The sequence below is a fragment of the Corynebacterium sp. HMSC06D04 genome (genome assembly GCF_001807315.1).
Taxonomy (GTDB): Bacteria; Actinomycetota; Actinomycetes; order Mycobacteriales; family Mycobacteriaceae; genus Corynebacterium; species Corynebacterium simulans.
The window spans coordinates 57,672-113,562 of record NZ_KV788547.1; the positions used below are offsets into that span (position 1 = coordinate 57,672).

Consider the following 55,891-nt stretch of genomic DNA (forward strand, 5'->3'; position numbering starts at 1 on the left):
CGAAGGGTAATTTTTAAGCGCGGTTACTTACTAAGCTCGGCGGCGCTCCCATTCGGCGAGTTCAGCCAAGGTATCGTAGTCCTCTTCCGCACCTGTACCCGGCACCGCGATGAGGCGGGGGATTGCGTGCAACAGCTTGCGGGCTGACTTGTTGTGCAGGCAGTCGAAGGAATCTACCGCTTGGCGCAGGCCGTCGTAGTGCCACAGCGCGCACAGCGGCTGGATAAAATCGCCGCTTAAAGCCGCCGCTACCGAGGGAATCGAGCTTTGCGCTTCGCAGGCGGCGAGTTTTTCCAACAACTTTGGCAGCATTTGGGGCGAATCCGGCGCATCCACAGATAACACTGCGATATAGCGAAGTGGCGCTAAACTACGTGCTTCTAGGTTCTTCAGGCCTGCTGCGATGCCAGCTGCAGGCCCACCAAAAAGCGGATTTTCGCATACCTGCGGCAGGCCCAGCGGAAACGCGGAAACCACGCAGACCGGCGCGCCATAAGGAAGCTGCCTGCGCACGACGTCGACAAGCCTTTCGCCCCGCACACGCACCGAGCCCTTATCGCGCCCGCCCATCCTGGTGCCGTGGCCGCCTGCCAGGATGATGACTCCTAGCTCGTGCGGTTTGTAGTTCAGCATTGCCTAGGTTTTAGGAAGCTCGCGGCTCCAGTCGCCGGAACGGCCACCGGACTTTGCGGTGATCCCACAGCGGCGGATAAATGCGGAGCGGTCGACGCCTTTGACCATATCGATGATGGACAGCGCCGCAACGTTGACCGCGGTAAGCGCCTCCATCTCCACACCGGTGCGATCGGCGGTTCGCACCGTTGCCTCGATGAAGACATGGTCGTCTCGGATTTCCAGATCGACCGAGCAACCATGCACGCCGATGGTGTGGGCGAGGGGAAGCAGTTCCGGGACCTTCTTGGCCGCCGAGATGCCGGCGATGCGCGCGACCGCTAGCACGTCGCCCTTGGGAACCGTGCCGTCGCGAAGCGCAGAAAGAACCTCAGGAGAACACGCAACCTCGCCTTGCGCGGTAGCGGAGCGGACGGTGGGCTGCTTTTCTGTCACATCCACCATGTAGGCGGAGCCGGAAGAATTGAGATGGGTAAATTTCATGGGGTCTAGTCTAATTAAGTCCTAATCGAGAATTAATAGACAACCACGCGGACTTCATCGCCAGCCTGAATTTCGGAGGTCACCTCAACCAGGCCGCACGTGCCGTGGAGCGAGGCCACGAAGTGGCTGCTCAACCCGCTGGCAAAGGGGTACGCCACGACGGCCTCGCCGAACTCCAAGCGTGTGGGCACAAATGCCGTGCCGTGCTTGTGGGCCACGGGGAACGCCTCCCCGGCGCGCGCGACGATGGTGCGCCCGCTGCAGACCTTCGTGCGGGCAGGGCGCCCGCTCAAGGCCTCGAGGAAAGGCGAAACATAAAGGTGGTAGGAAACAAACGCCGCTACGGGATTGCCCGGCAGGGAGATAACCGGCAAACCTCCATAGAGGGAAAAACCTTGCGGCGTGCCCGGCTTTTGCTTGACCCCGCCGAACCAAGCCTTACAGTCCTCTGCGGCCTGGAGCGCGGTCTGCGTGACGTCGAAGGCGCCGGCGGAAACACCGCCCGTCGTGATTACTACCTCGTGGGAATGAAACAGCTGCTCAATCGTCTCGCGCAGCTGCTCCGGGGAGTCGGAAGAGCGCATGTGCGTTACCACCGCATGCGGGATGGTGGAGCGAATCAGCGATTCGATCATCGGCCCATTCGAATCGGGTAGCTGGCCCGGCTCGAGGCTCGAGCCCTCGACCAGTTCGTCGCCGGAGGAGACCACGCCTACGAGAACGGGGCGGTAGACGCGAACATGCGTGATGCCAGCCGAAATCAGCGCGGCAATAAGGCCGGCATCGACTACGGTGCCCGGCTTTGCGATGGTCGCGCCCTCGCGAACGTTTTCTCCCTTCGGGCGGATGTGCGTGCGCCTTGGCGTCTCGTTGATGGTGACCTCACTCGGCAGCTCGTGTGGGCCGGCTGGAATATCGGTCAACTCCACCGGGACTACAACTAGGCCATCGTTGTCCTCCGGAACCGGCGCGCCGGTCATGATGCGCACCGCCTTGCCCGCTGGCACCTCCATGGGTGCCTGGCCCGCCGGAACGTCGCCTGCGACGGGCAAACGCGCAGGCAGCTCAACCATATCCTTTAGGTGTACCAAGAAGCCATCCATCGCAGAGTTGCTAAAAGGCGGCACTGCTAGGCGCGCAGTAACGTCTTCTGCAATGACGCGGCCTAGAAGTTTCTCGTTGACTGGCTGGGCTTCCGGAAATGCCTCTACCGGCACCGGCCGGGCGTGAGACATTATCGCCTCGAAATGTTCTTGTGGGGTGCGCATGCTTTTCAAACTAGATCCTTAGCCTTTAGCCACCGATTGCTGCCATCAAACGATCCGGCTGCAAGAAACCCTCGTCATTCACGCCGTGGCCGGGCAGCTTCGCCCACATTTCTGCGGCCCATGCCTCCATGAGCTCTTCATCGCTGGCGCCCGCGCGCATGAGGTCGCGAAGAGAGGTCTCCGAATTACCGAATAGGCAATTGCGCACCGCGCCGTCAGTTGTCAGGCGCGTGCGATCGCAGGAACCACAGAAGGAGCGGGTGACTGAGGCGATGACGCCGATTTGTCCTATCTCGCGGCCTCCGCGATAGACATTCCACAGTGATGCCGGGGCAGAGCCGCGCGGCTCATCAGCGGGGGAGAGCTCGAAGGACTCGCCGAGGCGGGCCAAGATATCGTCCGCGGTCACCATATCTTCGCGCCGCCACTTATCGCGGGGGCCCAGCGGCATCTGCTCGATAAAACGCAGCTGTGCGCCTGCCTCAATGCAGTATTCCGCCAGCGGGATAATAGAATCCTCGTTAATGCCCGGCATCACTACCGCATTGACCTTGACCGGGTGCAGCCCGGCGCGGGTAGCGGCTTCGATGGCTGTGAAGACATCCTGGATGCGGTCGCGCCGGGTTAGCCGGGCATAAAGCTCGCGGTCGGTGGTATCGAGCGAGATGTTCACGCGGTCGAGGCCTGCTTCCACCAATCCATCGATACGCCGGTCGAGGCCCAAGCCGTTCGTGGTCAGTGCGGTAGACGGTGATTTACCTTCGTCGGTGCGCAATTGCTTAGTGGCAGCGACAATCTTCTCCAAAGACTTGCGCAGGAGTGGTTCGCCGCCGGTGAAACGTACCTGGCGGATGCCTAGCTTTTCGACGCCGATGCGGATAAGGCGGATCGTTTCCTCATCGCTCAAGGTTTCTGCGGTGGGAAACCACTCGAGACCTTCGGCTGGCATGCAATACGTGCAGCGGAGATTGCAGCGATCAGTGAGCGAAACGCGCAGGTCGCGGGCCCTGCGGCCGTATTTGTCTAGAAGCGGATAAGTCATTGTCGTCCTAGTCTATAGGCAGAGTGGTCTTATCCATATTAAGCCGGAAAAATTCGCGTTTAATCCGGGGGCTAATCACGGGGCGGGAAATGCTGCGGCAAGTCATCCAGGCGCTGTGACTCGCCAGGGCCTTTCAATCGAATGATGTTGTATTCGCCTTCAGCCAAGTGTGAACGCAGATCCTTCTTATCGAACTTGCCCACCGAGGTTTTGTCGATGTGCTTTACGAAGGTCCAGTACTCCGGCAGCATCCACGAAGGCAGCTCCTTGCGCATACCCTCGCGGATGCGCTCGGCGGTTTCGATTGTCGGAGAAAACCCTGGCGCCAACACCGTTACCGCCAGAGGGCGTTCCACCCACTGTTTATCTGGATAACCGATGACGGCGGCCTCCACGACGACGGGATTAGCCATGATGAGGTTTTCGAGCTGGACCGAATAGATCCACTCGCCGCCAGAGCGGATGACGTCGCGGGCGCGGTCTTCGACGGTCAAGAAGCCGTCTTCCGTTACCGAGCCGACGTCGCCAGTGCGCAGCCAGCCATCCGCGGTGAATTTGGATTCGGCATCCTCGACTTGCTTGCCGCGGAACTCGTCGGCACTACCGCCCGGTTCAGAAGTGGGCGAGTGGTAGTAGGAGCCGGTAACGAGGTTGCCGCGGACCTGGATCTCGCCGGCATTGCGGTCGGACTTGGGCACGACGACGCCGTCATTGACCACACGGTATTGCAAGGAGGCCGGGAAACGTCCTTGGGATATGCGGTATGCCCAGCGGGTATCGCCGTCGGCACCCTGGGGAGGGCGGGCCACCGTGCCCACCGTTGTGGTTTCCACCATGCCCCACACGTGCACGACGTCGACGCCGTAGCGTTCCTCCCACATTTTGATCAGCTGCGGCGGGACGGGGGAGCCGCCGGCGAAGATCTCGGTCAGCGTCATGCGGCTTGGGGGATTTTTGAGATAGTGCGCGAAAAGCTGAATCCAAATGGTGGGCACGCCATGCGCCACGCGGGGCGAGGTGGCAGCGATGATGCTAGCAAGCGTCGGTGCGGATACGTCGGCGTCGGGAAGCACTAGTGGCGTGCCCGTCATAAAGGCGGCAAAGGGAACGCCCCAGCTGAGCACGTGATAAATCGGGATGCAGCACAGGAAGGTCTCGCCGTGGGTAACGCACAGCGAATCGGAGGCGCGCAACTGCATGCTCTCCAGGTAGAGCGCGCGGTGGGAATAGACCACGCCTTTGGGCGCGCCAGTGGTGCCGGTGGAATAGCACAAGGCGGCCGACGTCCGCTCGTCTAGCTCAGGCCAGTTGTACTCGGTAGGGCGGCCGTCGAGTAGCGCCTCATAGGAATAGACCTCGATGCCAGCGCCAAACTTGCCCAGGTAGTCGGCGGGATCGGTTAGACCAATGAGAACCACCGCACGCACGGTTTTTACGCCGTTTAAGACCTTAGCCAGCTGATCCTTTAAGCGCGGATCGGCAACTACAATTTCCGCTTCGGAGTGGTTAATGATGTGGCGAATCTGATCATTCATTAACTGCTTGTTTAGCGGGGTGAAAATAGCACCCTTGCAGGCAGTGGCGAACATGACCTCTAGGTGTTCAGCACAGTTCCACATGAAAGATGCCACGCGCTGGTCCCCAGTAATGCCCAACTCATCGTGCAATGCGTGCGCGAATGCGGCCGCGCGTGCGCCGATGGCGGCGAAGTCGGTGGTTTCCGGCTCGCTATGGTTGCGCCACGTGGTCACCTGCGTCTGCCCATGCACCGTCGATCCGTATTCCAGGATGCGGGTCAGGGACAGGGGGATATCCTGCATGGTAGAAAGCATGAGTCCTACTTTAGCGGTGTCACTTCCGGCGCGGGATGCTAATACGGTATAGTGGCTCGTGACTGACGCGGACTAGCCCGGATTTTAGGAAAGCTCCCGCGTAACCGAGTATTGCAGAACCGCCGCAGAGCGTTTCTTTTTTCTCGCTCGCAGTCGCCTTCTATCAATTCTCCTCCGTGGCATTCCTTTTCCCAGAGGAGAGGCCTAGATATTTCACCGCCCGCGGCTTCCCGCTTGTGGCGGCATGCACCATAAAAATACAGATTGGCTTCCAGCGCTTAAGCCGGACTGCAGGCGAAAAGCATTTAGACGCTGGTGAAGCGACGAAAGGATATCCGTGAGCAATACGGACAAAGCCGCAGCACAGGATTACGCATCCATGAAGCTGCCGGAACTGCGCAAGCTGGCTGCAGAGCGCGGCCTGCGCGGCATCTCGGGTCTGCGCAAGGGCGATCTGATCACCGCCCTGAGCACTGGCCAGGTACCTGCGAAGGCGGAAAAGGCGGAAAAGCCACAGCGCCGCACACGTAAGCCCGCTGAAGAGAAGTCGGCAAAGGCTGAGGATAACGCCAAGGATAGTGGCGAAAATAAGGCCCAAGAAAAGGGGGAGAAGAACGAGGAACAGCGCTACGAGTCGCGCTCCCAGGCTCGCCGTGCCCGCCGCAACCGCGCCCGCCGCCAGGAGCGCGAGAACGCCGAGGCAAAGCAGGAGGGCGCTAAGGAAGAGTCCAAGGAATCAAACAAGGATTTCGAGAACTCTAACGACAATCGTGATAACAATAACCGTGACAACCGTGACAACCGTGATAGCGGCGAGCGCAACCGTGGCAACCGCAACCGCCGCCATGACGACGATGACAACAACGGTGGCAGCCGCCGCAACCGCCGCAACCGTCGCAACCGCCGCAACCGCGGTGGTAATGACAACAACGGCGGCAACGATCTCCAGATCCGCGAGGGCGATGAAGTCCAGGCAGTAGGCGGCATCCTCGAGGTCGTCGACAACAACGTGGCTTTCCTGCGCACCACCGGTTACCGCGCGGCAAGCTCTGACGTCTTTGTCAACAACAACTTGGTCCGGCGCTTGGGCCTGCGCTCTGGCGACGCCGTGACCGGCCAGGTCAAGGTCTCTGGCCCAACTCATACCCACGGCAATGGCCGTAATCGCCGCAAGTACAACCAGTTGGTGCAGGTTGACACGGTAAACGGCATGGAGCCAGCAGCGGCACAGGACCGTCCACACTTCTCCAAGCTGACCCCGCTGTACCCGAACCAGCGTCTGCGCCTGGAAACGGATCCGAAGATCCTGACCACCCGCGTTATCGACCTCATCATGCCTATCGGCAAGGGCCAGCGTGCGCTGATTGTTTCCCCGCCGAAGGCCGGTAAGACCACCATTTTGCAGAACATCGCCAACGCGATTTCCGCGAATAACCCAGAGTGCTACCTCATGGTCGTCCTAGTAGACGAGCGCCCAGAAGAGGTCACCGACATGCAGCGCAGCGTCAAGGGTGAGGTCATTGCCTCTACCTTCGACCGCCCGCCATCAGAGCACACCTCCGTTGCCGAGCTGGCCATCGAGCGCGCGAAGCGCTTGGTGGAGCAGGGCAAGGACGTCGTGGTTCTCTTGGACTCGATTACCCGCCTGGGCCGTGCCTACAACAACTCCTCCCCAGCATCCGGCCGCATCCTCTCCGGCGGTGTGGACTCCAACGCGCTCTACCCACCGAAGCGCTTTCTGGGTGCTGCCCGCAATATCGAAAACGGCGGTTCCCTTACCATCATCGCCACCGCGATGGTGGAGACCGGCTCCACCGGTGACACGGTCATTTTCGAGGAGTTCAAGGGCACCGGCAACGCCGAGCTCAAGCTCGACCGCGCCATTTCCGAGCGTCGCATCTTCCCGGCCGTGGACGTTAACCCATCCGGCACCCGCAAGGACGAATTGCTGCTCGTTCCGGAGGAAGCGCGCATCATGACCAAGCTGCGTCGCATCCTTTCTGGTTTGGATTCCTTCGCCGCTATCGACTTGCTCATCAAGCAGCTGAAGAAGACCCGCTCCAACGGCGAGTTCTTGATGCAGGTGGCAAGCTCTGCGCCGATGGTCGCTGACAAGGAAGCTGAGGATTACATCTAATGGCTAATCAAGTTTCCCTCGTAGACGACATTGTCTCTGAGTACCAGGGCATCGAGATGCAGATGGGCGATCCCGAGGTCGCTGGCGATCAGACTATGTTCCGTAAGCTGTCTAAGCGCTATGCCGAGCTGCGTCCAATCGTCGCGGTCAACAACGAGCTAGAACAGGCTCGTCAGGACCTCGAAGATGCCAAGGAAATGGCCTACGAGGACCATGACTTCCAGGACGAAGTCGACCGCCTCGAGCCGCTCGTCGTTGAACTGGAGGAAAAGCTCGCTGACCTACTCGCTCCACGTGACGAGCACGACTCCGAAGACATCATTATGGAGATCAAGGCTGGCGCCGGCGGCGAGGAGGCCGCATTGTTCGCAGGCGATCTCGCGCGAATGTACGAGCGTTATGCTGACAAAGCTGGTTTCCAGTGGGAGGTCTTGGGCCTCAACGAGTCCGACTTGGGCGGCGTGAAGGACATGTCCATCTCGTTTAAGTCCAAGACCCCGTCTCGCGACGGCGCTTGGTCCGTATTCAAGTTCGAGGGCGGCGTCCACCGCGTCCAGCGCGTTCCGGTGACCGAGTCTCAGGGCCGCATCCAGACCTCAGCTGCCGGCGTGCTGGTTTACCCGGAGCCGGATGAGGTCGAATCCGTCAACATCGACGAAAAGGACCTGCGCATTGACGTCTACCGCTCGTCCGGTAAGGGCGGCCAGGGCGTTAACACCACTGACTCCGCAGTCCGCATTACCCACCTGCCGACTGGCCTGGTGGTCACCTGCCAGAAGGAACGTTCCCAGATTCAGAACAAGGCCCGCGCACTGCAGGTGCTGCAGGCACGCCTGGATCAGATCGAGCGCGAAGCCCGTGAGGCTGAGGCAGGGGAGCAACGTGCATCCCAGGTGCGCACCTTGGACCGCTCCGAGCGTATCCGCACCTATAACTGGCCGGAAAACCGCATCACTGATCACCGCATCGGCTACAAGGCGAATAACCTGGATTCCGTTCTCAACGGCGATATGCAGGATCTGATCACCGCTTTGCAGGCTCAAGAGCGCGCCGAGCGCTTGGAGGCGGAAGACTAGAGGTGGATACCTACGCAATGGCGCTTCGCGATGCCGCGGAGCGCTTTCGCGCATCTGGAGTACCTAGCCCGGAGTGGGACGCACGAGTGCTTGCCGCCGAGCTCATTGGTTGTGGGCATATGGACATCCCGCTGGATGCCCAACCGATTCCCGGCTTTGCCATCGCCTATGAGGGCTGGGTCGCACGCCGTGAGGCTCGCGAACCGCTGCAGCATATTCTGGGCACGGCGTGGTTTGGTCCGCTCGAGCTCAAGGTAGGTCCGGGCGTGTTTATTCCACGCCCAGAAACGGAAGTCCTGGCGGATTGGGGAGTGCGGGTGCTTCGCGACGTCGCCAAGCCCCGCGTTGTCGACTTGTGTACCGGCAGCGGGGCACTGGCCGCCTATGTAAACCACGAGCGGCCGGACGCGGATGCTTTCGCGGTCGAGCTTTCTGAAGATGCGCTGCCTTTTGCCCGCAGCAATCTTGTCCAAGACGTGCATCTGGTCCACGGCGATGCAACAGACTTCTCGCTTCTGGCCGAACTCGACGGCTCCGTGGACCTCGTGCTCACGAATCCGCCTTATGTTCCGGAGACGCCAGACCTAGAGCCCGAGGTCTACCGCGACCCCCACATGGCGGTCTTCGGCGGCGCCGATGGCATGGAGGTCATCGACCGCCTCGTGCCTCGCATTGCGAAGTTACTGCGTCCCGGCGGGAAAGTGGGCATCGAGCACGACGATGCCACGAGCGAGGCCGTGCAAGTTGCGTTGCTGAATTCTGGGCGATTCCACGAAGTCGCAGTGCTGCGAGACCTAACAGGTACCGCGCGTTTTGTAACTGCTATTAAAAGTGCGACCGCCACCCCGGCGGGAGTACAGTAGGTTGGTCTGAACACACGAAGTGAGGAAAGAATGCAGGGAAAGATTTATAACTGTGCCGATAAGGAAGAGCGTGAAGAAGGCCTAGCCATCGCGGTCAAAGCAGCAAAGTCTGGCCGCCTCGTCGTGATGCCTACTGACACGTTGTACGGCCTCGGCTGTGACGCCTTCGACAACGACGCTGTGGCCAGCCTCCTTGCAACCAAGCAGCGTGGCCCCGATATGCCCGTTCCGGTCCTCGTGGGGTCCTGGGACACCATCCGCGGTCTCGTCGCGGAGTACACCGATACTGCGCGAGCACTCGTCGAGGCCTTTTGGCCCGGTGGACTTTCCATCGTGGTCCCGCAGGCGCCTTCCTTGCCATGGAATTTGGGAGATACCCGCGGCACGGTGATGTTGCGCATGCCGCTGCATCCCATTGCCATCGAGCTTCTGCGCGAGGTTGGCCCGATGGCTGTGTCCTCCGCGAATATTTCCGGGCACCAGCCACCGACCACCGCGCTGGCCGCAAAGCAGCAGCTTGGTAAAGCCGTTACCGTTTACTTGGACGGTGGCGAGACTGCCGTTGGCAAGCCTTCCACCATCATCGATTTGTCTGGTGAGCACCCATACCTGCTGCGTGAGGGCGCGCTTTCTGCCGAAGAAATCGCTGAGGTCATTGGCGTGAGCGCCGAGTCGCTGCGCACTCGCCCCACTGCCTAAACAAAAGGAGATTGTGTGAGTGGCACCGGTGTACCGCTGCGAGAGCTAGCGCTTGTCATTTTGGTTGCAGCGACCTTTACCTACCTCGCCACGGGCTTGGTACGTAGCTTCCTCGTCCGCACTGGCCGGGTGGCAGAGATTCGCCTGCGCGATTCGCATTCCCAGCCCACCCCGCAGATGGGTGGCGTGGCAATGTTTACCGGTTTCGGCGCCTCAGTCTTCCTAGCCGCCCAGCTTCCAGCCTTGACTCGCGGTTTCATGCCCGTTACTCCTGAGATGAATGCCGTGGTTTGGGCGGCGCTGGCCATCGTGCTCGTGGGCGTGATCGACGACGCCCTCGAACTGGGTGCGATAGTGAAGTTGGTTGGCCAATTGCTCGCCGCTGGAATCATGAGCGGCCTTGGCCTTACATGGACGCTTCTGTTTATTCCATTTGGCGGCGGAACTACGGTGTTGCTCGATCAAATCCAGGGCACACTCTTGACAACCTTCTTTACGGTGCTACTCATTAACGCAATGAACTTTGTGGACGGCCTTGATGGTCTCGCCGCCGGCTTAGGGCTTATTGCAGGCGGCGCCATATTGATCTTTTCCCTCACGGTTCTGCATGACCAGGGTGGGGCAGTCTCTGCCTATCCGCCGGCGATCATCTCTGCCGCGTTGGTCGGTATCTGTGCAGGCTTCCTGCCGCACAATTTTGAGCCTTCGCGCATCTTTATGGGCGACAGTGGATCGATGCTTATTGGTCTCCTGCTGGCCGCAGCTTCTACCTCTGCTTCCGGCAAGATCAACATGTCGCTGTATGGCACCGTTGACATGGTGGCGCTCGCATCGCCTTTCATTGTGGTCGCCGCAGCTGTGTTTATTCCAGTCTTGGACCTTGTCTGGGCGGTTATTCGCCGCCTTTCGCAGGGCCGATCGCCCTTTTCTGCCGATAAGGCGCACATTCATCACCGCCTACTTTCGCTCGGCCATACCCACCGCCGCACTGTCTTGGTGCTATACCTGTGGGTCTCGGCGGTAGCTTTCGGCGCGGTGTCCTTTTCCATCGTCCCGTGGCCCGTTGCAGTCGCCCTTACCGCCATCGCGCTGGGGGTGGCATTCGGCGTCACGCTCATTCCTCTGCGCCGGGGCAAGCTTGGCCCAAGTAAACGGGCTACCACGGTGGTGGCGCATACCGATCCCGCCTAGGAGTCTCGGGCTGTCGTAGTGCGGTAGGCTTTTGGCCTATGACTGATCCGATGACAAACGCGGCAATAAACAACGTGGATGACTTTGACGACCCAGTTTTGCCGCTTAAGCGTGCACTGCGCTTCGGTTCGATTGCGCTGGTGGCCATCACGATTATCTCGCTCGCCGTTTGGGGTGGCATGCGTGGAATGCCGGGGATTTGGGGAGTGCTCGTCGGTGCCGGCATCGGCGGCGGTTTTGTCCTGCTGACGGTTCTTTCCGTGCTTGCTGCCTCGAAGACTAGCCCCACCAACACGATCATCGTCGTTATGGGTAGCTGGCTCATCAAACTGCTGGTGCTGATTGTCATCCTCGCGGTCATCCGCGACATGGACTTCTACGATAAGATGGCGCTCTTTGTCACCGTAGTGATGGCCCTTATCGCAACGCTGGGCACCGAGGCCTGGGGCGTCGTCAGCGCCCGCGTCTCTTATGTGCATTAGCCACTCTGAAGAAGGGCGGCGGGGATAAAACACGAGCCCTTTAGTCTTAATTTCCTTGGGGGAAGATGTGGAATGGGTGTTAATTCCACCCCCGAGGTGGTGTACAAAAACTGTTTGTGACAAAGGCCATATGGGGTCTTTTGCCTAGTCATGGGCTCTATTTCGGCCAAAAAATCGCCCGCGAGCTACGGGTGTCAACCTGTGCCTACCCTGGTACACGTGAATGAGGCCCTGAACTGATATTATTTCTCGCGGGTTACCACGGGACCGAGATTTTTGCATTGGATCCCGCGCGGTCAATCCCTGTCACTTCTTCGAAGATGTGCGACGGAGTCCGAAGTCGTGGCAGAGAGCTTGAGACGTCCATCGCACCGTCCGCAAAGTTATTTTGCGGCGGCCCTAACACGGGAGAGAACGCTGAGCGTTACAACATTGGCCATGAAAGGGCACTTCCACGCGCCTGATCTGGGTGAAGAATTCTTCCCGGGGCAAGTAGATGCTGACCATCTGTTCTTCGGCGACTTTGCCGACGGATGGTTCGCGCTTGATCGCCTAATGCTGGTGCGCATCTTGATGACGCTGGTATTGGTGGTTCTTTTCATGCTGGCCTTCAAGAACCCGAAGCTGGTTCCGAAGGGTCTGCAGAACGTCGGCGAGAATGCGGTCGATTTCGTCCGTATCCACATCGCCGAAGATATTTTGGGTACTAAGGAGGCCAAGCGATTCCTTCCGGTAATCGCGACGATCTTCTTCGCAGTCCTGTTTATGAATGTGCCGACCATCATCCCGGGACTCAACGTCTCGCCGAATGGTCGTATCGGCATGCCTATCGTCCTTGCAGTCGTGTCGTACATCGCAATGATTTACGCCGGCGCAAAGCGCTATGGCTTCGGCAAGTTCATCAAGTCCTCGGTGGTTATTCCTAACCTGCCGCCGGCTTTGCACTTGCTCGTTGTGCCGATCGAGTTCTTCTCGACCTTCATTCTGCGACCAGTTACCCTCGCCATTCGTCTCATGGCGAACTTCTTGGCAGGACACATCATTCTGGTCCTTCTCTTCTCTGCTTCGAACTTCTTCTTCTGGCAGCTGAACGGTTGGACGGCACTGTCCGGTTTGACCATTGTTCTGGGACTGGCTTTCAGCCTGTTCGAGCTCCTGGTCATCTTCCTGCAGGCCTACATCTTCGCGCTTTTGACGGCGGTGTACATCGAACTGTCCCTGCACGCGGATTCGCACTAAGGACGAGGTCGACGAGCGCGACCGAGAATAATCTCAACTTCACAGAAACTATCTCCCTGTCCGTAAACCTGCGGGCAGGACATACGAAAGGGAACGACTTTCACCATGAACGAAATCATTCTTGCACAGGATGCTGCCGCTAACCTCGACAGCCTGAAGGCTGTTGGCTACGGCCTCGCCGCAATCGGCCCTGGTATCGGTATCGGCATCGTTGCCGGCAAGACCGTTGAGGCTATGGCACGCCAGCCTGAAATGGCCGGCCAGCTGCGTACCACCATGTTCCTGGGTATCGCCTTCACCGAGGCTCTTGCACTTATCGGCCTCGTTGCAGGCTTCCTGTTCTAAAAAGTTCGCGTTTTCCTAAACCAACCTTTTAAGACTGGAGACCACATGAACAACGTCTTTTATACGCTTGCGGCGGGGGAGGAGAACCCGGGTTCCGGCAGCTTCTCCGTTCTTCTGCCCAAGAACTATGACATTTTCTGGTCTTTGATCTGTTTCGTTGTCATCTTGATTTTGTTCTGGAAGTTCGTCCTTCCGGCATACAACAAGATGCTCCAGGAGCGCGAGGACCGCATCGAGGGCGGCATGAAGCGTGCTGAGGCTCAGCAGGCTGAAGCTAAGGCTGCTCTCGAGAAGTACAACGCACAGCTTGCTGACGCACGTGCAGAAGCTGCAGAGATCCGCGAACAGGCGCGCGAGCGCGGCAAGCAGATCGAGGCTGAGGCTAAGACCCAGGCTGAGGAAGAATCCCGCCGCATTGTCGCCTCTGGCGAGAAGCAGCTGGAAGCTTCCCGTGCACAGGTCATCTCTGAGCTGCGTTCCGATATCGGACAGAACTCCATCAACTTGGCTGAGAAGCTGCTGGGCGGCGAACTATCTTCCGCTACCAAGCAGTCCTCCACGATTGACAACTTCCTGTCCGAGCTCGATTCTGTGGCACCGGCCGGAAAGTAGGCAACTATGAAGGCAGCTAGCCGCGAAGCCCTCGCACACGTAGAGTCCCAGCTGGATCAGATTCTGGCGCAGGACGATGCGATTGCGACGGCGGCACAGGCAGGTCTCGACCTTTTCGAGGTCGTTGATGTCCTTGATGCTGACCGCGAACTGCGCGTCGCGCTAACCGACGCCGCCGTTCCGGCTGCAAACCGCAAGTCACTGGTGCAGAACCTCTTCGGTGCAAAGATTGCTCCGGTCGCCACCCAGGTGATCGAAGCTTCTGCTGCCGAGCAGTGGTCCACCTCCCGTGGCTTCGTCAAGGGTCTCGTGTCTCTCGGCCGCCGCGCTCTTCTGCGCGGTGCTGAGGCTCAGGGCCAGCTGGGCCAGGTAGAAGACGAGCTCTTCCGCTTGTCTAGCATCCTGAAGAACGAGGCAGAGCTGACCCAGCTGCTTTCCGACCGAACTGCTACGTCCGCACGTAAGCGCGGATTGCTGGCAAGCGTGCTCTACGGCAAGGTAACGATGTTCTCTGAGGCGCTCGCGCTCCAGGCCATCGGCCGCCCTGAGCAGAACCCGATCGATGATGTCGCGGCACTGGCCGACTACGCAGCTAAGCTGCAGGGTCGCACCATTGCTCGTGTTACCACCGCGGGTGAGCTGAATGATAGCCAGCGTGCAGCACTCGCTGAGAAGCTGGGCAAAATTTATGGTCGTGCGATGTCCATTCACTCTGAGGTTGACACCAGCCTCCTCGGTGGTATGACCATCCGCGTCGGCGACGAAGTTATCGACGGCTCCACGGCAGGCAAGATTGCCCGCCTGCGTGCCAAGATGGCTTAAGTCAGGCCGAAACGACAGAAATGATTAAGTAATTGCTGGAAGATACTACCGAGAGCAGGAAGAACATGGCGGAGCTGACGATCTCCTCCGATGAGATTCGTAGCGCGATTGCGAACTACACCTCGAGCTACTCCGCGGAGGCCTCCCGTGAGGAGGTCGGCGTGGTCATTTCGGCAGCTGACGGTATTGCGCAGGTTTCTGGCCTGCCATCCGTTATGGCGAATGAGCTGCTCGAGTTCCCAGGCGGCGTTATCGGCGTCGCACAGAACCTCGACACCAACTCCATCGGTGTCGTTGTCTTGGGCAACTTCGAGTCCCTCACCGAGGGCGACGAGGTCAAGAGGACTGGCGAAGTCCTTTCCATCCCTGTGGGCGAGGAATTCCTCGGCCGCGTTATCAACCCACTGGGCCAGCCGATCGACGGCATGGGCCCAATCGCCGCTGAAGAGGACCGCGTCCTCGAGCTGCAGGCACCTTCCGTGCTGCAGCGTCAGCCGGTTGAAGAGCCGATGCAGACCGGCATCAAGGCTATTGACGCAATGACCCCGATTGGTCGTGGTCAGCGTCAGTTGGTCATTGGTGACCGTAAGACTGGTAAGACCGCAGTCTGCATCGATACCATCCTGAACCAGAAGGCTAACTGGGAGTCTGGCGACAAGGACAAGCAGGTACGTTGTATCTACGTCGCTATCGGCCAGAAGGGCTCCACCATTGCTGGAGTCCGCCACACCCTGGAGCAGCACGGCGCACTGGAGTACACCACCATCGTGGCAGCTCCTGCTTCCGACGCCGCTGGCTTCAAGTGGCTGGCACCGTTCTCCGGTGCAGCTCTGGGTCAGCACTGGATGTACCAGGGCAACCACGTCTTGGTCATCTACGATGATCTCACCAAGCAGGCTGAGGCCTACCGTGCGATTTCCCTTCTGCTGCGCCGTCCGCCGGGCCGCGAGGCATACCCGGGCGACGTCTTCTACCTCCACTCCCGTCTGCTGGAGCGTGCTGCAAAGCTCTCCGACGACATGGGTGCAGGTTCCATGACCGCACTGCCGATCATCGAGACCAAGGCGAACGACGTTTCCGCCTTCATCCCAACCAACGTTATTTCCATTACCGACGGCCAGGTCTTCCTGGAGTCCGACCTGTTCAACCAGGGCGTCCGTCCGGCAATTAACGTCGGTGTCTCCGTCTCCCGTGTGGGTGGCGCTGCACAGACCAAGGGCATGAAGAAGGTCGCCGGTAACCTGCGTCTTGAGCTTGCTGCTTACCGTGACCTGCAGGCATTCGCTGCCTTCGCTTCCGACCTCGACCCTGCCTCCAAGGCACAGCTCGAGCGCGGTGAGCGTCTGGTTGAGCTGCTTAAGCAGGCGGAGTCCTCCCCGCAGCCAGTTGAGTTCCAGATGGTTTCCATCTACTTGGCTGACCAGGGCATCTTCGACGTCGTTCCCGTCGAGGATGTACGTCGCTTCGAGGCTGAGGTACACGAGTACCTGCACTCGAATACCCCTCAGGTATTCGAGCAGATCGCTGGTGGCCAGCCTCTGTCCGACGAATCCAAGGATGCGCTCGTCAAGGCTGCTAAGGACTTCACCCCGGCCTTCCGCACCACCGAGGGCCATAACTTGGGCTCCGAGGCAGAGGTCGAGGCGCTCGATGCGGCAGAGGTAAAGAAGACCGAGCTCAGCGTCTCCCGTAAGACGGCTAAATAGAGTCCGCACAGCTCTAAGAATCAACCGTCGAGATAATAGAAGGGAGGAGCGAACACCATGGCTAATCTTCGTGAACTGCGCGACCGAATCCGGTCCGTCAATTCCACTAAGAAGATCACCAAGGCACAGGAGCTCATTGCTACCTCGCGCATTACCAAGGCACAGGCTAGGGTTGAGGCTTCACAGCCTTACGCACACGAGCTTGCGAATGTGATGAACAAGCTCGCAGCGGCCAGCTCGCTGGATCACCCGATGCTTCGTGAACGTGAAGATGGCAAGGTCGCCGCTATTCTCGTGGTCTCTTCTGACCGCGGTATGTGTGGTGGCTACAACAACAACATCTTCAAGAAGGCAGCCGAGCTCGAAGCCCTGCTCAAGAAGCAAGGCTACGAGACCGTCCGCTATGTCACGGGTAATAAGGGCGTTGGCTTCTACAAGTTCCGTGAAGCTGATGTCGCAGGCAGCTGGGCTGGTTTCTCGCAGGATCCGTCCTGGGAGACCACCCACGATGTCCGTCGTCACATGATCGACGGATTCATTGCAGGTTCCAAGGGTACTGCCAAGTACCGCGACGGCCTCAACACCGAGGGCGAAGGCATCCGTGGCTTCGACCAGGTTCACGTTGTGTACACCGAGTTTGAGTCCATGCTGACCCAAACCGCGCGTGCACAGCAGTTGTTGCCGGTGGTTCCGGTTATTGAGGATGAGGAATTCCACCTCGGAGAGTCCGCGCTTTCCGACGCCGAGCCTACGGATCAGGTTTCGCCTGATTTCGAGTTCGAGCCGGATGCTGACACTCTTATGGAGGCACTGCTTCCGCAGTACGTCTCTCGTATCCTCTTTGCGATGTTCTTGGAGGCTTCCGCTTCCGAGTCCGCAGCACGCCGTACCGCAATGAAGTCTGCTACTGACAACGCAACCGAGCTGGTCAAGGACCTCTCGCGTGTGGCCAACCAGGCTCGTCAGGCACAGATTACCCAGGAAATTACAGAGATCGTCGGTGGCGCTGGGGCGCTCGCCGAAAGCGCAGAAAGTGACTAGATTATGACTTCAGCTCTGCAAGAGCAGAACACACAGTCGTCGGCTGTTGCCGGCCGTGTGGTGCGCGTCATCGGTCCGGTCGTCGACGTGGAATTCCCGCGTGGCGGACTGCCGGCACTGTACAACGCACTGACCGTCGAGATTTCTCTCGAGGCTGTTGCAAAGACCGTCACCCTCGAGGTCGCTCAGCACCTCGGTGACAACCTCGTCCGTACCGTTTCCATGGCACCGACCGACGGCCTCGTCCGCGGCGCTGCCGTGACCGATACTGGCAAGCCAATCTCCGTTCCAGTCGGCGATGTGGTCAAGGGCCACGTGTTCAACGCACTGGGCGACTGCCTCGACCAGCCTGGTCTGGGCCGCGACGGCGAGCAGTGGGGCATCCACCGCGAGCCGCCGGCATTCGACCAGCTCGAGGGCAAAACCGAAATCCTGGAGACCGGTATTAAGGTTATCGACCTCCTGACCCCGTACGTGAAGGGCGGCAAGATCGGCCTCTTCGGCGGTGCAGGTGTTGGTAAGACCGTTCTCATCCAGGAGATGATTACTCGTATCGCACGCGAGTTCTCCGGTACCTCCGTCTTCGCCGGCGTCGGCGAGCGTACCCGTGAGGGCACCGACCTCTTCCTCGAGATGGAAGAGATGGGCGTTCTCCAGGACACCGCCCTCGTGTTCGGCCAGATGGATGAGCCGCCAGGAGTCCGTATGCGCGTGGCTCTGTCCGGCCTGACCATGGCGGAGTACTTCCGCGATGTGCAGAACCAGGACGTGCTGCTGTTCATTGACAACATCTTCCGTTTCACCCAGGCTGGCTCTGAGGTTTCGACCCTGCTGGGTCGTATGCCTTCCGCCGTTGGCTACCAGCCAACCCTGGCTGACGAGATGGGTGTCCTGCAGGAGCGCATTACCTCCACGAAGGGCAAGTCGATTACCTCTCTGCAGGCCGTTTACGTCCCTGCGGATGACTACACCGACCCGGCTCCGGCCACCACCTTCGCCCACCTCGATGCAACCACCGAGTTGGACCGTGGTATTGCTTCCAAGGGTATTTACCCGGCTGTGAACCCGCTGACCTCGACCTCTCGTATTCTGGAGCCGTCCATCGTGGGCGAGCACCACTACGAGGTTGCGCAGCGCGTCATTCACATCCTGCAGAAGAACAAGGAACTCCAGGACATCATCGCCATCCTTGGTATGGACGAGCTGTCCGAGGAGGACAAGGTCACCGTTCAGCGCGCACGTCGTATCGAGCGCTTCCTGGGCCAGAACTTCTTCGTCGCAGAGAAGTTCACCGGTCTGCCGGGCTCCTACGTCCCGCTGACCGAGACCATCGACGCTTTCGAGCGCATCTGCAACGGCGAGTTCGATCACTACCCAGAGCAGGCATTCAACGGCCTGGGTGGCTTGGACGACGTCGAGGCTGCGTACAAGAAGCTTTCCGAGAAGTAGGGAGTGGCACATGGCTGACATCACCGCTGAACTGGTATCCGTCGAGCGTAAGCTGTGGGCTGGTAAGGCCACGCTGGTTACGGCTGAGACCACTGAGGGTGAGATCGGCGTGCTTCCTGGCCACGAGCCATTGGTCGGTCAGCTGGCCGACAATGGTGTTGTGACCATCCACCCAGTCGACGGCGAGCGTCTCGTCGCCGCGGTCCAGGGTGGCTTCCTCTCCGTGTCCAAGGACAAGATTACTGTCCTCGCCAACTGGGCCACTTGGTCCACCGAAGTTGATGAGGCACAGGCTTCCGAAGACCAGAAGTCCGAGGAGTTTATTGTCCACAACCGTGGTGAAGCCGCTCAGCGAGCACTTCGTCGCGCCAAGGGCTAGGTAGAGTAACGGGCAGCAAAGCCCTTCCGCTCTCATAAGCGCCCCACCTTTCTTTCACCAGAAAGGTGGGGCGCTTTTTCGTTGGCTTTTGCTACGGGGTTTAGTGGCATAACGGCCGGGGAAGATACTAGAATTTTACCTAATATCTTTCAGGTTCAGGATTAAAAGGAGCGGCAGCATATGTACATTTCAGGTCTAGGCTGGTTGTTCCTCATCGTGGCGGCTTTTGTCCTTTTGTGCCTTATCCTTGCTGCTCGCCGCTTTTTCAAGTTGCGTGCGCGCGGGACCTCTGTATTGCTGAGAACCCTTCCCGCTAAAAACTCTCATTCTTGGCGTCATGGCGTGATGCGCTATAACGGAGAATACGTGGAGTACTTCAAACTGCGTTCGGTTTCGGTCCAGGCAGACCTTCGTTTCAACCGCCTCGGCGTCGAGCTAATTGGCACTCGTCAATTAGACGATGACGAGGCTGCTTTTATGTCCGCCGCCAACCAGGTCATCCGCTTTTCCTTCGCGGATCAGGAATACGAAATCGCCACTGACCTACACGGAATCATGGGTCTTACCGCCTGGATTGAGGCGGCGCCTTCCAAGCGCTTGCAACGTCCTGACTATCGGCGTCTGCGCCAGCGCGCTACCCGTTTTACTAAGGAGTAGGCGGCTACCTATAGGGTAGAGAGCATGCGTTTAGTCATCGCTCGTTGCTCAGTTGATTATGTCGGCCGTTTGGATGCCCATTTGCCCGTCGCCGATCGCCTCATCCTCGTCAAGGCAGACGGTTCCGTGTCGATCCACGCCGACGACCGCGCTTATAAGCCGCTGAATTGGATGACTCCGCCGTGCACGCTGGAGGAATCCGCCATCACTGACATCGACGGCGAGGACACTGGCGAACAGCTGTGGCTCGTTGAAAACCCCAAGGGCGAGCAGCTGCGTATCACGATCGCGGAGATTCACCAAGACTTCTCCGTCGAATTGGGCGCGGATCCGGGGCTTGTTAAGGACGGCGTCGAGGCGCACCTGCAGGAGCTGCTCGCCGAGCACATCGATACCCTGGGCGAGGACTATTCACTCGTGCGCCGCGAGTATCCAACTGCAATTGGACCAGTCGATATCATGGCCAAAGACCAAGACAATAAGTTCGTTGCGGTTGAGGTCAAGCGCCGCGGTGGTATCGACGGCGTCGAGCAGCTCACACGCTATCTGGAGCTTCTCAACCGTGACGAGCTACTGGCACCCGTGCAAGGCGTCTTTGCAGCCCAGGAAATCAAGCCGCAGGCCCGTACGCTGGCCGAGGACCGCGGTATTCGCTGCGTCATCCTTGACTACCAAGATCTGCGCGGCATTGAGTCGAACGAGCTACGTCTTTTCTAATGCCACGCCGCAACAGGAGAAACCGCGTCAGCCCGCGCCCGCTGCCTAAGGATGGCTCTACTTTTCTAGGCTCGCAGACCGTCGAGGGCCCAAAGTGGACCCACGGCGAGCCCTTCGTTATGCGCCACATCGGCAGCGCTGCAGCTACAAAGTTCTATATCTGCCCCGGCTGCAACCAAAATATTCCGCCTCGCGTTGCCCATATCGTGGCTTGGCCGCGTGATACAGGCGGCAGGGAAGATGACCGCCGCCACTGGCACCGTCACTGCTGGGAGCGTAGGTAGGATAGCGGGCATGATTGTTGCTTTTTCTGTCGCGCCAACCGTGGTGGGCGAGGAAACTGCGGAGATGTCTGCAGCCGTCGCCGAAGCCGTCCGCGTGGTGCGCGCATCCGGCTTGCCCAACGAGACCAATGCCATGTTTACCCTTATAGAAGGCGAATGGGATGAGGTCTTTGCCGTAATCAAGGAAGCCACCGATGCGGTACGCAAGGTTTCGCCGCGTACCTCGCTTGTAGTCAAGGCCGATATCCGCGAAGGTGTGACTGGCCAGTTGACGCAAAAGGTGGAGTCTGTGAATCGACGTTTGGAGGAAAACAAGTGACCGGACCTTATGTAGGCGGTGCCCTTGACTTGGGCGCGCTGAAGCAGCAAAAGGAGACTGAGGAAGCGCCTTCCGGGGTATCTGCATTTTTCGAGGTAACCGAGGCTAACTTCGAATCCGAATTGATTCGCCGTTCCGCCGAGGTCCCCGTTATTGCGCTCATCGGTTCTTCGCGTTCGCCCGCCTCCGAGCAACTGAAGAATGACCTGCGCGCTGTCGCAGAGGCCGGTGGGCTCAAGTTCATCGTTGGCTACATCGACGCTGATGCTATCCCGCAGGTAGCGCAGGTCTTTGGCGTGCGAAACCTGCCGACCACCGTCGCCCTAGCTGCCGGCCAGCCGATTACCAACTTCGAGGGAGCCCAGCCCAAGGATGCGCTGGAGCAGTGGACTGCCACGCTCGTCGAGAAGCTTGGGCCGCAATTGAGTGGTCTCAGCACCGAGACCCCAGAACCAGAAACTGCCGCGGACCCACGCGTGCAGGCCGCCGAGGAGTCCCTAAACCACGGCGATTTCGACGCAGCCATCGCCCACTACGACGCCATTTTGGCCGACGATCCAGACAACGCCGAGGTCAAGCAGGCCCGCAACACCACCCAGGTTTTGCGTCGTCTGGACCCAGCCAACCGCACCGAGGACCCGATTGCTGCTGCCGACGCTGCGCCAGCCGACGTCGCCAAGCAGTGCGATGCCGCCGACGCCGAGGTCGTCGCCGGTGCGCCCGAGAAAGCCTTCGAGCGCCTCATCTCGGCGATGCAAAGAACCGCAGGCGACGACAAGCAAGCCCTCAAGGTTCGCTTGCTCGAGCTCTTCGCGCTTTTCGACGCCTCCGATTCCCGTGTCCTGCAAGCGCGCACCAAGCTCGCAAGCGCTCTTTATTAGCGAAGGGGTAACTAGAGCACCCCCGGCTTTCTGGAATTTCTGGATCGCTTTTATCCGGTTCTATTATCAGGGCAGAAATCCTTGACAGAGCCAATTAAAAGGCCAATTAAAAGGGAGTGCTCTATGCCGACTTTGCAACCAATTAATGGTCCAAAAATCCCGGAGCCCAAAGCCCCGAAGAAGGACCGTACCCACTGGCTCTACATCGGCGTTATCGTTGCGGTGATTGCCGGTATTGCCTTGGGTCTAGTCGCCCCGGGCGTTGCCGTTAACTTCAAGCCATTGGGCACGATGTTCGTCAGCCTCATCAAGATGGTCATCGCGCCAATCATCTTCTGCACCATCGTGCTGGGCATCGGCTCGGTGCGCGCTGCGGCATCGGTCGGAAAGGCCGGGGGCATCGCTCTGGCGTACTTCATCACGATGTCCACCTTTGCGCTGGCGATCGGCCTCGTGGTCGGAAACTTCATCGATCCCGGCGCTGGCCTTCATATTAGCGGCGGTGATGGCTCTAAGTACATCAAGGCAGGTGCGGAAGGCGAGGGTCTTTGGGGCTTTGTCAGCTCCATCGTCCCAGAGACCATGTTCTCGGCGTTTACCTCTGGATCTGTTCTCCAGGTTCTGTTTATCGCATTGCTGTGTGGCTTCGCCGTGCAGTCCATGGGCGAGGCAGGCGAACCTATTCTTGGCTTCGTCGCCAGCCTGCAGCGCCTCGTCTTCAAGATCCTTAACATGATTTTGTGGCTGGCGCCGCTCGGCTCTTTCGGTGCTATGGCAGGCGTCGTTGGTGAGACCGGCATGGATGCCGTGAAGTCCTTGGCCACCCTGATGCTGGCTTTCTACATCACCTGCTTCCTCTTCGTATTCGTGGTACTCGGCCTCATCGCCCGTGTATTCGGCGGTATCAGCATGTGGAAGCTCTGCAAGTATCTGGGCCGCGAGTTTCTGCTCATCGTTGCTACTTCTTCCTCTGAATCCGCATTGCCGAACCTCATGCGCAAGCTGGAACACCTCGGCGTGGAGAAGCCGACCGTGGGTATCGTTGTACCGACCGGTTATTCCTTCAACCTGGACGGCACCGCTATTTATCTGACGCTTTCCGCCATCTTCATTTCCGAGGCAATGCATATGCCGATGAACTTGGGCGAGCAGGTGGGCCTGCTGGTCTTTATGATCATCGCCTCCAAGGGTGCGGCGGGTGTCTCCGGCGCTGGCATCGCAACGCTGGCTGCGGGCTTGCAGTCTCACCGCCCTGAGCTCCTCGGCGGCGTCGACGTCATCATGGGCATCGACCGCTTTATGTCCGAGGCTCGCGCTCTGACCAACTTTGCCGGCAACGCGCTCGCAACCATCCTGGTTGGCCGTTGGACCAAGACCGTGGACATGGACCGCGTCACGAAGGTCCTCAACGGTGAGGAACCATACGCTGATTCCGGCAAGGATAGCACCGTTAACCTGCGCATGCCAGACGTGGAGAACCCAGCCCACGACCGCCTGCAGCCAACGCAGCAGGTTGACTTGGAGCGCTACAAAGACGGCTCTGAGATGTACTACAAGTAGTTCTCGCTATACTGCGAGGCTATGACGAAAGTACTCTTCCTCTGCAATTCCAACCGCGGCAAGTCCCAGATGGCCGCAGCTTTGGCGAAGCTGCACGCTCCCTCGTGGGAGGTCTATTCGGCAGGCGTCCAGGTGGCCGAACCGGGCCAGCCCGGCGACGTAAATCTCGAGGCGTCCCATTGCCTGGCCGAAGTAGGCGCCGACATGTCGGAGGGCACGCCCAAGCCTGTCGCCCCGGAGCTTGCCGCCAATGTCGACCACGTCATCATCGTCGGCGGCGCCGAGTACGATGGACCCGCCGAGCGCTGGGAGATTGAAGATCCCTCCCAGCGTGGCGTCGAGGGGAAGCAAAGGATGGTCGAGCTGCGCGATGACATCGACGCCCGCGTCAAAGAATTGATTGCGCGCCATAATTAATTTGGATACTAAAAACCTAGAAATAGGTAACATTTTCTAATAAGGTGCGGTGCATGACTAGTCCGCACCGAGCACCGATTTCGCCCGATCCTAGGCAGCAAGCCTTTGCAATCCGTGGCCTTAACAAATCCTTCAATGGTTCTCCCGCCGTCCGCAATCTAGATCTCGACGTCCCGCGGGGTTCTATTTATGGCATCGTCGGCCCCAACGGTGCGGGCAAGACCACCATGCTGACCATGGCCTGCGGTCTTCTGCGCCCCGATAGCGGCGAGTCATTCGTTGCCGGTCACCGCGTGTGGCACGATCCAATCCCTGCGAAGGCATCGATGGGCTTGCTCATGGACGGCGCACCCGTATTCGACCGCCTCACCGGCGCCGAGTATCTCTACTACTTGGGCGCGCTACGCAAGCTCGACGAGGGGGAGGCACAGCGCCGTGCCGCCGAGCTCCTGCACGTGCTCGCGCTTGACGACGCCGCCTCCAAACGCATCGCCGACTATTCCGCCGGCATGACCAAGAAGATTCTGCTTGCCGGCGCAGTGCTCCATAATCCCGAGGTGCTCATCCTCGATGAGCCTCTTGAGGCAGTCGATCCAGTATCCGGCCGCCTCATCCAAAACGTGCTCGTGAACTTCGCTGCCCGGGGTGGCACCGTGGTGATTTCCTCCCACGTCATGTCCCTAGTCGAAGGACTTTGTACCTCCGTGGCAATCATTAATGATGGCCAAGTGCTTACCTCCGGCACCGTCGATGAGGTCCGCGGTGACAAGAGCCTCACTGACGTCTTCATTGAACTCGTCGGCGGCGCCGATCTCGATTCCAACGCCTTCCAGTGGTTGGGTAGAAACTAGGCCGTGATGGACACCAGCAAAACCCTCGTCAAGCTACACCGCACACTATGGAGCAGGACCTTCAAGGAAAACACCGCGCAGTGGATGATGGTGCTCCTCTTCGTCATCTATGGCCTGATTGGTCTCGCCAACACTGGGTTTATGGCCGGCTTAGATCTGAGCGAAGGCACGCGCAATGCTCACGCTCTCACCACAGTCAACCTCCTCGGCGTAGCGATGTACCTCATGCTCGCGATGATCATGCCCGCCGGTGAAAAGCAGCTTTACCCCGATACCTTGAAGGGCCTGCCGCTTTCTTTAGAAGAGGTCCGGCCCGCCATGCTGCGCATTTCTTTCCTTAACTCCCGCGTCTGGCTTTCTGCAGGTTTTAGCATCATCTGGGCAATCGTCGGTGCGATCATGCTCGTGAGCATCGGTGACTTCAATGTCATTGCAATACCCGCATTCGTGCTCGGCATGGCGCTTTCGTGGTTTATCACTATCTGTTTGTCGGAGTGCCTGATGAGCGTTGCCAGCAACGTGGTCAGCTTGGAAAGTGATCGCAGCAAGTTCATTGGCGGCATTCTCGGCACCGTATTGATGCTCTGCGTCATTCTCTTAAACGGCCAGATTGAAGATGCAGTGCCGCTCGGCACCATCGGCAAGTATGCCGCGTGGACGCCGTTTACCGCAGCGACCGGTTGGGCCACAGCGCTTGGCAATGGCTCTTACATGGAAGCACTCGCACAGCTTTTAATCGCAATTGTCACCGCAGTGGGGCTCTTCGCGGTCTGGCGGCACTTAATCAAAACAGAATTCGCCCAAAGCCAGCAGCACGCCCGGCCTGCGCCAGCCACAAAGACAAAGCAGCACGGCGTATCCCGCCTCCGCCTGATGGGCCTGGCTTATCGCAGTCCCGCCATGATGGAGTACTCGCGCTCGTTGCTTTATATCGTCCGCGATATGCGCCTAGTAAATACCTTGATTTTCTTGCCGGTGCTCGCAGGATTCTGTCTCTACCACATCTTTAACGGCAACTTGGCCGCCGGTTTAGGCGTGCTCGTGATGCTCGGTCTCATGGGCGGCCTACTCGGCGTCAACGACTATGGCTACGATGGCCCCTCCGGCTGGCTGAAGATGATGGCACCTTGTGCACCAAGCAAATTTCTGCTGGCCCGCCATCGCGCTCACCTGACGCCTTCTGCAGTTGTCATCCTCATTTGCGTCATCCTGGCGCTCATCATCAGCCCTGAATGCCTGAAGGTATTGGCCTTTGGTTGTGCTGCACTAGGAATGCTGCTTTCGGTCAGCGCCTGTTCACTAGCTTTGTCAGTTTATAACCCTTATCCAGTCTCTGCGCCGGGTACCAACGCGTGGACTGATAAGTCCGGCTACTCCGCACCCGCCTTTGTGGCCAGCCTCTTCGGACTCATCTTCGGCTGGATTGCAGTGGCCCCAGGTCTTGTTTGCCTAGGCATCGCCGTTACCCAAGACAAGGCTCCGTTGCTAGCAGTCGGCGTCATCTTGAGCCTTGCCGTACCGGCTATCGTGCACGCACTGGTGGCATATATCGCCGGCAAGCGAGTCAATGCTCGGATGCCGGAGATCTACGCCAAGGTCGACACCTGGGTCAGCTAGCCCACAAAGCGGTACCACTGCACAGAATTGGCCGGGAGGTGTAGCTCCGCGGAATTCGACGTGGAGTGCACCTTATGTGCCAAGTCATTGCCCGCGCCCTCATAGACGGCGTCGTCAGTGTTGAGCACCATCTCCCATGCGCCGTCGCGGGGCAGCCAGATGTGGTAATTCGGAAATGAGTTGCCCGAGAAATTGCACACGGCGAGCAGCGCCGAGCCATCGTTGCCGTAGCGCACGTAACCCAAGACGTTATTGTTCGAGTCATCAGCCTTGACCCACTGGAAACCATCCTGCGTGAAGTCCTGGGACCATAGGGCAGGGGTGTTCTTGTAGACGGCATTGATATCGCGCACCAAGCGCTTGATGCCGCGATGCCACTCACCGCCCCAGCCTTCGAGGTTGGCCCAGTCCACAGAGCTGGATTCGTTCCACTCCGCGACCTGGCCAAACTCTTGCCCCATAAACAGCAGGTTCTTGCCCGGATGCGAGAACATATATCCGTACAGCGCACGCAAGCCTGCGGCCTTGTTCCAATCGTCGCCAGGCATGCGCGTCCACAGCGAGCCCTTGCCATGAACCACCTCGTCGTGGCTAAACGGCAGCACGTAGCGTTCCGAATAGGCATAGACCATGGAGAAAGTCAGCTCGCCATGATGATGCTGGCGGTAGATGGGCTCATGTGTGAAGTACTCGAGGGTGTCATTCATCCAGCCCATATTCCACTTCAGGGAAAAGCCGAGGCCGCCCTCCGAGGTGGGAGCAGTAACGCCCGGCCAAGAGGTCGATTCCTCGGCGATGGTCAGCACGCCGGGATGCAGGCGCTGCAGGGTAGCGTTCGTCTCCTGCAAGAACTGTACCGCTTCCAGGTTTTCGCGTCCGCCGTACTGGTTGGGCAGCCAAACTTCACGGGAGTAGTCCAAGTAAAGCATCGAGGCCACCGCATCCACGCGCAGGCCGTCGACGTGGAATTCTTCGGCCCAATACAGCGCATTTGCTACCAAGAAGTTGCGCACCTCGTTGCGGCCAAAGTCAAAGACGTAGGTTCCCCAGTCGGCCTGCTCGCCGCGGCGGGGATCGGGGTGCTCGTAGAGTGCCTGGCCGTCAAAGCGGCCCAGTGCAAATTCGTCTTTGGGAAAGTGCGCCGGGACCCAGTCGATGAGGACGCCGATGCCGGCGTTATGCAGGGCGTCGATAAGCGCACGCAACTCATCCGGGCAGCCCCAGCGTGCCGACGGCGCGTAGTAGCCCGAGACCTGGTAGCCCCAAGAACCGCCGAAGGGGTGCTCGGCCACCGGAAGCAGCTCGACGTGGGTGAAGCCATGCTCGAGGACGTAATCGATGAGCTCAGCGCGCAGCCTGTTGTAGTCGGCGCCCTGCTTCCAGGAACCCACATGCAGCTCGTAGACGCTCATCGGCATATCGAGGTTGCCGTTACGAGCATCCATCCATGCGGAGTCATTCCACTCGTAATCGTTTGCCATGACTACCGAGACTGTCTCCGGCGGAGCAATCGTTTGCTTCGCCATCGGATCAGCCTTATCGATGCGCCGGCCGTCCGCGGTTTGAATCGCGAATTTATAGCGCTCGCCGGGGCCGATGCCGGGGACGAAGAGCTCCCAGACCCCGGTTGCGCCCAAACAGCGCATCGGCGACTGCGCGGGATTCCAGCCGTTGAAGTCGCCTACTACGGCAACGCCTTTGGCATTCGGCGCCCACACCGCAAACGAAACACCTTCAACCCGGCCCAAATGCGTGTCGTAGCTGTGCAGATTCGCGCCAAGTACCTCCCAAAGCCGCTCGTGGCGACCTTCCGAAATCAGGTGCAGATCGAAAGTGCTGGCAGTGGGCAAGAACCGGTAGCCGTCGGCCACCTCGACCGGAGCCTGGCCTGGGTAAGTCACCCGGAAACGGTAATCCTGCTCCTGGTCTAGTGCGCTCTCCCATAGGTCGTGGCCTACAGCATTCATCTCGTGCACGGCAGTTTCGGTGACCAGCTCCACCTTCTCGGCGCCGGGGCGACGAGTTAAAACCGTGCCGTCGTGCCAGCCATAAAAGTCATGTGGGGCATGGTGGCGACACTCGTTGAGGCGGGCGAGATCTGCTTCCGGAATGTTCATGTGTTCACGTTACCTAAATCGAAGGAGACAGGACTTAAGGTCGATAATCGTTGACGTCGCGCCAGGCAAGGCGGTCCAAGGAATGCGGGTCAGCCTGCGGCAGCACGAACAGATGGGCGACGTCGCGCATTGGTTCGAGTCGCACGAAGTTGCGGTTGGACCAGTTATAGGCGGCGCCGGTAATGGCATCGTGGACGGTGTAGACGTCACCGTCGGCTCTGCCGATCGCTTCCATTTCTACGGTAACGGTGGCTTCTTGGGCATTGCGCGGATCCAGGTTGATCACGGCCAGGATCACGTTGCCCGTCGCAGGATCTGCCTTGGAGTAGGCAATGATTTTTTCGTTATCGACGTCGTGGAATTTGAGGTTGCGCAGTTGCTGCAGCGCGGGGTTCTCACGGCGGATGAGATTGAGAAGGCGAATATAGGATTCCAGCGATGCGCCACGGGTAGCCGCCTCCTGGAAGTTGCGCGGGCGCAGCTCGTACTTCTCAGAGTCCATGTACTCCTCACTGCCCGGCGCCACGGCCTCGTGCTCATAAAGCTCATAGCCGGAGTACACGCCCCATAGCGGAGACAGAGTCGCGGCCAAAGCCGCGCGGATAGCGAACATGGCCCGCCCGCCGGTCTGCAAAGACTCGTGCAGGATGTCAGGCGTATTCACAAAGAGGTTGGGGCGGCAAATATCCGCCTGCTCCACGTGCATCTTGGCAAACTCGGTCAGCTCGCGCTTCGAGGTTTGCCAGGTGAAATAGGTATAGGACTGGGTAAAGCCTGCCTTCGCCAAGCCGAACAGCCGTGGCGCGCGGGTAAAGGCCTCCGCAAGGAAGATGACCTCCGGATGGGTCACGTGCACCTTGTCTATGAGCCAGGTCCAAAAGTTTGCCGGCTTGGTGTGCGGGTTATCCACGCGGAAGGTGGTTACGCCCGCCTCGATCCAGATCATCACGATGCGGAAGATCTCGTTGTAGATCGCGTCTGGGTCGTTGTCGAAGTTCAGGGGATAGATGTCCTGGTACTTTTTCGGCGGATTCTCCGCATAAGCGATGGTGCCGTCAGCCAAGACCGTGAAAAACTCTGGGTTCGTCTTGGCCCACGGATGATCCGGTGCGGCCTGGAGCGCCAGATCCAGCGCTACCTCGAGCCCCAGGTCCTGCGCGCGAGAAACCAGCTTTTTGAAATCGTCCATCGTGCCCAAGTCTGGGTGAGTGGTGGAATGATCTTGAATTGCCCACGGCGAGCCGACGTCGCCCGGTTCAGCCACCACCGAGTTGTTCTTGCCCTTGCGGTGAACCTTTCCGATGGGGTGAATCGGCGGGAAATACACTGTGTCGAAGCCCATGTCTGCGACTCGCTCCAACGCTTTGGCCGTGGTCTTGAAAGTGCCGTGGACTGGGTTGCCTTCTTCATCCCAACCGCCCGTAGAACGCGGGAAGAGCTCATACCAAGAGTTATAAAGCGCTTCTCGGCGCTCGACCAGTACCTCGTGGACCTCGCCTTCCACGAGCAAATCCCGCAAGGGGTGCGCATGCAGTTTCTTTGCCACGGCGTCGGAAAGCGCTGCCTCGACGCGCGAGGACAGGTCCAAAGACTCATTCGCTAGCGACTTAGCAACATCGGGCATTCCCGCCCGCTCAAAAAGCTCCGCGCCATGGAGGAGATCGTTGGAAAGCTCGGCGGCCGTCTGCCCCGCAGCCATCTTCTTTTCCACCGCATTGCGCCACGTTGCCATCGGGTCTGACCACGCATCGATACGGAAGAACCAGCGCCCACAGGTAAGCGGAGTAAACACACCATGCCTACGGTCAGGGTCAATTGGGTCTTGGTCCATGGTCACCGAGGAAACCGAAGGGGATTCGGTATTCCACACCGAAAGGGTTGCCGACACCGCATCATGGCCTTCCCGCCAGACCAACGCGGTTACCGGAACCACCTCATTAACCACGGCCTTAGTGGGAGAGAAGCTAGGACGGACATCATCGATGGCGAGGCGTGTAGTCATGCCCTTTAGAGTAGTGCAGCTGTGTCAGTTTCACCGGGCAACCAGAATTTCCGCAACAATATAGGACGTGAATGCTGTGAATAACGAAACAATGCCCGTAACTGACGAAGATTGGCTCATCGACTTCCGCGGCGTCGAGCTGCGCCGTGGCGGAAAAACCTTGGTGGGTCCAGTCGATTGGCAAGTAGAGCTCGACGAGCGTTGGGTCATCATCGGCCCAAACGGCGCCGGCAAGACCAGCTTGGTCCGCATTGCCTCTGCGGAAGAGTTTCCTTCTAAAGGAACTGCCTTTTTGATGGGCGAGCAGATCGGCAAGACCGACATGCGCGATTTGCGTGCCGCCATCGGCATTTCTTCCGCCGCAGTACAGCACCGCATTCCCGACGGCGAACGAGTCGACGACCTCGTTATCTCCGCCGGCTACGCAGTCCTGGGACGCTTCCGCGAGGAGTACCAAGACATGGACTTTAGCCGCGCCTTCGAAATCCTTGACCAGGTGGGCGCCCGCCACTTGGCCGAGCGCACCTGGGGAACCCTATCGGAGGGAGAAAAGAAGCGCGTCATCTTGGCACGTGCCCTTATGTCCAACCCTGAGCTACTCATCCTCGACGAGCCTTCCGCCGGCATGGACCTAGGAGGCCGCGAGGATCTCGTGGGCTACTTGGGCGAGCTGGCAATGGATGCCGATGCACCAGCAATCGTCATGATTACCCACCACGTCGAGGAAATCCCTTATGGATTTACCCATGCGATGATCCTCGATGAGGGTAAGGTCGTGGCGAAGGGACTAATCAATACGGTCCTTACCTCAGAAAACCTTACGCAGGCTTTCCACCAACCAATTCAGGTGGATCGAATCGGTGAACGTTACTTCGCTCGCCGCATACGCTAAACGGAACTTTGCATGACCCGACCCATTCACGAGCGCCTTGACGCGATCGACCACAGCGAAACCACCGGTTTTAACGGTGGACGCTTGGCCGCTACCGTCCTGCTGCTGCGCGACGGCCAAGAAGGGCTCGAGGTTTGGCTCCAGGAACGGGTCTCCACGATGCGCAATTACCCGGGGCACGCAGTGTTTCCGGGCGGGGGAGTAGACCCCCGCGATTTCCCGCCAAGAATGTGGAGTTCCGGCGATCTCTGGGCGGGCCGCTCCGTTATTTCCTTGGCCCGTCGCATGGGCGTTACCAAATACAAGACCCATGCCTTGGTCTTCGCCGCCATCCGAGAACTCTTCGAGGAATCCGGTACCTTGCTCGCCGTTCGCGATGACGGAATCGTCTCCGACGCCTCGCGCTATCACCGCGAACGCGTCATGCTGGAAACTCACGAGATTTCCTTTACCGAATTCCTCATGAACAACGGCATGCGCGCCGACGCCGACATGCTCATGCCGTGGTCTCGGTGGGCGGGCGAAGACTGCGGACAATGGTTCGATACCTTTTTCTTCATCGCCGTTCTACCGGAAGGCCAAGAGCCCGACGGCGATACCACGGAGGCAGACGACGCCGGATGGTTCCCGCCCCGCCTCGTCCTCGACGGGTGGCGCGCCGGGCTTGTCCGCTTGGCTCTTCCCACTTGGGCGCAAATGCTGCGCCTGAGCAATTACTCCACGGTGCGAGAAGCGCTTGACGACGCCTCTTTCTCCGACCTTCGCCCCATCATCGGCGACCCCGAGCACGACCCGCGCTACCGCGAATTCTTCAGCACTCAACCCGTAGACAGAATATGAGTTATACCCTCGCCGAGATCGACTTCTTAGTCCAGCACCAACCGGAGATAGCGGGCCTTGACCTTGAATTCAGCAAGGCTTCCCAATTAGGCGACGTCGCCAAGCTCCAGCAACAATTCGGTGAGCACGCCCGTGCCGTAGCCGAACTCATCAAAGCCCGAAACAGTAAAAAGCTGCCCAGCGACTGGCTTATGGACTCCGATTCCGTGCAGCAGGCCACCCCGCTCGAGGTAGCCAAACATCGTGCCGCTTTCTTGACAAGCCTGGGGGTCGAACTCGTCCACGATGTCACCTGTTCCATCGGTACCGAAGGGGCTGCGTGGGCTCCAGGAAAATATGTAGGCTCTGACCTGGACCGTTCGCGCATCAAGATGGCGCAGCACAACACCCCGCATCCCTTCTTCTGCGCAGACGCTTTGACGCAGAGCTCAACGGCACCCGTTATCATCGCCGATCCAGCGCGCCGAAGCGGCGGCAAACGCATTACCGATCCCGCAAAGCTCCTGCCGCCGTTGCCCGATCTTCTGGCGGCACACGAGTGCGAACTCGCCGTCAAGTGTGCCCCCGGCCTCGACTTTTCAGATTGGCAAGGTTTGGTATCCGTCGCCAGCGTCGACGGCAACGTCAAAGAGGCCTGCCTGTATACACCTGGTCTGGGCGTTGGCCGCAGCGCAGTCATGATCAAAGGTGGAAAGGCTGATGTTCTCTCCAGCACCGACTTCGACGAGGCCGACCTGCCCGAAGCCGGCGACATTGGCACCTACATCATGGACCCAGACGGCGCGGTTGTACGCGCGGGGCTTGTGCGCCACTACGCCAAGCGCGAAGGCCTCCATCAGCTGGACCCGCGCATCGCTTACCTGACAGGGCAACGCATCCCGGCAGGCACGTCCGGATTTGAATTCATCGAGGCGGTGCCAGTCAAGAAACTCAAAGCCGCACTGCAGTCACACGATGCTGGCTCCCTCGAGATACTGGTCCGCGGTCTAGACGTCGACCCCGATCAGCTGCGGAAGAAGCTTAAGCTCAAGGGAAGCCGTTCCATGGCCGTCATCATGACACGCATCGGAACTAAGGGAATCGCGTTGCTGTGCGGACCACGAGTAGTATCGTCCGAGGATAATTACGCAACATAAATCTATCGGAAAGGGAAGTGTCCAATGCCCGCAATCGTGGCTCTGGTCAAACACGTACCGGATACCTGGTCCACCAAGTCCCTCGAGGAAGACCACACCCTCGACCGCACGAGCGTCGACAACGTCATCGACGAGGTCAACGAGTATTCCGTCGAGCAGGCACTGCGCATCAAGGAAGCAAACCCAGACTTCCGCGTCGTCGCAGTGACCATGGGCCCTGCCGGCGCTGACGAAGCTTTGCGCAAGGCCCTCGCGATGGGCGCAGACGACGCAGTACACGTGCTTGACGACGCCCTTTCCGGCGCCGATGCACTCTCTACCGCCTGGACGCTCAACGCGGCCATCAACACCATCGAGGACGTCCAGATCATCACCCTGGGCAACTACTCCTCGGATGCTTCCACCGGCCTGCTGGCTGGCCTGCTCGCTGAGTACCGCCAGCTCCCGGCGATGACCGAGCTGAAGTCCCTGAGCCTCGAGGGCGGCGTCCTGCGCGGTGTGCGCGAGGACGCTCACGGCCACTGGGAGCTGGAGGCAGCCCTGCCAGCCATCGTCACCTTCACCGATAAGGCCGATAAGCCGCGCTTCCCGAACTTCAAGGGACTCATGGCGGCCAAGAAGGCCGAGATCACCACCCTCGACGTGGCCTCCCTTGGCATCGATGCCGTGGCACCAACCACCACGGTGACAGCCGCCGCCCAGCGTCCTGCCCGCACCGCGGGTGAGGTCATCACCGAGCCGAATCCGCAGGAAGCCGCAAAGCAGATTGCCGACTTCCTCGCCGCGAAGAACCTTATCTAGGAGCCGAAATGTCTCACGTATACGTACTTGTAGAGCACGAAGATAACGCCCTTAGCCCTGTTACCGGTGAGCTGATTACCGCAGCGCGTGCGCTGGGTACCGTTTCCGCAGTCGTCGTCGGCAAGCAAGCAGATGCCTTCGATTCCGAGCTGGCAGCCCTGGGCGCCGCACAGATCGTGCAGGCAAGCGCTGAGGACTACGAGCGCCGCATCATCCTGCCCGAGGTCGATGCCCTGCACGCCCTCGCCGCCGCGAACCCAGCCCCAATCGTGCTAGCTGCGACCCCGACCAACAACGAGATTGCCGGCCGCCTTTCCGCGCGTCTGGCTTCCGGCGCCCTCGTCAACGTCGACGAGATTAACGCCGATGGCTCCGCACACCTGACCATCTTCGGCGGTTCCTACGAGACCACTGCTACAGCGTCTGGCGCGAGCCCGATCTACACCCTGCGCCCAGGCGCAATCGCCGCGGATCCGCAGCCGGTAGCCGTCGCTCCGGCGCCGATGCCCCTGCCGGCCGCAACTGCCAAGGACGTCACCGTCACCTCCTTTACCCCACATGAGAAGTCTGCTCGTCCGGAGCTGACTGCCGCGAAGGTAGTTGTCTCTGGTGGCCGCGGCGTCGACGACAACTTCTCCACCATCGTGGAGCCGCTTGCCGACGCCCTCGGCGGTGCCGTCGGTGCCACCCGCGATGCAGTCGATCAGGGCTTCTACGACCCAGCACACCAGGTGGGCCAGACCGGCGTCACGGTTTCCCCGGATTTGTACATCGCGCTTGGCATCTCCGGTGCTATCCAGCACACCTCCGGCATGCAGACCTCCGGCACCATCGTTGTGGTTAACCAGGATCAGGACGAGCCTTTCTTCCAGATCGCTGACCTCGGCGTCGTCGGTGACGTCCATGAGATTTCCCCGGCTTTGGTCGCTGAGCTGGAGTCCCGTAAGTAATGTCGCACTACTTTGACTATGCGGCTACTCAGCCGATGCGCCAGGTGGCCATCGATGCGTGGGTGGCCGCCTCTGGCGCGGTAAACTCCGGCGCGCAGTATGCCTCTGGCCGAAAAGCCCGTTCCGTGCTTGACGACGCCCGCGAGAAAGTCGCGGAAATTCTTGGCTGCGAGCCGATCGAGGTTATCTTCACCTCTTCCGGCACCGAAGCCGACAACATCGCCATCCAAGGCTTGTACCGTCTGGGCACCACCAACCGCGTGGTTTCGACTCCTATCGAGCACCCAGCCGTGCGCGATAGCGTTGCCCAGCTGCCGGATGCACAGGTCGATCTTCTGCCCGTCGATCGTTATTCCCACGTCAGCGACTTCTCCGCGCTAGATACGCCTGCCGACGTTGCCACCTGCATGTGGGCAAACAACGAGACCGGTGCCATCCAGCCAGTTGCCGAGATCGTGCGCCGCGCAACTTTAGTTGGCACCCCCGTTCACATCGACGCAGTGCAGGTCACAGGCAAGCTGCCCATCGACTTCCACGAGCTCGGTGCTACCACGCTCGCGGCGAGCGCCCACAAGTTCGGCGGCCCACGTGGCATCGGCTTGCTGCTTGCAAAACGCAGCCCAGCCCCGCAGCCCATCGCTTTCGGAGGCGGCCAGGAGCGCGGCATCCGCCCGGGCACCGTGGACGTCGCCAGTGCCTCTGCTCTTGCGGCAGCGCTCGAGGAGTCTGTTTCCGAGATCGATTCCGAGACCAAGCGCGTCGGTGCGCTGCGTGACCAACTGCGTGCCGGCATTCTCTCCAGCATCGACAACGTCATCCTCAATTGCGAGGAACCTATGTTGGCTTCGCACCTGCATGTGTCCTTCCCCGGCACCGATGGCGACAGCCTCATCATGTTGCTCGATTCCTTGGGCATCGAGGCCTCGACCGGCAGCGCCTGCCACTCGGGCGTCAACCGCATGTCGCACGTCCTTGAGGCGATGAATGTGTCCGACTCTGATGGAATCGGTTCGCTGCGTTTTACCCTTGGTAGGAACACAACGCCTGCCGACGTCGAGTACGTCCTGGCGCAGCTTCCCGACGTCGTCAAGCGCGCCCGCAGCGTATAAGTACCGACCTCCCAGGTACTTAACAGCCTATTTGGCCAGCGCAGGCCTATGATTTAGGAGTGAATTTCCTCCTTGGCCTGCCGCTGGCCGAACCCGTAAATGGGGCGATATATGCGGTCATCGTGGTTCTTTCCGCGATAGTTGTTGCATGGGCGCGCAAGATTGTGCCTGTTGTTTTGGCTTTGTTTATATCGGTTGGTGCCTGGTATTTCCTCCAGCATTGGGATATCCCTGCTCATGTCTTCGTCGCCTCTGGTATCTGCCTCGCCGCACTGCTGCGTAAGCCGAAACTTTCCGCGACGCTCGCGGGCATCGCATCACTCGTTGCGGTCGTCGGGCTAGTCAACCTCGAGTACCAGACCTATCCCACGGTCGGTTCCCTCGATCCGCGACCGGTGGCCCAAACTATTCCCGCCTCCGAACTAGCCTCGCACGCGGGCAATTCTGCCGGTCTGGTTCATCTCGACTTACCAAGCCAGGGATTCAAAGCCCGCGAAGCTATTGCCTATTTGCCGCCGGCCTATTGGAGCGGAAAGCGCCTGCCGGTGCTCGTATTGCTCCATGGCAATCCCGGTGGCCCAACCCAGTGGTTTGGATCTGGCGAAGCCGCACAGACCGCCGATGAATTTCAGAAGGCAAACGGGGGAGTATCGCCCATCGTCGTAGCAGTTGATGCCACCGGTTCTGAAACCGCCAACCCTGTTTGCGCGGACTCTCAATCCACCAAGGTAATGACCTATCTGACCAAAGACGTTCCAGCCCAGATCAAAAAGCAATTGCGCGTTGACGAAGACCAGTCGCATTGGACGCTCGGCGGCCTTTCCTACGGCGGTACCTGTACTTTGCAGGTCGCCACCAACCATCCCGAGGCCTTCGGAACTTATTTGGACTTCTCCGGTGAGGCGGAGCCGACCATCGGCAAGCATGCCGATACCGTCCAGAAATTCTTTGGCGGAAATGAGCAAGCCTTCCAGGCGCAAAATCCGGCCTTCTTGCTGAAGAAAAATCGCTATCCCGGGCTCAGTGTCGTCTTCTTTGCAGGCGACAAGGACAAGCCCGCGATTGCTGCTCAAAACCAACTTGCTGAGCTCGTTCGCGGGGCAGGCGGAAAGACTTATGTCGGTGCTCTAAGCGGTGGCCACTCCTTCGGGGTGTGGCGCCCAGCACTGCGTCAATCCTTCGCTTTTGCTGCGCGCCGCGGGGGACTTACAGCCGTCCATGACCCATTCCGTGGAATTGAGGACAACGATGTTCATGCTTAAGCGATTTCCCGTAACTTTGCTCTTGATTGTGCTCATGTGGGTTCTCCACTTCGTGGACAATGATTGGGTTGAGGCAACCGGTTTGACCACCGTCACAATTGGCGGATCCGTCGTTGTAACCTTCTTCGCCATTCTTTTCGGTGGCCCTGCCGAGCGGGTCTTGGGCAGCAGGAAATACCTCGTCGTTGGCCTTTTCCTTCAGCTTCTTTCGTTACCGATTGCCTTTTTCATCGCGCGAGGCGTCGAAGTATCGGGCCTGAACCGATGGGGCGACGATCTCCTCAACAGCTACCTCTTTACACCAATCGGCTGGATTTTCGGCTCTGCGATGTATGCCTCCGCGAAGATGCCGCGCCTGTGGAAGCGCCGTTTTCGGGTTATCATCCTCGTTCTTGCGTTCACGAACGTCTTTTATGCCGGCTCGATGGCCGACATCTTGGGACTTACTGCCGCGGTATTCGGCCTCTTTTTAGGCCTGTGGCGTCATCCGCGGGAGACCGCAAAGCCCTCGTTGCGCGAGCGGCGCGTGCTCGTAGCTTTCATCCTCATCGCGGTTGCCATTAGCCCGGTGCTGGTTGCTATCAATCCAATCGCCGAAGGCCCATTTTCCCTTCTCACCGAGCTGATGTGGGGGCCTGCGCTTTCCGACGTCGCGGTTGCGGTTCTCTGCACTCTCGACGAAACGTCCAGGGACTGTATATCCGCGGCTGACGTCGCACGCATGCATGGTGTCGGTCCCTTGCTTGCCAACCTCATGCCGCTGCTTATCCAACTTGTATTGTGTTTCGGGCTCGTGCGTGGCCGCCATGCTGCGTGGGTACTTTCGTGCCTCATCCAAGTTGCTTCCTTGGCCTTCCTGCTCGTTCAGCTGTGGGACCTAGACCAAGACGGTTTCTTCATCTACGGGCTTAACCTGTTTGAAGCCCTGTTGCCCTGGTTGTTCTGCCTCGCTGTGCTCATGTACTCCCGCCGGCTCTTCCAAGTTCGTGAAGCGCCGCAGATTATTAAAAAGCACGCGGCTTGGCTGGGCGGGGTATTCCTTATTTGTTCTGCCACCTGGTTGCTTTCTACCTTGTTGTTGAAGTCTGCCTTTGTGGGCGGGGCGTCGCTAAGCGCAGCGTTGGCGGAGTGGCCGTTGCGCTTCTTGCCTGTAGTAATAACGCTCGTCTCTCCCCATGAATTGGTGCCGGCAAGTGGATTTGGCTGGTTTGTCTATTCGTGGGTCGGCAACGTGTGGTGGCTGTGCGTCATTTGGGCGCTGTGGCGGTGCTTCTCCGCGCCCTCGGACCCGCAACGGGAATCGGACCGCTCGCGGGCACGGGAAATCCTGCAGCGCCGAACTGGCGATCACCTATCCTTCATGACCTTGTGGGAGGGAAACAGATATTTCTTCGCTGGCGATTCCTTCGTGGCATATCGCGCTTCCAATGGCGTTGCTTTGACATTGGGTGGACCGGTTGGCGATGACATCTCTCGCGAGTTCGAGGAGTTCGTCAAATCTCAGGGACTAACTCCTGCGTGGTATTCGGTGGCAAGCGATTTCGCGGTTTCTCATCCTGGATTGAAGCGGCTTCAGGTCGCGGACGAGGCGGTGTTGAGCTGTGAAAACACGGAGTTCAAGGGCAAGAAGTTCCAGAATATCCGCACCGCGCGAAATAAGGCAGCAAAAGAAGGCGTGAGAACCGTGTGGACCACGTGGGATCAACTCGATGTTGCTGTTGCCGCCGCTTTGGTCACGCTAAGCGAAGAATGGGTCGGCGAGAAGGCCCTTCCGGAGATGGGCTTTACTCTGGGAGGTATCGACGAGATGCAGGTTTCAGGTACTCGTCTCCTTTTGGCTCTAGACGATGATGGTCTGGTGCACGGCATGACCAGCTGGCTGCCGGTGCGGCGTGATGGGCAGTTGGTGGGCTACACCCTCGATGTGATGCGCCGTAATGAGCGAGGTTTCAAAGGGGTCATGGAGCTGTTGATTTCTGAGGCACTGGTTATCGCGGCGGGTGAGGGCTGTGAATGGATTTCGCTTTCGGGCGCTCCGTTGGCAGGGACGACCGAAAATCCTTCGACCTTAGATTCACTGCTGATGAAACTCGGCGAGCAGATGGAACCGCTTTACGGCTTTCGGTCTTTAGCCGCAAGCAAGCGCAAGTTCCAGCCGGAGGAGCACAAGTGGTTCCTGTGTTATGAGGATGAGTTATCCCTCCCAGCGATTGGCCTCGCGGTGGTCCATGCTTACCTTCCGAATCTGAAGGCCACCGAGGCGCTTAAGGCACTTCGTCATTCAAACACTTAGCGTGCGCCTCCCTTCGCCGGGATTCAATGGCTTGGGCAAACGTTTGTACCCAGTTGCGCTTCTTGGGCGCTAGCGGGCCGGTCGGTTCGTCATACTCCCAGTGCCCATCGTCGAAGAGCCAGACGATGTCCCCGGTGAGTGGGTCCATGATGTAGTTGGCTCGGCCATCGGTCTTGATGTTGTGATGGTGCTGGCAGAGGCTCGCGAGATTCGAGCCTGCGGTTGGTCCGCCTTCGGCAAAGTTGATGCGGTGATCCTTCTGGCAGTCCTGCGCGGGTCTGTCGCAGTGTGGCATGCGGCAAGTGCCATCGCGGCCTTCGATGAAAGCGCCGATGGTAGAAGGTGTGGTGTAGCTAGGGCTCTCCGCGGTAGCGGCCTTGGCCATGTCACGTACGACCTTTGGCTCGAAGGAATCTGCGATCTCGGGAGAGACCCAGCCGGCACCCTGGATGAAAGCGGGTGCATTGGGAATATCCGAGGCGCGGTACATATTCAGGATGACGATGGTCTCGGAGTTAGCCTCTCCACGGATGAGTTTTTCGAGCGCTTCTGCCGGAGTTATCTCCAGTTTCTCGGCGGTGTCCTTTATGCGTTGGTCGAGCTCATAGGCAGTTGCTGGTTCGTATTCGGCGCTAATGGCTTCTTTTCCACCGGGCACAGGGTAAGTGGAGTAGGAGTTGTTGGCTTCTTCCTCGCCTTTTTCAGGATCTATTTCTGGGGCGAGGAGTTTGATGAGGTCATGGATAAAGGTGCGGATGGCACGGCTAGAAGGCAAGACTTCTGCTGGGCTGGTGGGTGTGAAGAACTCACAAAGGGCTTCGTCGACGCGTTGGAGAATCTCGGGAGTGGGTGCGCCTAGCTTGTTAAGGGCGGAGTCGATAGTGCACAGGCGTGTCATATCGAGGAAGTAGGAATCGAGCTGCATCGTACGCAGGCGTGGAAGTTCGCGTAGGCGATAGAGCGCGAAGGCGATGTTTTTAGTTTTGGTTTTCCCAAGGCCGGTATGTGTGGCCAAACTATGGATAACTAGTTCGATGTCTGAATCGAGATCAGGGAGGCTATTTTCCCATTGTTTGAACTCGAGCTTACGGATGTTGCGGGCTGAGGTTGCTAATGTGCTGGAAGGGTCATTTACAAGGTAATATGCTTCCAATTTTCCATACCCCCGTTGGAATAAACTGCCTTGAAATCTTCATGCCCTCATTATATCCAGCCCACCGAACCCAATCAACAGAAAATCGAAAATATGTACGAATGATAAGGGAAGAGAAAACTGGGCAAAAATAAAAGCAAAGATACGCGTGTTACTAAAGGGGATTGTGTTGTTTCGTCGGTACAGTAGCGCGCATGACTTCATCTAAGGGAATGCGCAAGGCTATCGTCGCCGTTGTTGGTTCTGTGGCGCTTGCTGTCGCAGGCACGATGACAGCCGGCGCCTGGACCTCCGGTGCGACCACGGGTATCGATATTGCAAACCATCAGCACCCGGGCGGGGCTCCGATCAACTGGGGCGAAGTAAAGTCCGACGGCCAGTCCTTTGCTTTCGTTAAGGCAACCGAGGGCTCCGACTGGACGAATCCCCACTTTATCACCGACTCGAACGCTGCCGCAGCGAACGGCCTGAAGGTTGGTGCTTACCACTACGCACGCCCGGCGTCGTCAGCCACGCGCCAGGCGGCGCATTTTGCTGCACAGCTTGCGCTGGTTCCGAATCAAACGCTGCCGCCCGTGCTCGATATTGAGGTTGATGAAGGTCTTTCTTCGGCGCAGCTCGAGCAGTGGATCCGTGATTTCACCACGGAGCTACGCACGCTAACCGGCCGTACCCCGATGATCTATACCTATAAGTACTTCTGGATGGGGCAGATGGGGAACACCACGGAGTTCTCCGACATGCCGCTATGGCTCGCGGCCTACCAGGATGAGGCGCCGGATCCAGTCGGTGGCTGGAATAAGATTTCGTTCTGGCAGCGCTCCGGCTCTGGCCGCGTCAACGGCATCACCGGTCCGGTCGATATGAACGTCTTTAACGGCAACGAGGGTCAGCTGGATTCCTTCAGCAACGGCAACTACCTGGACATCGGTGGCATCCTCGAGGGGCTTGTGCTTGGCGACGACGCGCCAGACCTGAGCTCCAACAGCGCACCGCTGATCGGCGCGATCCTCGCATTGGCAGCAGGTATCATTGCGAGCCCGCAGCTTATCGATGCCGCGCAGCAGGCAGGTTTGGACGGAAACGCAGCACGTGTATTTACCGACTTTGTCAAGCAGCTAACCCAGAACGGTAACCTGCCGATTGAGGACCTGGTTGGCATGGCCTCCGGTGACTTCACCGTCGGTGACCTTGCAATCCTTCTAGACAACGCCGGCCACGTTGCCACCGCCAACGGTGCCAACCCGAACCAGGTCGAGCAAGCACAGGACGCTGTTAATCAGCTCGCGCAGTAGCGCCTTGCATGAAGTTCGCGGTCCACGCCTCGTGCTTATAGTGGGCGGGGACAGCGCCGGATAGCAGTGATTTTGCCAGTTGTGCGGCTTCCACGGAGCCGGCAGCTGGCATTTCGCGATCTGAGGCGAGAAGAACGATGTTGCCGTAACGCCGTCCCTTGAGCATCGGGGGATCCGCGATTACGGCCACGTGCTCGAATACCTCCTTCATTCCGGCCAATTCCGACTTTGCGATTTTGAGATCTCGGTGATCTCCGCAATTGGCAACGTAGAGTCCTCCAGGCACCAAGGCGCGGTGGACCGATTGAAAGAACTCGCGGGTAGTAAGCGGATGTGGGGTCTTGTCGCCAGCGAAGACATCGCGAATAATGACGTCGCGGCTAGCGGGTGCGAAGCCATCGGTGACCGCGCGAGCTTCGCCGGCGCGGATTTTGACGGTGGGGGAACGGGGGACGTCGAAAAGCGTGCGTACTAATTCGCCGAGCTTGGCATCGAGTTCCACTACGGTATGGCGGGACTTGGGCCAAATGCTGGCGAAATAGCGAGGGAGCGAGCAGCCTGCACCACCCAGATGTGTCATGCGGAGGGCATCGGGTGCCACTGGCAGAAGCGTTTCGACTGCGGCGGCAATCCAGCGCATGTATTCAAACTCGAGGATTTCCGGTGCGCCCAACACGATGTGGCTTGAAGGTACTCCATTGACCATAAGTGTGTATCCGCTATCGTGGTACTCGTCCGCCACCACCTCCGCGGTGCCCGTAGAAATTTCGTAGGTGCCAACGAGATCGTCCTTTTTGCGCATGCATTTAAGCTTAATGGGTTGGAAGAGTAAGCTTGGCCGCCGAAGAAAAGGAGTTTAAGTGCGAGTTCTCGTAGCGATGTCAGGCGGAGTCGATTCTTCTGTGGCCGCAGCCCGCGCCGTGGAAGCAGGCCACGATGTGGTGGGAGTGCATTTGGCACTGCATAAAGACGCACAACAAACCCGCGAAAAGGCCAGGGGTTGCTGTTCCTTGGAGGACTCTGCAGACGCGCGTCGCATCTGTGACAAGCTGGGTATTCCTTTCTACGTTTGGGATTTTTCCGAGCAGTTTAAGGATGAGGTCATCGGGGACTTCGTGGATTCTTATGCCCGCGGCGAGACTCCGAATCCGTGCCTGCGCTGCAACGAGAAGATCAAGTTCCGCGCGCTACTCCAAAAAGGTATAGCGTTGGGCTTCGATGCCGTAGCGACGGGCCATTACGCCACGCTTGACGACGCTGGCTATATGCGCCGTTCCAAGGATGAAAACAAGGATCAATCCTATGTTTTGGGCGTTATTTCCGCGGAGGAGCTAGAGCATTGCTATTTCCCGATCGGCGATACCCCAAAGCCGCAGATTCGCGAGGAAGCGGCCCGTCATGGCTTTTCCACGGCCAAAAAGCCTGACTCCTATGACATTTGCTTTATTCCGGATGGCAATACGCAGGCATTTTTGGGCTCGCGAATCGGGCTGCGTCCCGGCATGGTCGTGGACCAGGAGGGCCAGGAGCTCAAACAACATGACGGTGCATGGAACTACACCATCGGTCAGCGCAAGGGCCTTGACATCAAGGAGCCTACGGCGGATGGTCGCCCGCGCTATGTCACCGACATCGATGCAGCGAGCGGCACTGTGACCGTGGGTTCGCGCGAGGACTTGGCGGTGACGAGGATTCAGGCAGATCGCCTGAAGTATCTGCACCCGGCCATGGACGGCGAGCTGGAATGCGAGGTTCAGGTTCGCGCGCACGGATCGGTTGTTCCCTGCAAGGCGTTTGTGGACCGCGATGGCGACAAGATGACGCTGGAGCTAAAAGAACCGCTCTCCGGTGTGGCACGCGGCCAAGCCGCAGTGCTGTACCTGCCAAGCCCCGATGAGCTGGGGGATATCGTCCTCGGTTCCGGCACCATCTGCGGGACGGCATAGTGACGGGATTTTCGCTGGGTCCGATGCGTGGGGTTTCCATGACGGAGGCCGCCGACATCGTGATGGGCGAGTCTGGACATCTGCCGGCGATTCCGCAGCTTTCCGAGCGCGGGCTTGGTGCGGATGCCGTGGGTTCTACGGCCGCGCTTTTAGAAGCGGTCAACGTTGACCGCGGCCCACGCGGGTGGCAGATGACCCAGCGCCCACAGCTGATGATGCGACGCACATGGGATCTATGGGAGCGTGACTTGGACGCCATCCAAGAGGTATGGGGCGAGTCTGTTCCCGTCTTAAAGATGCAGGTTTTGGGGCCGTGGAGCTTAGCAGCGGCGGTAGAGCTTGCGAATGGGCACCGCGTGCTTTCCGACGCCGGTGCTACCCGCGATCTGCATGAAGCCCTGCAGATGGGCATCGCGGATCACGTGAAGAAGCTGGTGCGTCGCTTCCACGGTGAGGTGCGGGTGCAGGTGGACGAGCCGTTACTTGGCGACGTCTTCGCCGGCAAGGTTCCCGGTACCACCGACTTTGACGAGATTCGCGCGATCCCAGCGGAAGTTGCTCGGGAGAAGCTCAAGGAGCTGGGCGCGGATTACCTAGTTGCGGGGCCGCACTGGGAAATCGCCGATGCCGCGGAAACATTCGTGACTGACTTCGTTGGGCTCGACACGGCAAAGAACATCGATGGTCTTGGCGAGTTCTTAAGCGAAGGCAAGCGAATCGGTTTCGCAATTGCAGGCGTCGATGCGCGGGCAGAAGCAGTGGCTGTGGCCCGGCACTTTGACCGCATGGGAATGCCACGTGAGCTGCTGGTGGATGCGGTAGACGTGGTGCCAAGGGAGGCGTCGGCAAGCACGCTGCGCTCGGCTGTGGAGACGGCGGGCATGTTGGTGCGCGACGCCGGTGATCTATAGCTAGTCGACCCTGCCGAGCTTGTCGGTGGAGTTGAAGAAGCGCTCCATGTAGGGGATGACGAATTGCAGCTCGCCGTGGGCGGCGGGCTCGATGAGGTCGGCGTCGATAAGCCTTTGGCGCGTTGCCGAAAGCGAGCGGACCGTGCGGCCTTGGCTTTCTGCAATCTCCGTAATCGTGGCGATGCCATCAACGGAAGCGCTAGACATCGAGTCAAGGAACTGGCGCTGAGCAGGAGGCAGCGAGGACGCGGCGGGCAAATGCACTTGGGTGCACAGGATGGAAATGGCTTCGTCGGCAATGCTGTCTACATCTGAAGCTTCAATCTGGGTTTCGTCGCGTGCGTTTGCGCGCTCCCAAGCCAAGGAACCCACCAGCTGCACGAGGTATGGGTAGCCCTTCGACAGCTCGACGGCCTTGCTGATAGCCTCCGATGAGAAATTAAGGCCCGAGTCAGCTGCGGTGGCAGTAAAGGCTTCGGTGGCGTTGCCTGCAGAAAGCGGACCCAGAACGAATCTTTGGGCACGGCGCAAGAAAGTAACGCCGGGGAGATCGAGTAGGCGGTTGACGCCTTGCGGCAATCCAGCGGCGACAAAGGAAATGTCGAGCTCATCGCGCAGGAGATCCTGGTAGGCCACTGCGATAGAAGTGAGGTCTTCTACTGAGGCGTCTTGCACTTCGTCGATGCTGAGCAGAATTCCGACTCCTGAGAGTTCGGCGAGGAGATCGCGGAGGCGGGTATTTAGCGTGGGCTTATAAGGCTCATCCGTGTTGTGCTCCAGGCCGATTGAGCCGACCCCGCCGATGCCGATGCGGTTGATTTTCCGTTTATCTCGGGGCGCGAGTTGCTCGATCAACCGCGGAATGGTGGTCTCGACGAGCTCCTCGACCATGTTGGTGCGCCCAGAAGCTCGAATACATATCCAGCCTTGTGCTTTCGCAGAATCCTCCAGTTCATTGAGCAGAACTGTCTTTCCGATACCGCGTGCACCGCTGACGATCATCGTGCGAGCGGAGGCGCCGGCTGGGGACTGCAGGGCATTGCGGAATGCATCGAGCACAGCAGTGCGGCCCACCCAATAAAGAGGCGGGACTCCGAAGGTGGGGCGGAAAGGATTACTGCGGGTGCTCATAGACGGCAAGGCTACCTCAAACAAGGAGATTTGGGAGACTTTTTGGCGGCCGGAGATTTGGGAGATTTTCTACGAAAGGCCACTTTTCCAGCATAAAGTGCCGTCATGGCTACCAAAGCGTACCACCAGAACACGCTGAGATCGGAGTTCCAAGGCAGGGTTCGCCCGAGGAGAGCAACGACAATGCAGGTTATGCAAACGTCGACTATGCGAATTGTGGATACTGTTTTAGTTCTCACGAGGTGCCACGCAATGTTCAGTAGAAGACCGATAATTACTACAAGTGAAAACATCAATCTAGCTCTCCAAAAATAGTGCGAGCGAGTTCTTCAGTTCCCTTCTCAGTGTCGTTTGAGACGAAGGCTACTTTTGAACTCTGCGGATCGATAATGAGCATTGTCGAATATCCGTAAGTGCCTCCGTTGTGCCAGTAACCAGCGGGAACTGGGGCCTCGTTTTCTTGCCAGCCATGCTGGAAGTCGCCTTGTACGATGAGCCAATTGGCGAACAAGCTCATGTCTTTGGGTGTTGACCGAATACCGCCGGCGGCGCCACTTGCTGGAAATTCCCAGGGTTGAGCCTTTTCTCCGCGACTGGTGTAGCCATGCGGGGCATCGGAAGGAACGCTGCCTGGGGTCATGAGGTAAGTCTCGTGCATTCCAATCGGTGCAAAGATTTTCTCTTGCAGCAGTTGTTCGAAAGGCTTACCGGAAGCCTCTTCCAAGATGAGCCCGAGAAGTCCGTAGCCGAGGTTGGAATAATTCTCTTCGCCGCGACCTGCGAGGTCGGAGGAAGTGGCGGAATCGATGAGTTGCTCTTTAGTTTCTTTCGCGTAGGGGTTGCCTCCTGTGAGCATGGTGGAGATTCCGGTAAAGGGATTAGTTGCAGCGAGTCTTGGTAGCCCAGATGTGTGCTCCATTAGCTCTTCGATGCGCACATCGCTGATAGGGGAATCGCCGGTATCAAGAAACTGACCAACCCTAGCGTTGTATTTGAGGTTGCCTTCAGAGACCTCTTGGCGGATGAGTTCCGCGGTGAACATCTTGGTTACCGAACCGATTTCGACCTCGGTATGTTCGTCGGCACCAAGGCCTGCGAAGGAGGTCTCGCCGTTCGCCAGTGTAAAGGTCGTCAGATTGTGGTGTCCGCGCTGCGCATTGTCACGCAGCTTCTGGGCTAGGTCGGTCGAGCCAGTGGCCTCGGTTGCCAGGGCAATGCGGTGAGGGCCTACCAGGACAAGGCCGGATGCCACGAGAGCAGTGACCAGGAATCCGATTGCGAGTTTGCCAATGGAAAAGTTCATTAGTGCGCCTCCGCCGCCGTGATGATTGTCATGAGGGGGATGACGCGGGTCAGCCGGATTTCGAAGGTGCCGGACTTGGATTTGGCGATCCACCCGGCGCTGCTGAGTTCGTTGAGGTGGTGATAGGTGGTTCCTGTGGAGCTAACCAGGCCCTCCTGTACAAGGTCGTTGGCGCTGGCGGGCGCACACAGGAGGCGACGCAGGATCTCCGCGCGGGTGGGATGTGCGATGGCGGTAAGACGTTTGATGTTTTCTTCCCAAGACTCGTCGGTGACGAATTGGGTGGGGCGCTGCCATTGGTATTTGTACTCGCGATTGCCGATGGTGACGTCGCCGCCAAAGATGACGGAGCCGTCGGGAATGCCGGGCCCTTCTTCGAGGGCCTCGACGAGCCAGTAGCGGGAATCGGATTGTGCTTCTACATGAGTATTGCCTTCAAGAGTGGCGACTCGCTGTTCAAGAGATGCGAGTCGCTGCTCAAGAAGGTTCGAAGAGGTACTGGAATTCACATTTCTAGAATTCCAGAATTTTAAAAAATCTGCAATGTTTAGCTAATCATCGGCCACGCAGTGGAGACGTCGCTTGCGTCCTTACCTTGACCTTCCAAGTACTTCTTGAAGGATTCACGGTCCTTGTACCACTCGACGGCCTGGTACTCCATGAGCTCGTCGGTGTTCATTTGTGAAAGCTCGGGGTAACGCTGGCGGACCTGCATCCACGCGATGCGGGCTGCGGCAAGGGCGTCGGAAGTTGCTTCGTGCGCGTTTTCGAGGGTGACGCCGTAGTGTGCGGAAACGTCGCCAAGCGTGCGCTTGCCCTTGCGCCACTTGTCCTTGACGCGATCAACTACGAAAGGATCGAAAACAGGGCCGGTGACGGTGAAGTCACCGGTGAGCGCGCGCAGGACGGAGAGATCGTAGGCGGCGTTGTAGACGATGAGGGTGAGGCCATCTTCCCATGCCTGCTTGATGGAGCGGACGGTCTCTTCGAGGACTTCGTCATGCGGTTGGCCCTCGGCGCGGGCCTTCTCAGTGGTGATGCCGTGGACCTTTGCAGCGGCCTCAGGGATTTCAACGCCTGGGTCGGCGAGCATTTCGCGTTTGTCCACTTCACGGCCATCAATACGGACCAATGCGGAGGTGACGATTCGTGCTTCTTTTGGGTTTACGGAGGTGGTTTCGAGGTCGAAGGAGAGCATGCGGCTGGCGTCGAAGTTCATGTGGAACACTCTAGCGCTTCGGCCAGACATGGAGTCTGGCTAGACTGTTTCACTGTGACTAATCCAGTAGATATCCAACGCGAATGGTCCGAACTAGCGCAGGAAGTGCGCAAGCACCGGGAGCTTTATTACAACGGTGAGCCCGCGATTCCAGATGCAGATTTCGACAAGCTTTTCCAAAAGCTTCTGCAGCTAGAGGCAGAGCATCCGGAGTTGGCGGTTCCGGATTCTCCGACCCAGCAGGTCGGCGCGACCCCAGCCGAGGGCGTGGATATTGAGCACCTGGAGCGCCTCTACAGCTTGGACAATGTCTTCGATGAGACAGAGATGCAGGATTGGTTGGATAGGACTCCGGCGAAGTCCTATCTGACTGAGCTGAAGATTGACGGACTTTCCATTGATTTGGTTTACCGCGGCGGCAAGCTTGTTACGGCTGCAACGCGTGGCGACGGCCGCATCGGCGAGGATATCACTGCGAATGCGCGGGTTATTCCGGATATCCCGCATGAACTCAGCGGCAGCGATGAATATCCCGTTCCGGAGCTGGTGGAAATCCGCGGCGAGGTGTACATGCGCCCTGACGAGTTTGCGGAGATTAACGCGGCACGCCGCGAAGACGGCAAGCCGACGTTTGCCAATCCGCGCAATGCAGCGGCAGGTGGCTTGCGCATGAAGGACCCGAACGAGGTCAAGAAGCGTCGCCTGCACATGGTCTGCCATGGCATCGGTGCCCGTGAGGGCTTTGAGCCGACCTCCCAGCATGATGCGTACAAGGCGCTGGAGGCCTGGGGTTTACCGGTTTCGCCATATACAAAGAAGGTTAGCTCGGCTGCAGCCGTGCAAAAGGAAGTGAAGTATTGGGCGGAGCACCGCCATGATGCTTACTTCGAGATGGATGGCCTCGTGGTCAAGGTCGATGACTTGGCTTCGCAACGTGCGCTGGGTGCAACATCGCGCGCACCGCGTTGGGCCATCGCGTACAAGTACCCGCCGGAGGAAGTGACCACGAAGCTGCTGGACATCGAGGTCGGCGTGGGACGCACCGGCAGGATTACGCCGTTTGCAGTGATGGAACCGGTATTCGTTTCTGGTTCGACGGTGTCGAAGGCGACCCTCCACAACCAGTTCGAGGTCAAGAACAAGGGCGTGATGATTGGCGATACCATCGTCATCCGCAAGGCCGGTGAAATCATTCCTGAGGTGCTGGGGCCTGTTCTTGAACTGCGCGACGATAGCGTGCATGAGTGGGTGTTCCCGGAAAACTGCCCATCCTGTGGCACGAAGTTGGCACCGCAAAAAGATGGCGATCAAGACTGGCGTTGTCCCAATACGCGCAGCTGCCCGGCGCAGCTTTCCGCCCGCCTGGAGTATTTGGCTTCCCGCAAAGGCATGGACATTGAGGCCTTGGGTGAGAAGGCCGCCATTGACCTCATCGAGTCGGGCGTGCTTGTCGACGAAGCGGAACTCTTCGATTTGGATGAGGAAAAGCTGCTGCAGTCTTCTGCCTATACGACTAAGGCTGGAAAGCTCAATGCGCAAGGCAAAAAGCTGTTGAAGAACTTGGAAAGCGCGCGGCAGGCTGACTTTTGGCGCGTGCTGGTGAGCCTTTCGATCCGCCACGTTGGGCCGATTGCTGCGCGTGCATTGGCGACGCGTTTCGGTTCGATGGAGGCGCTGCGCGCGGCGTCGGAAAGCGAATTGGCGGACACCGATGGTGTGGGCGGGATTATCGCGGCGTCGTTTAAGGCGTGGTTCGAAATCGACTGGCACCGCAACATCGTGGAAAAGTGGGCGAATGCTGGCGTGACCATGGAAGATACGGTCACCGAAAAACTAGAGCAGACGCTCGAGGGGCTTACCATCGTCGTGACCGGCACCCTGGAGGACTTCTCCCGCGACTCGGCGAAGGAGGCCATCATCGCAAGGGGAGGAAAGGCTTCTGGCTCGGTGTCTAAGAAAACGGATTACGTCGTGGTTGGTGAGAACGCCGGCTCGAAGGAAACGAAGGCGAGGGATTTGGGCCTGACCATCTTGGATGAGGAGGGCTTTAAGGAGCTGCTGGAAGCTGGGGCGTAAACCACTTTACGTTTTGTAAGGTGGTTGTTACTCTGATGAATGTCAGGTCAGAAGTAGTGAAGGGGTACGTCATGACACAGCGTTTTAGTGGTAGGAAATTGGGTCTTCCAAGTGGCCTGAGCGAAGCTGAGGGGTGGGGCTTCGTGAAGATTGGGTTAGCAACCGCAATTTTCCTAGTGGTGAATTTTCTTATAGACACGCAGGGGTGGGGAGCCTTAGTGCGTGTGATTTTGCTGTTTATATGGCTTGCTTGGGTGTGGCGCTTTCGCGATGAGCAAACCAAGAACCGTCGTGTTCACCCTCGGGGATTTGGGCGCATCTACGCATTGAGCGCAATCCCTCCGCTAGCGTTAGCCATTTTCGGGGGTTGGCTGTGGAATGGAGAGACAAACGATCTGGCTGATGTGGTTGTAGTCGTGATTGCCAGTGCTTTGTCCGTAGCTCCAATCACGCTTTTGGGTCTATGGTTTGTAAACCAGGCTCGTAAAAACGCATAGGGGGATAAAGCGATGGACTTATCGCAAGCGCGAAATGGCCTTGATGGAACGCTGCATTCTCCAGTGCGGTTAAGCATCCTTGGGGCGCTGAATTCAGTTGACTCGGTTGACTATCAGACGCTAAAGGATGCCCTTGGTGTCAGCTATTCGCTTCTGACTAAGCACATTGGAATCTTGGAACAGGCCGGCTTAGTGAAAGTGGATAAGCAATTTGTTTCCCGCACGCCGGTAACCAATCTGAAGCTTACGAAGCAGGGCAGGCAGCAATTTGAGGACTACCTGCTCTGTTTGGATAGGATTGTTCAGGGCTTGACGGCTGAGCCGCTAGATTAGCGGAGGAAAGCACCCAAAATCGTGCCGAGATTGCCCAAGTGGTCTACCTCGGAAGCGAGGTAATCCGGCCCGCCGACTCGGCCCATGACGATGACGTAGTTGGTGCCAACCAGTGGGGCTGCGGCCAGCGCGGAATCGAGAAGTGACCAGGACTCGGGGATCCAATCCTCGCGGTCTGGGTTCAAGATTCGGGCAGTGTCGACGTCAATGCTTTCGGGGATGGTGCCGTCGTCGGCGGGAGCGGCATCGGAGCCAACCACGCGGCTGATGGGGGCATTGTTGTTGATTACGATGGCCCAGTTAGAGGTAAGTGCCTTTGGGATGGCCGCGCAGACCTCCTCCATAGCGGCGGTGACGTTCTTCTTGGAAGCGACGTCGGCAAGCAAGCTAATCTGCCCCCGGCGATCGACGCGGCCGCTGAAGGGGCGGATCGAATCGATATCGACGCCGTCGACGCCTTGGGCGGCGGTGATGATTTCATCGGCCATTGCGCCCTTGGGTAGCTCAATCACGATGTCATCCATGACTGAACCATCAGGGAAGTTTTCCACGATGTCGACGGATTCGATATTGGCGTCGACGTTGCCTAAAGCGTCCGCTAACTTGCCTAAGCTACCGGGGGTATCGGGAAGGAGGACACGGACGAGGAAGGACATTTTTAACTTTCGGTCGTAAGAATAGTTTTCACTATCGTACAAGCCCAATTCCACAGTGTTCAATAGAAATTTTCTGGAAAACCGGAATTAAATTCGCGTGTAGGTGATCGGGGACCGGTGCTGTGTCGGAACCTGTTCGTGCAGTACCATGGTGCGATAGCTACAAGCATGTAACCAATCACGTCTGTGTATTAAAGGATGGAGAACGCGTGTCTGAGATTTCGCGTGAAGAGGTCGCGCACCTGGCTAAGCTGTCGCGCCTTGCGCTAAGCGACGAAGAGCTGGAGCAGTTTGCGACGCAGATCGACAAGATTGTCGATTCCGTGTCTGCCGTGGGCAAGGTCGACGCCGAGGGCGTCGAGCCGATGTCCCACCCGCACTCCGTGGTCGCTCCGATGCGTGAGGACGTCATCGTGCGCACCCTGACCGCCGAGCAGGCCTTGGATCAGGCTCCGGCTGCCGAGGATGATCGTTTCGTAGTACCGCAGATTTTGGGTGGAGGAGAAGAATAATGTCGACTTTCATTGCACCTGAAGAAGGAATTTTAAGCCTTTCCGCTGCGGAGCTGGCGGATAAGATCCATTCCCGTGAGCTGACCTCCCGCGAGGTGACGCAGGCATTCTTGGATCGCATCGCGGAGACCAACGACGAGCTCAACGCATTCCTCTACGTCGGTGCGGAGCAGGCGCTGGCTACTGCCGACGCCGTCGATAAGGCGCTCGATGCGGGCGAAAAGCCGGCCTCCGCACTGGCTGGCGTTCCTCTGGCTCTGAAGGACCTGCTGGTTACTACCGACGCCCCGACTACCGCAGCTTCCAAGATGCTGGAGGGCTGGATGTCTCCTTATGACGCAACCTTGGTCACCAAGCTGCGTGAGGCGGGCATCCCGATTCTGGGCAAGACCAACTTGGACGAGTTTGCAATGGGTTCCTCCAATGAGAACTCCGCGTATGGCCCGGCACATAACCCGTACGACACCGAGCGCACCCCGGGTGGCTCCGGTGGCGGTACTGCTGCGGCTCTTGCGGCAGGCCAGGCGCCGTTGGGCATCGGTACCGATACTGGCGGATCGATCCGTCAGCCGGCAGCTCTGACCAATACCGTCGGCGTGAAGCCGACCTACGGCACGGTTTCTCGTTATGGCCTCATCGCTGCTGCTTCTTCTCTGGATCAGGCTGGCCCCACCGCCCGCACGGTTCTGGATACCGCGCTGCTGCATGAGGTTATCGCTGGCCACGACGCATTCGACGCAACCTCCGTGGATAAGCCGGTCGCGCCGGTCGTGGAGGCTGCGCGCGAAGGAGCAAAGGGCGATCTTACTGGCGTCAAGGTCGGCCTCATTAAGCAATTTGAGCGCGACGGCTGGCAGCCGGGCGTCATGGAGGCTTACCACGCAGCGGTAGAGCAGCTTAAAGAACAGGGCGCGGAGATTGTCGAGGTGGACTGCCCGCACTTTGATGATGCGCTGGCCGCCTACTACCTGATTATGCCGTGTGAGGTTTCTTCTAACCTAGCGCGCTTCGACGGCATGCGCTATGGCCTGCGCGAGGGCGACGATGGATCGCACTCCGCAGAAGAGGTTATGTCTTTGTCCCGTGCGGCGGGATTTGGTCCTGAGGTCAAGCGCCGCATCATGCTGGGCACTTATGCGTTGTCCGTGGGTTACTACGATGCGTACTACCTGCAGGCACAGCGCGTGCGAACGCTGATTGCGCAGGACTTTAAGAAGGCCTTCGAGAAGGTCGATGTCTTGGTTTCCCCGACCACCCCAACCACCGCATTCAAGCTGGGCGAGAAGGTTGAGGATCCGATGGCGATGTACAACTTCGACCTGTGCACGCTGCCATTGAACCTCGCGGGTGTGTGCGGCATGTCCGTGCCCGCCGGCATGGCATCTGATACCAACCTGCCGACGGGCCTGCAGATCATGGCCCCGGCCTTCGCAGATGACCGCCTGTACAAGGTCGGCGCTGCCTACGAAGCTGGCCGTAAGTAGCTAGCTTTTACTTCGCGTCTGAGAGGACGTAGGAAGCACCCGCGGAGGCCGCCGTTACGCTCAGCACGGCGGGCCACGCGCCAATCTTCTTGGCCAGCGGGTGCGAGGCGCCGAATGCGCCTACATAGAGCGCGGACAGGGCAGCGGTGGTAGCTGGGTTGGTCTTTTCCAACCAGCTGCGGCCGGCCCAGATTCCGGCTGCACCGAGGATGACGCCGCCCAACGGGCGAATGCCGGTCTCCTTGGCGCTGAGCCAGCCACCAATGAGGCCAAAGGCCACGGTGGTAGCAGTGGATACTTGCTGTGGTTTCTTGATATCGATCATTGCCATGTCGGCCAGTTTAGGCCCGTGTCCGTTGCTGTCGCTAGACTTCGCAGTCATGAATGTGCCCACTTTTGAAGCTGAAGGATTACCACCAGAGCGGCAGGCGTGGCGGGCGATGTTCGCCTTGTCGCTGGGCTTTTTCGTGTCATTGCTCGATCAGTCAATGATCGCAGTTGCTTTGCCTAGCATCCAGAAAGGGCTAGGTGCCTCTATCAACGGGGTGCTGTGGGTCTCGGCTATTTATTTGTTGGGCGTGGTCGTTCCATTGCTGTGCACGGGCCGCCTGGGAGACATTTTCGGGCAAAAGCGAATGTTCCAACTGGGCGTGAGTGTATTCGGTTTGGGTGCGCTGGCCTGTGCTTTAGCGCCCAATATTTCGGTTCTGATCGCCGCCCGTGCGGTGCAGGGTGTGGGCGCCTCGTTGCAGATGCCGCAGTCGATGGCTGTCATCAATCGCGTCTTTGCCCGCGAGCGGCGGGGACGTGCGCTTGGCGTGTGGGGAGTTATTGGTTCGGTCGCTTCACTTTTGGGACCTTTGCTGGGCGGATTCCTTGTTGGTGGCTTTGGCTGGCCGGCAGTGTTTTGGGCGCACGTTCCTTTCGTGGTTGCGGCAGTGGTGCTTTCGGCCATGTGGGTTCCGGCGCTGAAGACCACAGCGCGCAAGGTCGACGGCGTTTCGGTGGCGGTGTCCTTTATTGCTTTGAGCGCCCTCGTGTTCGGCATTCAGCAAGGCCCTGAGACTGGCTGGGATGGCTGGATTTGGGCACTGTTGGCTGTAGGACTCGCAGGTCTGGGAGCCTTTGTGTGGCTGCAATCTCGAGCTGGCAGCGAGGCTTTGGTGCCGCTGCGGCTTTTCGACGACCGCAATTACTCCGCGGGCAGCTTCGCAATCGTTGCCATGGGGTTTATGGCCGCGTCGATGATGCTGCCCATCATGTTGTGGCTTCAGCAAGACAAGGGGGTTGGGGCGGCAACTGCAGGAGTCATCGTGGCGCCGATGGCCGTGGTGTCTTTACTGATTTCACCGGTGGCTGGAATCTTGGCGG

56 protein-coding genes (2 of these 56 only partly in view) are annotated in these 55,891 nt (G+C 58.9%); 41 read left to right on the forward strand and 15 right to left on the reverse strand.

The window, feature by feature from the left end:
* Positions 1-17 carry the 3' end of a molybdopterin-binding protein gene (locus tag HMPREF3155_RS06090; RefSeq protein ID WP_070432843.1) on the forward strand. The gene continues 469 nt to the left of window position 1, outside the view, so only the last 17 of its 486 coding nucleotides appear in the window; its start codon lies beyond the left edge, outside the window; it ends in the stop codon at positions 15-17.
* 13 nt (positions 18-30) lie between these two features.
* On the opposite strand, the gene HMPREF3155_RS06095 is transcribed toward HMPREF3155_RS06090, so the two are convergent.
* The 5 genes from HMPREF3155_RS06095 to HMPREF3155_RS06115 all read right to left on the reverse strand — a co-directional run bounded on the left by HMPREF3155_RS06095 (position 31) and on the right by HMPREF3155_RS06115 (position 5,258).
* The gene (locus HMPREF3155_RS06095; RefSeq protein ID WP_070432844.1) at positions 31-633 is read right to left on the reverse strand and encodes a molybdenum cofactor guanylyltransferase; all 603 of its coding nucleotides are present in this window, start codon (positions 631-633) and stop codon (positions 31-33) included.
* Positions 634-636: 3 nt separating this feature from the next.
* On the reverse strand, positions 637-1,116 hold the full coding sequence (moaC, locus tag HMPREF3155_RS06100; protein WP_061921938.1) for a cyclic pyranopterin monophosphate synthase MoaC: 480 nt from the start codon (positions 1,114-1,116) through the stop codon (positions 637-639).
* Positions 1,117-1,148: 32 nt separating this feature from the next.
* Positions 1,149-2,384, reverse strand: coding sequence for a molybdopterin molybdotransferase MoeA (locus HMPREF3155_RS06105; protein ID WP_070432845.1), 1,236 nt, complete (start codon positions 2,382-2,384; stop codon positions 1,149-1,151).
* 25 nt (positions 2,385-2,409) lie between these two features.
* Entirely contained in the window at positions 2,410-3,426 is a 1,017-nt protein-coding gene (gene moaA, locus HMPREF3155_RS06110; RefSeq protein ID WP_070432846.1) for a GTP 3',8-cyclase MoaA, read from the reverse strand.
* A gap of 71 nt (positions 3,427-3,497) precedes the next feature.
* A complete protein-coding gene (locus tag HMPREF3155_RS06115) occupies positions 3,498-5,258 on the reverse strand; it encodes a long-chain fatty-acid--CoA ligase (protein ID WP_070432847.1) in 1,761 nt (586 codons plus the stop codon).
* Positions 5,259-5,595: 337 nt separating this feature from the next.
* Here HMPREF3155_RS06115 and rho point away from each other — a divergent pair, with 337 nt between their 5' ends.
* From rho to HMPREF3155_RS06225, 23 genes are all read left to right on the forward strand, one after another.
* Complete coding sequence (rho, locus tag HMPREF3155_RS06120) at positions 5,596-7,395, forward strand: transcription termination factor Rho (protein ID WP_070432848.1); 1,800 nt, start codon at positions 5,596-5,598, stop codon at positions 7,393-7,395.
* Entirely contained in the window at positions 7,395-8,471 is a 1,077-nt protein-coding gene (gene prfA / locus HMPREF3155_RS06125) for a peptide chain release factor 1 (protein ID WP_061921954.1), read from the forward strand. Before rho ends, prfA begins: the two co-directional genes overlap by 1 nt.
* 17 nt (positions 8,472-8,488) lie before the next feature.
* Complete coding sequence (prmC, locus tag HMPREF3155_RS06130; RefSeq protein WP_070432952.1) at positions 8,489-9,334, forward strand: peptide chain release factor N(5)-glutamine methyltransferase; 846 nt, start codon at positions 8,489-8,491, stop codon at positions 9,332-9,334.
* A gap of 30 nt (positions 9,335-9,364) precedes the next feature.
* The gene (locus tag HMPREF3155_RS06135; RefSeq protein WP_070432849.1) at positions 9,365-10,033 is read left to right on the forward strand and encodes an L-threonylcarbamoyladenylate synthase; all 669 of its coding nucleotides are present in this window, start codon (positions 9,365-9,367) and stop codon (positions 10,031-10,033) included.
* A gap of 15 nt (positions 10,034-10,048) precedes the next feature.
* Positions 10,049-11,224, forward strand: coding sequence for an MraY family glycosyltransferase (locus HMPREF3155_RS06140; RefSeq protein ID WP_061921960.1), 1,176 nt, complete (start codon positions 10,049-10,051; stop codon positions 11,222-11,224).
* Between the two features lie 38 nt (positions 11,225-11,262).
* Positions 11,263-11,706 (forward strand): Cg1360 family ATP-synthase-associated protein, encoded by a 444-nt coding sequence (locus HMPREF3155_RS06145; RefSeq protein ID WP_061921962.1) that lies wholly within the window; start codon positions 11,263-11,265, stop codon positions 11,704-11,706.
* 438 nt (positions 11,707-12,144) lie between these two features.
* Positions 12,145-12,945 carry a F0F1 ATP synthase subunit A gene (gene atpB / locus HMPREF3155_RS06150; RefSeq protein WP_061921965.1) on the forward strand — a complete coding sequence of 267 codons (801 nt, stop codon included), beginning with the start codon at positions 12,145-12,147 and terminating at the stop codon, positions 12,943-12,945.
* Between the two features lie 105 nt (positions 12,946-13,050).
* Positions 13,051-13,290 (forward strand): ATP synthase F0 subunit C, encoded by a 240-nt coding sequence (locus HMPREF3155_RS06155; RefSeq protein ID WP_005532052.1) that lies wholly within the window; start codon positions 13,051-13,053, stop codon positions 13,288-13,290.
* A 45-nt stretch (positions 13,291-13,335) separates the two neighbouring features.
* The gene (locus tag HMPREF3155_RS06160) at positions 13,336-13,902 is read left to right on the forward strand and encodes a F0F1 ATP synthase subunit B (RefSeq protein ID WP_061921968.1); all 567 of its coding nucleotides are present in this window, start codon (positions 13,336-13,338) and stop codon (positions 13,900-13,902) included.
* Positions 13,903-13,908: 6 nt separating this feature from the next.
* The gene (locus HMPREF3155_RS06165; protein WP_061921972.1) at positions 13,909-14,724 is read left to right on the forward strand and encodes a F0F1 ATP synthase subunit delta; all 816 of its coding nucleotides are present in this window, start codon (positions 13,909-13,911) and stop codon (positions 14,722-14,724) included.
* Between the two features lie 65 nt (positions 14,725-14,789).
* Positions 14,790-16,430 (forward strand): F0F1 ATP synthase subunit alpha, encoded by a 1,641-nt coding sequence (atpA, locus tag HMPREF3155_RS06170; RefSeq protein ID WP_070432850.1) that lies wholly within the window; start codon positions 14,790-14,792, stop codon positions 16,428-16,430.
* Between the two features lie 57 nt (positions 16,431-16,487).
* Positions 16,488-17,471 (forward strand): F0F1 ATP synthase subunit gamma, encoded by a 984-nt coding sequence (locus HMPREF3155_RS06175; RefSeq protein WP_061921978.1) that lies wholly within the window; start codon positions 16,488-16,490, stop codon positions 17,469-17,471.
* A 3-nt stretch (positions 17,472-17,474) separates the two neighbouring features.
* Positions 17,475-18,920, forward strand: coding sequence for a F0F1 ATP synthase subunit beta (gene atpD / locus HMPREF3155_RS06180; RefSeq protein ID WP_061921981.1), 1,446 nt, complete (start codon positions 17,475-17,477; stop codon positions 18,918-18,920).
* Between the two features lie 10 nt (positions 18,921-18,930).
* Positions 18,931-19,299: a F0F1 ATP synthase subunit epsilon gene (locus tag HMPREF3155_RS06185; RefSeq protein WP_061921985.1), complete on the forward strand. Its 369-nt coding sequence runs from the start codon at positions 18,931-18,933 to the stop codon at positions 19,297-19,299.
* A gap of 180 nt (positions 19,300-19,479) precedes the next feature.
* The gene (locus HMPREF3155_RS06190) at positions 19,480-19,956 is read left to right on the forward strand and encodes a DUF2550 domain-containing protein (protein ID WP_070432851.1); all 477 of its coding nucleotides are present in this window, start codon (positions 19,480-19,482) and stop codon (positions 19,954-19,956) included.
* A 24-nt stretch (positions 19,957-19,980) separates the two neighbouring features.
* Positions 19,981-20,673 carry an endonuclease NucS gene (gene nucS, locus HMPREF3155_RS06195; protein WP_070432852.1) on the forward strand — a complete coding sequence of 231 codons (693 nt, stop codon included), beginning with the start codon at positions 19,981-19,983 and terminating at the stop codon, positions 20,671-20,673.
* On the forward strand, positions 20,673-20,957 hold the full coding sequence (locus tag HMPREF3155_RS12655; protein WP_083281266.1) for a hypothetical protein: 285 nt from the start codon (positions 20,673-20,675) through the stop codon (positions 20,955-20,957). The genes nucS and HMPREF3155_RS12655 overlap by 1 nt, the downstream gene beginning before the upstream one ends.
* A gap of 10 nt (positions 20,958-20,967) precedes the next feature.
* The gene (locus HMPREF3155_RS06200; protein WP_061921994.1) at positions 20,968-21,276 is read left to right on the forward strand and encodes an MTH1187 family thiamine-binding protein; all 309 of its coding nucleotides are present in this window, start codon (positions 20,968-20,970) and stop codon (positions 21,274-21,276) included.
* On the forward strand, positions 21,273-22,157 hold the full coding sequence (locus HMPREF3155_RS06205; RefSeq protein ID WP_061921997.1) for a tetratricopeptide repeat protein: 885 nt from the start codon (positions 21,273-21,275) through the stop codon (positions 22,155-22,157). The genes HMPREF3155_RS06200 and HMPREF3155_RS06205 overlap by 4 nt, the downstream gene beginning before the upstream one ends.
* 123 nt (positions 22,158-22,280) lie before the next feature.
* Positions 22,281-23,717 carry a cation:dicarboxylate symporter family transporter gene (locus HMPREF3155_RS06210; RefSeq protein WP_070432853.1) on the forward strand — a complete coding sequence of 479 codons (1,437 nt, stop codon included), beginning with the start codon at positions 22,281-22,283 and terminating at the stop codon, positions 23,715-23,717.
* Between the two features lie 21 nt (positions 23,718-23,738).
* Positions 23,739-24,134: an arsenate reductase/protein-tyrosine-phosphatase family protein gene (locus HMPREF3155_RS06215; protein WP_070432854.1), complete on the forward strand. Its 396-nt coding sequence runs from the start codon at positions 23,739-23,741 to the stop codon at positions 24,132-24,134.
* A 53-nt stretch (positions 24,135-24,187) separates the two neighbouring features.
* Positions 24,188-24,985: an ABC transporter ATP-binding protein gene (locus HMPREF3155_RS06220; RefSeq protein ID WP_070432855.1), complete on the forward strand. Its 798-nt coding sequence runs from the start codon at positions 24,188-24,190 to the stop codon at positions 24,983-24,985.
* 6 nt (positions 24,986-24,991) lie between these two features.
* On the forward strand, positions 24,992-26,602 hold the full coding sequence (locus HMPREF3155_RS06225; RefSeq protein WP_070432856.1) for a hypothetical protein: 1,611 nt from the start codon (positions 24,992-24,994) through the stop codon (positions 26,600-26,602).
* Here HMPREF3155_RS06225 and glgB read toward each other — a convergent pair.
* Complete coding sequence (glgB, locus tag HMPREF3155_RS06230; protein WP_070432857.1) at positions 26,599-28,719, reverse strand: 1,4-alpha-glucan branching protein GlgB; 2,121 nt, start codon at positions 28,717-28,719, stop codon at positions 26,599-26,601. The genes HMPREF3155_RS06225 and glgB overlap by 4 nt on opposite strands.
* Before the next feature lie 34 nt (positions 28,720-28,753).
* Complete coding sequence (locus HMPREF3155_RS06235) at positions 28,754-30,721, reverse strand: maltotransferase domain-containing protein (RefSeq protein WP_061922015.1); 1,968 nt, start codon at positions 30,719-30,721, stop codon at positions 28,754-28,756.
* Positions 30,722-30,812: 91 nt separating this feature from the next.
* Between HMPREF3155_RS06235 and HMPREF3155_RS06240 the strand changes: the two genes are divergently transcribed.
* The 8 genes from HMPREF3155_RS06240 to HMPREF3155_RS06275 are packed head-to-tail and all read left to right on the forward strand — an operon-like array spanning position 30,813 to position 40,004.
* Complete coding sequence (locus HMPREF3155_RS06240) at positions 30,813-31,613, forward strand: ABC transporter ATP-binding protein (protein ID WP_061922018.1); 801 nt, start codon at positions 30,813-30,815, stop codon at positions 31,611-31,613.
* 12 nt (positions 31,614-31,625) lie between these two features.
* Entirely contained in the window at positions 31,626-32,453 is an 828-nt protein-coding gene (locus HMPREF3155_RS06245; protein ID WP_061922022.1) for an NUDIX hydrolase, read from the forward strand.
* On the forward strand, positions 32,450-33,589 hold the full coding sequence (locus tag HMPREF3155_RS06250; RefSeq protein WP_061922025.1) for a THUMP-like domain-containing protein: 1,140 nt from the start codon (positions 32,450-32,452) through the stop codon (positions 33,587-33,589). Before HMPREF3155_RS06245 ends, HMPREF3155_RS06250 begins: the two co-directional genes overlap by 4 nt.
* A gap of 24 nt (positions 33,590-33,613) precedes the next feature.
* Positions 33,614-34,390: an electron transfer flavoprotein subunit beta/FixA family protein gene (locus HMPREF3155_RS06255; protein ID WP_061922028.1), complete on the forward strand. Its 777-nt coding sequence runs from the start codon at positions 33,614-33,616 to the stop codon at positions 34,388-34,390.
* An 8-nt stretch (positions 34,391-34,398) separates the two neighbouring features.
* Positions 34,399-35,340 carry an electron transfer flavoprotein subunit alpha/FixB family protein gene (locus HMPREF3155_RS06260; protein ID WP_061922031.1) on the forward strand — a complete coding sequence of 314 codons (942 nt, stop codon included), beginning with the start codon at positions 34,399-34,401 and terminating at the stop codon, positions 35,338-35,340.
* A complete protein-coding gene (locus HMPREF3155_RS06265) occupies positions 35,340-36,449 on the forward strand; it encodes a cysteine desulfurase family protein (protein ID WP_061922034.1) in 1,110 nt (369 codons plus the stop codon). The genes HMPREF3155_RS06260 and HMPREF3155_RS06265 overlap by 1 nt, the downstream gene beginning before the upstream one ends.
* Before the next feature lie 59 nt (positions 36,450-36,508).
* Positions 36,509-37,711 (forward strand): alpha/beta hydrolase, encoded by a 1,203-nt coding sequence (locus HMPREF3155_RS06270; RefSeq protein WP_070432858.1) that lies wholly within the window; start codon positions 36,509-36,511, stop codon positions 37,709-37,711.
* The gene (locus HMPREF3155_RS06275; RefSeq protein WP_246817704.1) at positions 37,704-40,004 is read left to right on the forward strand and encodes a bifunctional lysylphosphatidylglycerol flippase/synthetase MprF; all 2,301 of its coding nucleotides are present in this window, start codon (positions 37,704-37,706) and stop codon (positions 40,002-40,004) included. Before HMPREF3155_RS06270 ends, HMPREF3155_RS06275 begins: the two co-directional genes overlap by 8 nt.
* Here HMPREF3155_RS06275 and HMPREF3155_RS06280 read toward each other — a convergent pair.
* Positions 39,976-41,157: an HNH endonuclease signature motif containing protein gene (locus tag HMPREF3155_RS06280; protein ID WP_070432860.1), complete on the reverse strand. Its 1,182-nt coding sequence runs from the start codon at positions 41,155-41,157 to the stop codon at positions 39,976-39,978. The genes HMPREF3155_RS06275 and HMPREF3155_RS06280 overlap by 29 nt on opposite strands.
* 194 nt (positions 41,158-41,351) lie before the next feature.
* Here HMPREF3155_RS06280 and HMPREF3155_RS06285 point away from each other — a divergent pair, with 194 nt between their 5' ends.
* Entirely contained in the window at positions 41,352-42,452 is a 1,101-nt protein-coding gene (locus tag HMPREF3155_RS06285; protein WP_070432861.1) for a glycoside hydrolase family 25 protein, read from the forward strand.
* Here the strand turns inward: HMPREF3155_RS06285 and HMPREF3155_RS06290 are convergent.
* On the reverse strand, positions 42,433-43,254 hold the full coding sequence (locus HMPREF3155_RS06290) for a spermidine synthase (protein WP_070432862.1): 822 nt from the start codon (positions 43,252-43,254) through the stop codon (positions 42,433-42,435). The two genes, HMPREF3155_RS06285 and HMPREF3155_RS06290, sit on opposite strands and share 20 nt — an antisense overlap.
* A gap of 58 nt (positions 43,255-43,312) precedes the next feature.
* Between HMPREF3155_RS06290 and mnmA the strand changes: the two genes are divergently transcribed.
* Positions 43,313-44,398: a tRNA 2-thiouridine(34) synthase MnmA gene (gene mnmA, locus HMPREF3155_RS06295; RefSeq protein WP_070432863.1), complete on the forward strand. Its 1,086-nt coding sequence runs from the start codon at positions 43,313-43,315 to the stop codon at positions 44,396-44,398.
* Entirely contained in the window at positions 44,398-45,309 is a 912-nt protein-coding gene (locus tag HMPREF3155_RS06300; protein WP_083281268.1) for a uroporphyrinogen decarboxylase/cobalamine-independent methonine synthase family protein, read from the forward strand. The genes mnmA and HMPREF3155_RS06300 overlap by 1 nt, the downstream gene beginning before the upstream one ends.
* Here the strand turns inward: HMPREF3155_RS06300 and HMPREF3155_RS06305 are convergent, their stop codons facing one another.
* From HMPREF3155_RS06305 to HMPREF3155_RS06320, 4 genes are all read right to left on the reverse strand, one after another.
* The gene (locus HMPREF3155_RS06305) at positions 45,310-46,440 is read right to left on the reverse strand and encodes an ATP-binding protein (protein WP_070432864.1); all 1,131 of its coding nucleotides are present in this window, start codon (positions 46,438-46,440) and stop codon (positions 45,310-45,312) included.
* A gap of 292 nt (positions 46,441-46,732) precedes the next feature.
* On the reverse strand, positions 46,733-47,743 hold the full coding sequence (locus tag HMPREF3155_RS06310; protein WP_141748359.1) for a serine hydrolase domain-containing protein: 1,011 nt from the start codon (positions 47,741-47,743) through the stop codon (positions 46,733-46,735).
* Positions 47,743-48,252: an ArsR/SmtB family transcription factor gene (locus tag HMPREF3155_RS06315; protein WP_070432865.1), complete on the reverse strand. Its 510-nt coding sequence runs from the start codon at positions 48,250-48,252 to the stop codon at positions 47,743-47,745. The genes HMPREF3155_RS06310 and HMPREF3155_RS06315 overlap by 1 nt, the downstream gene beginning before the upstream one ends.
* A gap of 38 nt (positions 48,253-48,290) precedes the next feature.
* A complete protein-coding gene (locus HMPREF3155_RS06320; protein WP_070432866.1) occupies positions 48,291-48,962 on the reverse strand; it encodes a 3'-5' exonuclease in 672 nt (223 codons plus the stop codon).
* Positions 48,963-49,016: 54 nt separating this feature from the next.
* Here HMPREF3155_RS06320 and ligA point away from each other — a divergent pair, with 54 nt between their 5' ends.
* From ligA to HMPREF3155_RS06335, 3 genes are all read left to right on the forward strand, one after another.
* A complete protein-coding gene (gene ligA, locus HMPREF3155_RS06325) occupies positions 49,017-51,038 on the forward strand; it encodes an NAD-dependent DNA ligase LigA (RefSeq protein ID WP_070432867.1) in 2,022 nt (673 codons plus the stop codon).
* A 71-nt stretch (positions 51,039-51,109) separates the two neighbouring features.
* Positions 51,110-51,535 carry a hypothetical protein gene (locus HMPREF3155_RS06330; protein WP_070732928.1) on the forward strand — a complete coding sequence of 142 codons (426 nt, stop codon included), beginning with the start codon at positions 51,110-51,112 and terminating at the stop codon, positions 51,533-51,535.
* A gap of 12 nt (positions 51,536-51,547) precedes the next feature.
* On the forward strand, positions 51,548-51,868 hold the full coding sequence (locus HMPREF3155_RS06335; RefSeq protein WP_061922071.1) for a winged helix-turn-helix domain-containing protein: 321 nt from the start codon (positions 51,548-51,550) through the stop codon (positions 51,866-51,868).
* Here HMPREF3155_RS06335 and HMPREF3155_RS06340 read toward each other — a convergent pair.
* On the reverse strand, positions 51,865-52,524 hold the full coding sequence (locus HMPREF3155_RS06340; protein ID WP_061922074.1) for an ACT domain-containing protein: 660 nt from the start codon (positions 52,522-52,524) through the stop codon (positions 51,865-51,867). The genes HMPREF3155_RS06335 and HMPREF3155_RS06340 overlap by 4 nt on opposite strands.
* 209 nt (positions 52,525-52,733) lie before the next feature.
* Here HMPREF3155_RS06340 and gatC point away from each other — a divergent pair, with 209 nt between their 5' ends.
* Together gatC and gatA are read left to right on the forward strand one after the other, a co-directional pair.
* Positions 52,734-53,036, forward strand: a complete 303-nt coding sequence (gatC, locus tag HMPREF3155_RS06345) for an Asp-tRNA(Asn)/Glu-tRNA(Gln) amidotransferase subunit GatC (RefSeq protein WP_061922076.1) — start codon at positions 52,734-52,736, stop codon at positions 53,034-53,036.
* A complete protein-coding gene (gene gatA / locus HMPREF3155_RS06350) occupies positions 53,036-54,520 on the forward strand; it encodes an Asp-tRNA(Asn)/Glu-tRNA(Gln) amidotransferase subunit GatA (protein ID WP_061922079.1) in 1,485 nt (494 codons plus the stop codon). Before gatC ends, gatA begins: the two co-directional genes overlap by 1 nt.
* 7 nt (positions 54,521-54,527) lie before the next feature.
* On the opposite strand, the gene HMPREF3155_RS06355 is transcribed toward gatA, so the two are convergent.
* Positions 54,528-54,851: a hypothetical protein gene (locus tag HMPREF3155_RS06355; protein ID WP_062044255.1), complete on the reverse strand. Its 324-nt coding sequence runs from the start codon at positions 54,849-54,851 to the stop codon at positions 54,528-54,530.
* A 49-nt stretch (positions 54,852-54,900) separates the two neighbouring features.
* Here HMPREF3155_RS06355 and HMPREF3155_RS06360 point away from each other — a divergent pair, with 49 nt between their 5' ends.
* Positions 54,901-55,891: the 5' portion of a DHA2 family efflux MFS transporter permease subunit gene (locus HMPREF3155_RS06360; protein WP_070432869.1), read on the forward strand. Its footprint extends 398 nt past the window's final position; 991 of the gene's 1,389 nt are visible here — the first part of the coding sequence; it begins with the start codon at positions 54,901-54,903; its stop codon lies off the right edge, out of view.

What these genes read in the sequence shown, in the direction of transcription:
- HMPREF3155_RS06095 (WP_070432844.1), bottom strand. Translation starts at nt 633, where the DNA reads ATGCTGAACTACAAACCGCACGAGCTAGGAGTCATCATCCTGGCAGGC.
- moaC (WP_061921938.1), bottom strand. Translation starts at nt 1,116, where the DNA reads ATGAAATTTACCCATCTCAATTCTTCCGGCTCCGCCTACATGGTGGAT.
- HMPREF3155_RS06105 (WP_070432845.1), bottom strand. Translation starts at nt 2,384, where the DNA reads ATGCGCACCCCACAAGAACATTTCGAGGCGATAATGTCTCACGCCCGG.
- moaA (WP_070432846.1), bottom strand. Translation starts at nt 3,426, where the DNA reads ATGACTTATCCGCTTCTAGACAAATACGGCCGCAGGGCCCGCGACCTG.
- HMPREF3155_RS06115 (WP_070432847.1), bottom strand. Translation starts at nt 5,258, where the DNA reads ATGCTTTCTACCATGCAGGATATCCCCCTGTCCCTGACCCGCATCCTG.
- prfA (WP_061921954.1), top strand. Translation starts at nt 7,395, where the DNA reads ATGGCTAATCAAGTTTCCCTCGTAGACGACATTGTCTCTGAGTACCAG.
- prmC (WP_070432952.1), top strand. Translation starts at nt 8,489, where the DNA reads ATGGCGCTTCGCGATGCCGCGGAGCGCTTTCGCGCATCTGGAGTACCT.
- HMPREF3155_RS06135 (WP_070432849.1), top strand. Translation starts at nt 9,365, where the DNA reads ATGCAGGGAAAGATTTATAACTGTGCCGATAAGGAAGAGCGTGAAGAA.
- HMPREF3155_RS06145 (WP_061921962.1), top strand. Translation starts at nt 11,263, where the DNA reads ATGACTGATCCGATGACAAACGCGGCAATAAACAACGTGGATGACTTT.
- atpB (WP_061921965.1), top strand. Translation starts at nt 12,145, where the DNA reads ATGAAAGGGCACTTCCACGCGCCTGATCTGGGTGAAGAATTCTTCCCG.
- HMPREF3155_RS06155 (WP_005532052.1), top strand. Translation starts at nt 13,051, where the DNA reads ATGAACGAAATCATTCTTGCACAGGATGCTGCCGCTAACCTCGACAGC.
- HMPREF3155_RS06160 (WP_061921968.1), top strand. Translation starts at nt 13,336, where the DNA reads ATGAACAACGTCTTTTATACGCTTGCGGCGGGGGAGGAGAACCCGGGT.
- HMPREF3155_RS06165 (WP_061921972.1), top strand. Translation starts at nt 13,909, where the DNA reads ATGAAGGCAGCTAGCCGCGAAGCCCTCGCACACGTAGAGTCCCAGCTG.
- atpA (WP_070432850.1), top strand. Translation starts at nt 14,790, where the DNA reads ATGGCGGAGCTGACGATCTCCTCCGATGAGATTCGTAGCGCGATTGCG.
- HMPREF3155_RS06175 (WP_061921978.1), top strand. Translation starts at nt 16,488, where the DNA reads ATGGCTAATCTTCGTGAACTGCGCGACCGAATCCGGTCCGTCAATTCC.
- atpD (WP_061921981.1), top strand. Translation starts at nt 17,475, where the DNA reads ATGACTTCAGCTCTGCAAGAGCAGAACACACAGTCGTCGGCTGTTGCC.
- HMPREF3155_RS06185 (WP_061921985.1), top strand. Translation starts at nt 18,931, where the DNA reads ATGGCTGACATCACCGCTGAACTGGTATCCGTCGAGCGTAAGCTGTGG.
- HMPREF3155_RS06190 (WP_070432851.1), top strand. Translation starts at nt 19,480, where the DNA reads ATGTACATTTCAGGTCTAGGCTGGTTGTTCCTCATCGTGGCGGCTTTT.
- nucS (WP_070432852.1), top strand. Translation starts at nt 19,981, where the DNA reads ATGCGTTTAGTCATCGCTCGTTGCTCAGTTGATTATGTCGGCCGTTTG.
- HMPREF3155_RS12655 (WP_083281266.1), top strand. Translation starts at nt 20,673, where the DNA reads ATGCCACGCCGCAACAGGAGAAACCGCGTCAGCCCGCGCCCGCTGCCT.
- HMPREF3155_RS06200 (WP_061921994.1), top strand. Translation starts at nt 20,968, where the DNA reads ATGATTGTTGCTTTTTCTGTCGCGCCAACCGTGGTGGGCGAGGAAACT.
- HMPREF3155_RS06210 (WP_070432853.1), top strand. Translation starts at nt 22,281, where the DNA reads ATGCCGACTTTGCAACCAATTAATGGTCCAAAAATCCCGGAGCCCAAA.
- HMPREF3155_RS06215 (WP_070432854.1), top strand. Translation starts at nt 23,739, where the DNA reads ATGACGAAAGTACTCTTCCTCTGCAATTCCAACCGCGGCAAGTCCCAG.
- HMPREF3155_RS06220 (WP_070432855.1), top strand. Translation starts at nt 24,188, where the DNA reads ATGACTAGTCCGCACCGAGCACCGATTTCGCCCGATCCTAGGCAGCAA.
- HMPREF3155_RS06225 (WP_070432856.1), top strand. Translation starts at nt 24,992, where the DNA reads ATGGACACCAGCAAAACCCTCGTCAAGCTACACCGCACACTATGGAGC.
- glgB (WP_070432857.1), bottom strand. Translation starts at nt 28,719, where the DNA reads ATGAACATTCCGGAAGCAGATCTCGCCCGCCTCAACGAGTGTCGCCAC.
- HMPREF3155_RS06235 (WP_061922015.1), bottom strand. Translation starts at nt 30,721, where the DNA reads ATGACTACACGCCTCGCCATCGATGATGTCCGTCCTAGCTTCTCTCCC.
- HMPREF3155_RS06240 (WP_061922018.1), top strand. Translation starts at nt 30,813, where the DNA reads ATGCCCGTAACTGACGAAGATTGGCTCATCGACTTCCGCGGCGTCGAG.
- HMPREF3155_RS06245 (WP_061922022.1), top strand. Translation starts at nt 31,626, where the DNA reads ATGACCCGACCCATTCACGAGCGCCTTGACGCGATCGACCACAGCGAA.
- HMPREF3155_RS06250 (WP_061922025.1), top strand. Translation starts at nt 32,450, where the DNA reads ATGAGTTATACCCTCGCCGAGATCGACTTCTTAGTCCAGCACCAACCG.
- HMPREF3155_RS06255 (WP_061922028.1), top strand. Translation starts at nt 33,614, where the DNA reads ATGCCCGCAATCGTGGCTCTGGTCAAACACGTACCGGATACCTGGTCC.
- HMPREF3155_RS06260 (WP_061922031.1), top strand. Translation starts at nt 34,399, where the DNA reads ATGTCTCACGTATACGTACTTGTAGAGCACGAAGATAACGCCCTTAGC.
- HMPREF3155_RS06265 (WP_061922034.1), top strand. Translation starts at nt 35,340, where the DNA reads ATGTCGCACTACTTTGACTATGCGGCTACTCAGCCGATGCGCCAGGTG.
- HMPREF3155_RS06275 (WP_246817704.1), top strand. Translation starts at nt 37,704, where the DNA reads ATGCTTAAGCGATTTCCCGTAACTTTGCTCTTGATTGTGCTCATGTGG.
- HMPREF3155_RS06285 (WP_070432861.1), top strand. Translation starts at nt 41,352, where the DNA reads ATGACTTCATCTAAGGGAATGCGCAAGGCTATCGTCGCCGTTGTTGGT.
- HMPREF3155_RS06290 (WP_070432862.1), bottom strand. Translation starts at nt 43,254, where the DNA reads ATGCGCAAAAAGGACGATCTCGTTGGCACCTACGAAATTTCTACGGGC.
- HMPREF3155_RS06305 (WP_070432864.1), bottom strand. Translation starts at nt 46,440, where the DNA reads ATGAGCACCCGCAGTAATCCTTTCCGCCCCACCTTCGGAGTCCCGCCT.
- HMPREF3155_RS06310 (WP_141748359.1), bottom strand. Translation starts at nt 47,743, where the DNA reads ATGAACTTTTCCATTGGCAAACTCGCAATCGGATTCCTGGTCACTGCT.
- HMPREF3155_RS06320 (WP_070432866.1), bottom strand. Translation starts at nt 48,962, where the DNA reads ATGAACTTCGACGCCAGCCGCATGCTCTCCTTCGACCTCGAAACCACC.
- HMPREF3155_RS06330 (WP_070732928.1), top strand. Translation starts at nt 51,110, where the DNA reads ATGACACAGCGTTTTAGTGGTAGGAAATTGGGTCTTCCAAGTGGCCTG.
- HMPREF3155_RS06335 (WP_061922071.1), top strand. Translation starts at nt 51,548, where the DNA reads ATGGACTTATCGCAAGCGCGAAATGGCCTTGATGGAACGCTGCATTCT.
- HMPREF3155_RS06340 (WP_061922074.1), bottom strand. Translation starts at nt 52,524, where the DNA reads ATGTCCTTCCTCGTCCGTGTCCTCCTTCCCGATACCCCCGGTAGCTTA.
- gatA (WP_061922079.1), top strand. Translation starts at nt 53,036, where the DNA reads ATGTCGACTTTCATTGCACCTGAAGAAGGAATTTTAAGCCTTTCCGCT.
- HMPREF3155_RS06355 (WP_062044255.1), bottom strand. Translation starts at nt 54,851, where the DNA reads ATGGCAATGATCGATATCAAGAAACCACAGCAAGTATCCACTGCTACC.